Origin of the sequence: Pygmaiobacter massiliensis, assembly GCF_900199435.1 — a bacterium.
In the GTDB taxonomy this organism is placed as follows: domain Bacteria; phylum Bacillota; class Clostridia; order Oscillospirales; family Ruminococcaceae; genus Pygmaiobacter; species Pygmaiobacter massiliensis.
In genome coordinates this window covers 692,060-748,543 of record NZ_OAML01000003.1, presented here as the reverse complement: position 1 = coordinate 748,543, position 56,484 = coordinate 692,060, and the positions used below count along the sequence as shown (strand labels likewise).

General features: G+C 50.8%; 57 protein-coding genes (2 of these 57 only partly in view). 14 read left to right on the top strand and 43 right to left on the bottom strand.

The features are described 5' to 3' along the window. From rsmD to ylxM, 9 genes are all read right to left on the bottom strand, one after another. Positions 1 to 209, bottom strand: partial view of a 16S rRNA (guanine(966)-N(2))-methyltransferase RsmD gene (gene rsmD / locus C1A11_RS08070; protein ID WP_278335978.1) — the 5' portion only. Its footprint begins 334 nt before the window's first position; only the first 209 of its 543 coding nucleotides appear in the window; it begins with the start codon at positions 207 to 209; its stop codon lies off the left edge, out of view. A gap of 140 nt (positions 210 to 349) precedes the next feature. Beyond that, a complete protein-coding gene (uvrC, locus tag C1A11_RS08065) occupies positions 350 to 2,170 on the bottom strand; it encodes an excinuclease ABC subunit UvrC (RefSeq protein WP_102049973.1) in 1,821 nt (606 codons plus the stop codon). Positions 2,171 to 2,353: 183 nt separating this feature from the next. Further along, positions 2,354 to 2,617, bottom strand: a complete 264-nt coding sequence (locus C1A11_RS08060; RefSeq protein WP_102049972.1) for an HPr family phosphocarrier protein — start codon at positions 2,615 to 2,617, stop codon at positions 2,354 to 2,356. A 231-nt stretch (positions 2,618 to 2,848) separates the two neighbouring features. Next, positions 2,849 to 3,559 (bottom strand): tRNA (guanosine(37)-N1)-methyltransferase TrmD, encoded by a 711-nt coding sequence (gene trmD / locus C1A11_RS08055; protein WP_102049971.1) that lies wholly within the window; start codon positions 3,557 to 3,559, stop codon positions 2,849 to 2,851. After that, entirely contained in the window at positions 3,549 to 4,067 is a 519-nt protein-coding gene (gene rimM, locus C1A11_RS08050) for a ribosome maturation factor RimM (protein WP_102049970.1), read from the bottom strand. The genes trmD and rimM overlap by 11 nt, the downstream gene beginning before the upstream one ends. 93 nt (positions 4,068 to 4,160) lie before the next feature. Further along, positions 4,161 to 4,394: a KH domain-containing protein gene (locus tag C1A11_RS08045; protein WP_102049969.1), complete on the bottom strand. Its 234-nt coding sequence runs from the start codon at positions 4,392 to 4,394 to the stop codon at positions 4,161 to 4,163. Between the two features lie 40 nt (positions 4,395 to 4,434). After that, a complete protein-coding gene (rpsP, locus tag C1A11_RS08040) occupies positions 4,435 to 4,677 on the bottom strand; it encodes a 30S ribosomal protein S16 (protein ID WP_102049968.1) in 243 nt (80 codons plus the stop codon). 69 nt (positions 4,678 to 4,746) lie between these two features. Further along, positions 4,747 to 6,087, bottom strand: a complete 1,341-nt coding sequence (gene ffh / locus C1A11_RS08035; protein WP_102049967.1) for a signal recognition particle protein — start codon at positions 6,085 to 6,087, stop codon at positions 4,747 to 4,749. A 14-nt stretch (positions 6,088 to 6,101) separates the two neighbouring features. Then, a complete protein-coding gene (gene ylxM / locus C1A11_RS08030; protein WP_102049966.1) occupies positions 6,102 to 6,482 on the bottom strand; it encodes a YlxM family DNA-binding protein in 381 nt (126 codons plus the stop codon). 210 nt (positions 6,483 to 6,692) lie between these two features. Between ylxM and C1A11_RS08025 the strand changes: the two genes are divergently transcribed. Further along, the gene (locus C1A11_RS08025) at positions 6,693 to 7,598 is read left to right on the top strand and encodes a pyridoxal-phosphate dependent enzyme (RefSeq protein ID WP_180950290.1); all 906 of its coding nucleotides are present in this window, start codon (positions 6,693 to 6,695) and stop codon (positions 7,596 to 7,598) included. Between the two features lie 145 nt (positions 7,599 to 7,743). Here C1A11_RS08025 and C1A11_RS08020 read toward each other — a convergent pair whose 3' ends face one another. Beyond that, positions 7,744 to 8,982, bottom strand: a complete 1,239-nt coding sequence (locus C1A11_RS08020) for an acetate/propionate family kinase (protein WP_102049964.1) — start codon at positions 8,980 to 8,982, stop codon at positions 7,744 to 7,746. A 138-nt stretch (positions 8,983 to 9,120) separates the two neighbouring features. On the opposite strand from C1A11_RS08020, the gene C1A11_RS08015 reads away from it, so the two are divergent. Together C1A11_RS08015 and C1A11_RS08010 are read left to right on the top strand one after the other, a co-directional pair. After that, on the top strand, positions 9,121 to 10,311 hold the full coding sequence (locus C1A11_RS08015) for a tRNA(Met) cytidine acetate ligase (RefSeq protein WP_102049963.1): 1,191 nt from the start codon (positions 9,121 to 9,123) through the stop codon (positions 10,309 to 10,311). 226 nt (positions 10,312 to 10,537) lie between these two features. Then, complete coding sequence (locus C1A11_RS08010; protein ID WP_102049962.1) at positions 10,538 to 10,804, top strand: hypothetical protein; 267 nt, start codon at positions 10,538 to 10,540, stop codon at positions 10,802 to 10,804. Positions 10,805 to 10,945: 141 nt separating this feature from the next. Here the strand turns inward: C1A11_RS08010 and C1A11_RS08005 are convergent, their stop codons facing one another. Further along, positions 10,946 to 11,944, bottom strand: a complete 999-nt coding sequence (locus tag C1A11_RS08005) for a glycosyltransferase family 2 protein (RefSeq protein ID WP_102049961.1) — start codon at positions 11,942 to 11,944, stop codon at positions 10,946 to 10,948. A gap of 221 nt (positions 11,945 to 12,165) precedes the next feature. Between C1A11_RS08005 and C1A11_RS08000 the strand changes: the two genes are divergently transcribed. Both C1A11_RS08000 and C1A11_RS07995 read left to right on the top strand, forming a co-directional pair. Further along, positions 12,166 to 12,945, top strand: a complete 780-nt coding sequence (locus tag C1A11_RS08000; protein WP_102049960.1) for an HAD-IIA family hydrolase — start codon at positions 12,166 to 12,168, stop codon at positions 12,943 to 12,945. Between the two features lie 176 nt (positions 12,946 to 13,121). Further along, positions 13,122 to 13,325 carry a sortase B protein-sorting domain-containing protein gene (locus tag C1A11_RS07995; protein WP_180950289.1) on the top strand — a complete coding sequence of 68 codons (204 nt, stop codon included), beginning with the start codon at positions 13,122 to 13,124 and terminating at the stop codon, positions 13,323 to 13,325. 92 nt (positions 13,326 to 13,417) lie between these two features. On the opposite strand, the gene C1A11_RS07990 is transcribed toward C1A11_RS07995, so the two are convergent. From C1A11_RS07990 to C1A11_RS07955, 8 genes are all read right to left on the bottom strand, one after another. Then, positions 13,418 to 13,855 carry a zinc-ribbon domain-containing protein gene (locus tag C1A11_RS07990; RefSeq protein ID WP_180950288.1) on the bottom strand — a complete coding sequence of 146 codons (438 nt, stop codon included), beginning with the start codon at positions 13,853 to 13,855 and terminating at the stop codon, positions 13,418 to 13,420. A gap of 162 nt (positions 13,856 to 14,017) precedes the next feature. After that, a complete protein-coding gene (locus C1A11_RS07985; protein WP_102049957.1) occupies positions 14,018 to 15,715 on the bottom strand; it encodes a sensor histidine kinase in 1,698 nt (565 codons plus the stop codon). A gap of 90 nt (positions 15,716 to 15,805) precedes the next feature. Then, positions 15,806 to 16,501, bottom strand: coding sequence for a response regulator transcription factor (locus C1A11_RS07980; RefSeq protein ID WP_102049956.1), 696 nt, complete (start codon positions 16,499 to 16,501; stop codon positions 15,806 to 15,808). A gap of 57 nt (positions 16,502 to 16,558) precedes the next feature. Further along, the gene (gene phoU, locus C1A11_RS07975) at positions 16,559 to 17,212 is read right to left on the bottom strand and encodes a phosphate signaling complex protein PhoU (RefSeq protein ID WP_102049955.1); all 654 of its coding nucleotides are present in this window, start codon (positions 17,210 to 17,212) and stop codon (positions 16,559 to 16,561) included. Positions 17,213 to 17,315: 103 nt separating this feature from the next. Beyond that, on the bottom strand, positions 17,316 to 18,071 hold the full coding sequence (pstB, locus tag C1A11_RS07970) for a phosphate ABC transporter ATP-binding protein PstB (RefSeq protein WP_102049954.1): 756 nt from the start codon (positions 18,069 to 18,071) through the stop codon (positions 17,316 to 17,318). 65 nt (positions 18,072 to 18,136) lie between these two features. Next, a complete protein-coding gene (pstA, locus tag C1A11_RS07965; RefSeq protein ID WP_102049953.1) occupies positions 18,137 to 18,991 on the bottom strand; it encodes a phosphate ABC transporter permease PstA in 855 nt (284 codons plus the stop codon). Position 18,992: 1 nt separating this feature from the next. Next, positions 18,993 to 19,862 (bottom strand): phosphate ABC transporter permease subunit PstC, encoded by an 870-nt coding sequence (gene pstC / locus C1A11_RS07960; protein WP_102049952.1) that lies wholly within the window; start codon positions 19,860 to 19,862, stop codon positions 18,993 to 18,995. 78 nt (positions 19,863 to 19,940) lie between these two features. Further along, complete coding sequence (locus C1A11_RS07955; RefSeq protein WP_102049951.1) at positions 19,941 to 20,795, bottom strand: phosphate ABC transporter substrate-binding protein; 855 nt, start codon at positions 20,793 to 20,795, stop codon at positions 19,941 to 19,943. Between the two features lie 247 nt (positions 20,796 to 21,042). Here C1A11_RS07955 and C1A11_RS07950 point away from each other — a divergent pair, with 247 nt between their 5' ends. The 3 genes from C1A11_RS07950 (at position 21,043) to C1A11_RS07940 (ending at position 22,950) form a co-directional block, all read left to right on the top strand. Further along, entirely contained in the window at positions 21,043 to 21,618 is a 576-nt protein-coding gene (locus C1A11_RS07950; protein ID WP_102049950.1) for a GNAT family N-acetyltransferase, read from the top strand. An 11-nt stretch (positions 21,619 to 21,629) separates the two neighbouring features. Continuing rightward, complete coding sequence (locus C1A11_RS07945) at positions 21,630 to 22,187, top strand: HflX-like GTP-binding protein (RefSeq protein WP_102049949.1); 558 nt, start codon at positions 21,630 to 21,632, stop codon at positions 22,185 to 22,187. A gap of 130 nt (positions 22,188 to 22,317) precedes the next feature. Continuing rightward, positions 22,318 to 22,950, top strand: coding sequence for an HflX GTPase family protein (locus C1A11_RS07940; protein WP_242965873.1), 633 nt, complete (start codon positions 22,318 to 22,320; stop codon positions 22,948 to 22,950). A gap of 152 nt (positions 22,951 to 23,102) precedes the next feature. Here the strand turns inward: C1A11_RS07940 and C1A11_RS07935 are convergent, their stop codons facing one another. The 3 genes from C1A11_RS07935 to C1A11_RS07925 form a co-directional block, all read right to left on the bottom strand. Further along, positions 23,103 to 23,864 carry an SDR family NAD(P)-dependent oxidoreductase gene (locus C1A11_RS07935; RefSeq protein WP_102049947.1) on the bottom strand — a complete coding sequence of 254 codons (762 nt, stop codon included), beginning with the start codon at positions 23,862 to 23,864 and terminating at the stop codon, positions 23,103 to 23,105. Between the two features lie 100 nt (positions 23,865 to 23,964). Then, positions 23,965 to 25,749 (bottom strand): Na/Pi cotransporter family protein, encoded by a 1,785-nt coding sequence (locus C1A11_RS07930; protein ID WP_102049946.1) that lies wholly within the window; start codon positions 25,747 to 25,749, stop codon positions 23,965 to 23,967. A 219-nt stretch (positions 25,750 to 25,968) separates the two neighbouring features. Continuing rightward, the gene (locus C1A11_RS07925) at positions 25,969 to 26,328 is read right to left on the bottom strand and encodes a NusG domain II-containing protein (protein ID WP_102049945.1); all 360 of its coding nucleotides are present in this window, start codon (positions 26,326 to 26,328) and stop codon (positions 25,969 to 25,971) included. A gap of 194 nt (positions 26,329 to 26,522) precedes the next feature. On the opposite strand from C1A11_RS07925, the gene C1A11_RS07920 reads away from it, so the two are divergent. Beyond that, complete coding sequence (locus C1A11_RS07920; protein ID WP_102049944.1) at positions 26,523 to 27,929, top strand: Sapep family Mn(2+)-dependent dipeptidase; 1,407 nt, start codon at positions 26,523 to 26,525, stop codon at positions 27,927 to 27,929. A gap of 234 nt (positions 27,930 to 28,163) precedes the next feature. Then, positions 28,164 to 31,049, top strand: a complete 2,886-nt coding sequence (locus tag C1A11_RS07915; protein ID WP_180950287.1) for an EAL domain-containing protein — start codon at positions 28,164 to 28,166, stop codon at positions 31,047 to 31,049. 65 nt (positions 31,050 to 31,114) lie between these two features. Here the strand turns inward: C1A11_RS07915 and C1A11_RS07910 are convergent, their stop codons facing one another. The 18 genes from C1A11_RS07910 to C1A11_RS07825 all read right to left on the bottom strand — a co-directional run bounded on the left by C1A11_RS07910 (position 31,115) and on the right by C1A11_RS07825 (position 49,568). Next, on the bottom strand, positions 31,115 to 31,648 hold the full coding sequence (locus C1A11_RS07910; protein WP_102049942.1) for an inorganic diphosphatase: 534 nt from the start codon (positions 31,646 to 31,648) through the stop codon (positions 31,115 to 31,117). Positions 31,649 to 31,906: 258 nt separating this feature from the next. Continuing rightward, positions 31,907 to 32,281 carry a hypothetical protein gene (locus tag C1A11_RS07905; RefSeq protein WP_102049941.1) on the bottom strand — a complete coding sequence of 125 codons (375 nt, stop codon included), beginning with the start codon at positions 32,279 to 32,281 and terminating at the stop codon, positions 31,907 to 31,909. 165 nt (positions 32,282 to 32,446) lie between these two features. Further along, entirely contained in the window at positions 32,447 to 33,427 is a 981-nt protein-coding gene (locus C1A11_RS07900; protein ID WP_242965872.1) for a carbohydrate kinase family protein, read from the bottom strand. Positions 33,428 to 33,598: 171 nt separating this feature from the next. Beyond that, complete coding sequence (locus C1A11_RS07895; RefSeq protein WP_102049939.1) at positions 33,599 to 34,648, bottom strand: 3D domain-containing protein; 1,050 nt, start codon at positions 34,646 to 34,648, stop codon at positions 33,599 to 33,601. Between the two features lie 481 nt (positions 34,649 to 35,129). Continuing rightward, positions 35,130 to 36,446 (bottom strand): S41 family peptidase, encoded by a 1,317-nt coding sequence (locus C1A11_RS07890; protein WP_102049938.1) that lies wholly within the window; start codon positions 36,444 to 36,446, stop codon positions 35,130 to 35,132. A gap of 269 nt (positions 36,447 to 36,715) precedes the next feature. Beyond that, positions 36,716 to 37,855, bottom strand: a complete 1,140-nt coding sequence (locus C1A11_RS07885) for a murein hydrolase activator EnvC family protein (RefSeq protein WP_102049937.1) — start codon at positions 37,853 to 37,855, stop codon at positions 36,716 to 36,718. A gap of 13 nt (positions 37,856 to 37,868) precedes the next feature. Beyond that, positions 37,869 to 38,792 carry a permease-like cell division protein FtsX gene (ftsX, locus tag C1A11_RS07880; protein ID WP_102049936.1) on the bottom strand — a complete coding sequence of 308 codons (924 nt, stop codon included), beginning with the start codon at positions 38,790 to 38,792 and terminating at the stop codon, positions 37,869 to 37,871. Then, entirely contained in the window at positions 38,789 to 39,496 is a 708-nt protein-coding gene (gene ftsE, locus C1A11_RS07875; RefSeq protein WP_102049935.1) for a cell division ATP-binding protein FtsE, read from the bottom strand. The genes ftsX and ftsE overlap by 4 nt, the downstream gene beginning before the upstream one ends. Positions 39,497 to 39,768: 272 nt before the next feature. Then, on the bottom strand, positions 39,769 to 40,854 hold the full coding sequence (locus tag C1A11_RS07870; protein ID WP_102049934.1) for a PucR family transcriptional regulator: 1,086 nt from the start codon (positions 40,852 to 40,854) through the stop codon (positions 39,769 to 39,771). 208 nt (positions 40,855 to 41,062) lie between these two features. Then, a complete protein-coding gene (locus tag C1A11_RS07865) occupies positions 41,063 to 41,791 on the bottom strand; it encodes a pseudouridine synthase (protein WP_102049933.1) in 729 nt (242 codons plus the stop codon). A gap of 134 nt (positions 41,792 to 41,925) precedes the next feature. After that, positions 41,926 to 42,660: a DUF4830 domain-containing protein gene (locus C1A11_RS07860; protein WP_102049932.1), complete on the bottom strand. Its 735-nt coding sequence runs from the start codon at positions 42,658 to 42,660 to the stop codon at positions 41,926 to 41,928. Between the two features lie 170 nt (positions 42,661 to 42,830). Further along, the gene (locus C1A11_RS07855; protein ID WP_102049931.1) at positions 42,831 to 43,178 is read right to left on the bottom strand and encodes a DUF1667 domain-containing protein; all 348 of its coding nucleotides are present in this window, start codon (positions 43,176 to 43,178) and stop codon (positions 42,831 to 42,833) included. 20 nt (positions 43,179 to 43,198) lie between these two features. Further along, positions 43,199 to 44,470 (bottom strand): NAD(P)/FAD-dependent oxidoreductase, encoded by a 1,272-nt coding sequence (locus C1A11_RS07850; RefSeq protein WP_102049930.1) that lies wholly within the window; start codon positions 44,468 to 44,470, stop codon positions 43,199 to 43,201. Next, a complete protein-coding gene (locus tag C1A11_RS07845) occupies positions 44,467 to 45,909 on the bottom strand; it encodes an NAD(P)/FAD-dependent oxidoreductase (RefSeq protein ID WP_102049929.1) in 1,443 nt (480 codons plus the stop codon). The genes C1A11_RS07850 and C1A11_RS07845 overlap by 4 nt, the downstream gene beginning before the upstream one ends. A gap of 263 nt (positions 45,910 to 46,172) precedes the next feature. Beyond that, a complete protein-coding gene (locus C1A11_RS07840) occupies positions 46,173 to 47,024 on the bottom strand; it encodes a putative manganese transporter (protein ID WP_102049928.1) in 852 nt (283 codons plus the stop codon). Positions 47,025 to 47,247: 223 nt separating this feature from the next. After that, positions 47,248 to 47,790, bottom strand: coding sequence for a rubrerythrin (gene rbr, locus C1A11_RS07835; protein ID WP_102049927.1), 543 nt, complete (start codon positions 47,788 to 47,790; stop codon positions 47,248 to 47,250). Positions 47,791 to 47,846: 56 nt separating this feature from the next. Next, entirely contained in the window at positions 47,847 to 48,224 is a 378-nt protein-coding gene (locus tag C1A11_RS07830) for a Fur family transcriptional regulator (protein WP_102049926.1), read from the bottom strand. 159 nt (positions 48,225 to 48,383) lie between these two features. Continuing rightward, complete coding sequence (locus C1A11_RS07825) at positions 48,384 to 49,568, bottom strand: cation diffusion facilitator family transporter (protein ID WP_102049925.1); 1,185 nt, start codon at positions 49,566 to 49,568, stop codon at positions 48,384 to 48,386. 186 nt (positions 49,569 to 49,754) lie between these two features. On the opposite strand from C1A11_RS07825, the gene C1A11_RS07820 reads away from it, so the two are divergent. Next, positions 49,755 to 50,594, top strand: a complete 840-nt coding sequence (locus C1A11_RS07820; protein ID WP_102049924.1) for an NYN domain-containing protein — start codon at positions 49,755 to 49,757, stop codon at positions 50,592 to 50,594. 196 nt (positions 50,595 to 50,790) lie between these two features. On the opposite strand, the gene C1A11_RS07815 is transcribed toward C1A11_RS07820, so the two are convergent. Then, entirely contained in the window at positions 50,791 to 51,018 is a 228-nt protein-coding gene (locus tag C1A11_RS07815; RefSeq protein ID WP_102049923.1) for a DUF896 domain-containing protein, read from the bottom strand. 595 nt (positions 51,019 to 51,613) lie between these two features. Here C1A11_RS07815 and C1A11_RS07810 point away from each other — a divergent pair. Further along, complete coding sequence (locus C1A11_RS07810) at positions 51,614 to 52,111, top strand: GNAT family N-acetyltransferase (RefSeq protein WP_102049922.1); 498 nt, start codon at positions 51,614 to 51,616, stop codon at positions 52,109 to 52,111. 117 nt (positions 52,112 to 52,228) lie between these two features. On the opposite strand, the gene cls is transcribed toward C1A11_RS07810, so the two are convergent. Next, positions 52,229 to 53,752 carry a cardiolipin synthase gene (cls, locus tag C1A11_RS07805; RefSeq protein ID WP_102049921.1) on the bottom strand — a complete coding sequence of 508 codons (1,524 nt, stop codon included), beginning with the start codon at positions 53,750 to 53,752 and terminating at the stop codon, positions 52,229 to 52,231. A gap of 169 nt (positions 53,753 to 53,921) precedes the next feature. Between cls and C1A11_RS07800 the strand changes: the two genes are divergently transcribed. Both C1A11_RS07800 and C1A11_RS07795 read left to right on the top strand, forming a co-directional pair. Continuing rightward, positions 53,922 to 54,308 carry a BlaI/MecI/CopY family transcriptional regulator gene (locus tag C1A11_RS07800; RefSeq protein ID WP_102049920.1) on the top strand — a complete coding sequence of 129 codons (387 nt, stop codon included), beginning with the start codon at positions 53,922 to 53,924 and terminating at the stop codon, positions 54,306 to 54,308. Further along, complete coding sequence (locus C1A11_RS07795; RefSeq protein ID WP_180950286.1) at positions 54,298 to 56,079, top strand: M23/M56 family metallopeptidase; 1,782 nt, start codon at positions 54,298 to 54,300, stop codon at positions 56,077 to 56,079. The genes C1A11_RS07800 and C1A11_RS07795 overlap by 11 nt, the downstream gene beginning before the upstream one ends. 76 nt (positions 56,080 to 56,155) lie before the next feature. Here C1A11_RS07795 and glgA read toward each other — a convergent pair whose 3' ends face one another. Beyond that, a protein-coding gene (gene glgA, locus C1A11_RS07790; RefSeq protein WP_102049918.1) for a glycogen synthase GlgA crosses the window boundary here: on the bottom strand, positions 56,156 to 56,484 show its end. Its footprint extends 1,096 nt past the window's final position; the window shows 329 of its 1,425 coding nt (coding positions 1,097–1,425); its start codon lies beyond the right edge, outside the window; the stop codon is at positions 56,156 to 56,158.

The window sequence follows — 56,484 nt, the reverse complement described above, 5'->3', positions numbered from 1 at the left end:
ACACAGCGTGCTGCGCCGCGCGACAGCGCTTCAATGCCCAGCTGTCCGCTGCCTGCAAAAAGGTCCAGTACGCGGGCACCGGGCAGCACAAACTGTACTGCGCTGAACATGCCCTCTTTTACTCGGTCAACGGTGGGGCGGGTTACTTCGCCACCCGGCAAAGTTTCCAGCCGCGTTCCGCGGGCGTCACCTGCAATTACTCTCATCATAAAATCCTTTCGGAAAACGCAGCCATTACATCGCCGCGCAATGTTATGTTTTATTCGGATTTTTGCCAGACAAAACCAGCAAAATACCAGCTGCGACAATCTGTGTCGCCTAACTATTATCACGGTTCTCGCGCGCTTTGTCAAGGGTTGGCGTGATAATGGTGGAACACCGCCTCAGCAGCCTTATAGCTAGCCCCTGCGGCACAAAGTTCTTCAATTGTCGCTTCACTGATGGCGTGAATCGTCCGGAACTCTTTCAGTAATTTTTTCGCAGTTACCTCACCCACATTTTCGATTTCAGTCAAGCTGCTTTTAAACGCTTTCTTTTTGCGCTGCTGGCGCTGAAAACCGACTGAAAACCGGTGCACCTCTTCTTGTATTGTGCCGATAAAGGCAAAGACTGATTTGTGCATCGAAAGTGCGATTTCGCCGCCATCTCCTACAATACCGCGGGTTCGGTGGCGGTCGTCTTTGACCATGCCAAAGATAGCGACATCTTCAAACGCTGTGCCGCGCAAGGCCGCGCGCACAGCAGAAAGCTGCCCCTTACCGCCGTCCAGCAAAATCAAATCCGGCTTAATGCCAAACTGCCCGGTTCCCTCATGCTCATACTCCCAGGTGCGGCGCTGCAACACCTCTGCCATCGAGGCAAAGTCATCGGTACCAACCACGCTTTTCACCTTAAACTTGCGATATCCGCTCCGTTTTGGTCTGCCTTTTTCAAACACAACCATACCCGCAACGCTTGTACCCTCGCCCCAGTTTGAAATATCGTAACTTTCAATGACCTCTGGCGCCTGAGACAGCCCGAGCGTGCGTGCCACCTCGTCAAGCAGCCGTTCCTCTTTCGAAACACGTCCGCTGCGCAGCGTTAGGCTTTCTATGGCGTTCAGGGTCGCCATCTGCACCAGCCGTGGGCCATCCCCGCGCTGCGGCACTGTGATTTGCACCTTGCGCCCGGCTTTTTCGCTTAGCAGCTGCTCCAATTGATCTGCATCCTGAGGCAGTGCATCAATAAGCACCTGTTTGGGAATCTCATGCTCGTCATCATAATAGCGGGGCAACAGCTCATCGCGCACTTCATCCACCGAATCGGTTTCTTTAAACAAAAACTCGTTTTTATCCACCAGTCGCCCTTCGCGGAACACCAGCATCGCCGCGCAGACGGTGTTATCTTTCACCGCAAAGCTGAATACGTCTGCATCTTTAATACTGCTCTGCACCACCCGCTGGCCCGCTGTTACCTTTTCGATTGCAGCAATTTGGTCGCGCAGCAGGGCTGCTTTTTCAAACTCCAGCGCTTCCGAAGCCGCCATCATCTGCCCATGCAGCGTTTTGATGATTTCACTTTTGCCCTCTTTTATTAGCCGGGCAGCGCCTTTGACGCATTCATCATAGCGTTCTTTGCTAATCTTACCGGTGCATGGTGCCATGCATCTGCCAATATGCGCGTTCAAGCAAGGCCGATCTTTGCCGAAATCTCGCGGAAATACGCGATTGCAGGTTGGCAAGCGAAATGCCTGTACAGCGGTTTCTACCATCTGGCGCACCGCGAAACTGCTCATATACGGGCCGATATACTCGGCACCGTCGTCCTTTTTTTGTAATTCTGCCGTAATACGCGGATATTCGTCTTTTCCTACCCGGATAAAGCAATATCCCTTATCATCTTTTAACAGAATGTTGTATTTTGGCGAGTGCAGCTTAATCTGGCTGCACTCCAGCACCAGCGCTTCAAACTCGCTGGTGGTTACGATAAAATCAAAAGAATAAGCATTCTCAATCATTCGGGTGACTTTGGTATCATGCGGAACACCTTCGCGGAAGTATTGCGAAACCCGGGTGCGCAGCCGCTTGGCCTTGCCAATATAGATAATGGTGCCATGCTTATCACTTATGATATATACACCCGGTAAAAGCGGAAGTTTCGACGCCTTTTCGTATAATTCTGCTTTGGTCATGGAAAAGCGACCGCCCCTTTCGGATACAAAATTAGAGTTAACCCACACCGCCTTTGTTCTTTTTAGCTGCGGCAGTTTGTTTGGTTTTCTATGGTACAGATTATCCCACAATACAACGGCAAAGTCAAAAAAATACTGCCCGTGGGCAAACGCTCACAGGCAGTATTTCCGTTTATGAAATAATTAGTCGCTGAAGCCGGAGTTGACCAGCTTAATGAGACCTTCGACAGCAGCTTGCTCGTCTGCGCCGTCAGCAATGATGCGAATGGTGGTGCCGCCTACAATGCCCAGGGACAGAACGCCCAGCAGGCTTTTTGCGTTGACACGGCGCTCTTCTTTTTCAACCCAGATGGAAGATTTGAACTCATTTGCTTTCTGAATAAAAAAGGTTGCCGGACGTGCGTGCAGACCAACTTGATTTTCAACGGTGACTTCTTTTACAAACATAGTAAAAACACTCCTGTTTCGTCAAAATTTTCATGAAGTGACAGATACGTTATCATATCTTTATGATATCCTAAACTTGTTTCTGCGTCAACCACAAACCTGCAGCTGTCTTAAAATTCAGCGGGTCGCTGTTTTCAAAACATAGTTTTTGCAGTTATATTGTATAGTATTACCACAAAGTTTTCAACATCGTTAGTGAATTAAAACAAGGATTTCCAACAGGAAACGTTTTCATTCATTTTCTTTGTGCGCTGCCAGATATTTTTCCAGCAAATCCGGGCGGCGTTCTGCGGTGCGTGCAAGCGCCTGCTCCTGTCGCCAGTCGGATATTTTTTTGGCATGTCCACTGCGCAATACATCAGGCACCGCGCGGCCCCGCCACACCTCCGGGCGGGTGTACTGCGGGTATTCCAATAGTCCGGAATAAAAACTCTCGTCCTCATACCCTTCCTGGCAGGACAGCACACCGTCGCACATGCGAGCAACACTGTCTGCCACCACCAACGCGGCAAGTTCGCCGCCTGTGATGACAAAATCGCCCAGGCTGATTTCTTCATCGGCCAGCTCCTGCAATGCACGCTCGTCCATGCCTTCGTAGTGGCCGCACACCAGCGTAATCGCCGGCAGCTGTGCCAGCTCTTTGGCACGCTGCTGCGTAAACCGCTTGCCGCCCGCTGTCATGAAGATAACGTGGGGCTTTTCTACCTGCTGCTGCGCTTCAATGGCCTTGCAGCACAGATAAAGCGGCTGGGCCTGAAGCACCATACCGTGTCCTCCACCGTACGGATAATCGTCTACGCTTTTCTGCCGGTTAATCGTGTAATCACGGATATTGTGGCAGTGCATCTCGATTTTGCCATTGCGCCGGGCACGCCCGATGATGCTTTCACTCAAAACGGTTTCGCACATTTCAGGAAACAGCGTCGCAATGTCAATCCTCATCGTCAAACATACCTCCGATGGGGCGTACCAGCACCTTGCCTGCATCTATGTCGGTGCTGGCGAGGAATGCTTCTACCGCAGGGAACCAGACGGTCTTGCCATCCGGCTTGCGGATTTCGTAAATGTCAGACGCACCGTTGTTGCTGACGTCGATGATTTCACCGTAGACCTCGTGGGTCTCGGCATCTTCCACCGCGCAACCAATCAGGTCCTGCACAAAATGCAAGCCTTCTGGCAGCTCTACGTCGTCACGGTTGATATAAAACACCTTATTGATAAGAGGACGTGCGTCCTCAATAGAATGGATTCCTTCAATTTCAAGCAAGGTTACATTTTTCTGCACCCGTGCAGAAACCACCTCAAGTTCTTTTTTACCGGCATCATCAAGATAAAACCGGTCAAAATCGCAAAGAAATTCCGGCCCGTCGCAGTAGGGATAAGCTTTCAGCTCTCCCATAATGCCGTGAGTGGTCACAAATTTGCCGGCTTCCAGATATTGTTTGCGCATAAGCTGTACCCTCTCTTTTTCTGGAAAAGTTTGAAAAAAGCGCGCCGACGGGCATCGCATCCCGCGGCACGCTTTAGTTCATAAGCAAAAATCTTAGTCGATCTCGACCATGATTTTCTGGTTCTCACGGACAGCAGCCGCACGCATGACAACGCGGATCGCTTTCGCGATACGGCCCTGCTTGCCGATGACGCGGCCCATGTCGTCCTCTGCCACGCTAAGGTGGTAGACAACAACGCCTTCTTCGTTCGGCTCGTCAACTGTCACGTTGACCGCTTCCTTGTTTTCCACAAGGCCGGCTGCGAGCGTGATAAGGAGTTCTTTCATTAGGAATTACCTCCAAATCAGTCTAATTTAATTGCTTAGATTAGATGATTTCTTTTTTCTTCAGCAGAACGCGAACGGTATCGGTCGGCTGTGCGCCAGTAGCGATCCATTTTTTAGCTTTCTCTGCATCAATTTCGAAAACGCTGGGCTCTTTGGTCGGGTCATAGTAGCCAAGCTCTTCGATGAAGCGGCCGTCGCGGGGGAAGCGGGAATCTGCCACAACCACACGATAGAACGGGTTTTTCTTTGCGCCCATGCGGCGCAGTCTGATTTTAACTGCCATTGTCTTATCCTCCAAAATATCAATAAGTTGAAAAATTTATTTTAACCGGTAGCCGGTAAAAACCTAAAATTACATGCCCATCATTCTGCCAAGGCCGGTTTTGCGGCCAAACGCTTTGGGGTTCTTTTTAAACTGTTTCATCATCTTTTGCATCTGCTCAAACTGGCGCAGCAAGCGGTTGACGTCCTCTACCCTTGTGCCGCTGCCCGCCGCAATACGGCGTTTGCGCTTGGGGTCAATCATCGACGGCTTTGCGCGCTCTGCTTTGGTCATGCTCTGGATGATAGCCTCAATGCGGCGGAACTGCTTTTCGCCGCTTTCCACGTCATCGTCAGACAGCTTTGCGCCGCCGGGAATCATAGAGAGCATTGCGCTTGCGCCGCCCATCTTCTTCACCTGCACCAGCTGGTCCAGCATGTCGTTCATATCGAACTTGTTTTCCATCATTCGGCGCGCGGTTTCAGCAGCTTTTTTCTCGTCCTGGACATTCTGTGCTTTCTCAATCAGGGTCAGCACGTCGCCCATGCCAAGAATACGGCTTGCCATACGCTCGGGGTGGAATACTTCGAGGTCATCCAGCTTTTCGCCGATGCCTGCGAATTTAATGGGTTTGCCGGTAACGGCACGCACAGAAAGCGCTGCGCCGCCACGGGTGTCGCCGTCGAGTTTGGTGAGGATAACTCCATCAACCCCAATGCGGGTATTAAAGTTTTCCGCCACGTTCACGGCGTCCTGGCCGACCATCGAGTCGATGACCAGAATGGTTTCGTCTACCTTAACAATCTCTTTGACGCGGCAGAGCTCTTCCATCAGTGCGTCATCTATATGCAGACGGCCTGCGGTATCGAGAATTACGATGTCGTTGCCATGATCTTTCGCATGGCCCAGTGCTTTTTTTGCAATCAAATCGGGCTGTTCGGTGCCCATCTCGAAAACAGGCACACCGGCCTTTTCGCCAACCACTTTTAACTGGTCAATTGCCGCGGGGCGGTAAATATCGCAGGCAACCAGCAGTGGGCGATGCCCCTGCTTAAGGTAATACTTTGCAAGTTTTGCCGAGTGGGTGGTTTTACCACTACCCTGCAGACCACACATCATAATCACCGTAGGCGGTTTTGAGTTGATATGGATGCCTTTGCTTTCGCTGCCCATCAGGTTCGTCAGCTCTTCGTTGACGATTTTGATGACCTGCTGTGCAGGGGTCAGGCTTTCCATTACCTCTGCGCCAATGGCACGCTCGGTCACAGTTGCGATAAAATCTTTGGCTACTTTATAGTTGACGTCGGCCTCCAGCAGCGCCATGCGCACTTCGCGCATTGCTGTTTTGATATCCGACTCTGAGAGCTTACCTTTTTGCCGCAGGCGTTTAAACGCGCCTGCCAGTTTTTCGCTTAAACTTTCAAAAGCCACGGGCGTTTGCCCTCCTATTCGCTGATATGCTGAATGATTTGAAGAATCTCTGCGGTTGCGCGGCTGATTTGTGCATCGCCGCCATAGCTGCCACCGCTATAGCTGCCGCTGTTAGAAAACTCAATTTCTTTTGCAAGCTCGCCAATGCGGGAAACGCCCTCTTGCACGGCGCGGTAACGCCCTGCAAAGCCGACCTTTTCTTCCAGGTCGAGCAGGATGGCTTCGCCGCGTTTAACCGCATCTCGCACGCCTTGGCGGGTAATGCCAAAGTTGTCGGCCACCTCTGCAAGCGAGAGATCGTCATTATAATACTGTTCCATTACGTCGCGTTGCTTTTCGGTCAGCACATCGCCGTAAAAATCAAGAAGGAAGGAAATCTCCAGGTTTTTCGCCATTTGGCTGGCCTCCTTCGCAAATTCTGTAAAGCTTTTTGCTTTACACAACTGCTATTATACTTGAAAAAGCAGATTTCGTCAAGTAGTTTTACCTAACACCTATCTTATTTTTTGTATTTTTCACAACCGACCGCTTGGTCGTTTTTTCATTGACAAGCTATAAGGAAAAGTTTACCATATTTAAGAAGATTGCATTGAGGAGTGAAGAAATTGCCCGAAACAATTTATCATGATTTGAATCAAGCAGTCAGCACAGGTGTGCTGGTACGCTGCCATGGCTTAGAAACACGCTACCACCCCCATGCAGAGCTACTTTGCTACATTAATTATTTTGGCCCTACCGGCACCTTTAAAGATGGGCTGGCGGAAGGTATGATTCGCCTTGCGGAAGAAGCAGGCGCACTGCTACCCGGTCAGCCAGTGGTAGAGATTGGCCACGGCAGTTTCGCTGCTGCACTTACCCTGGCAGGTTATCGTACCGGCCACCCCGTAACCCTGGTGCTGCCGGCCACCGCCCCGGAGCCGCGACGCAAACAACTGGCTGCACTTGGTGCTAAACTGGTGCTTGCTAATTCGTTTGACGGGCGCCGCGGCTGCGAAGAAAAGGTTACGATGGTGGTAAAAACACAACAGGCATATTATGTGAACCACTGCGAAAACGACCTCAACCCGGAATATCACCGCCGCGTCACCGGGCCGGCTCTGCTGGCAGCCTGCGGCAACCGATTGGACAGGCTGGTGGTTGGAGTTGGCAGCGGCGGCACCATCACCGGTTGCGGCGAATACATAAAAGCCTGGACAAATGGCGTGCAGGTCATCGGTGTAGAGCCTTCTGAAAGCCGCGTGCTTTCGGGTGGCCCCGCCATGCGCCATGCACTGGAGGGCATCGGTCTTGGTTTTGTGCCGGAAAACTATAATCCCTATATCGTAGACAGCATTTTACCTGTGACCACCGGTGACGGTAAGAAATTTGCAGGCGAAGCACTGCTCTGTGACGGCATTGCCGCCTGCCCTGCTTCCGGCGCAGTGATCGGCGCAGCACTTGAAACTGCGATGGACCCCGCAAACGCTGGCAAACGCGTGATTGCGATAGTAGGCGGCTGCATGAAATATTAACAGAAAGACTTGCCTTCCACCTTTCTGCCATACTCTAACAACTGAAAATGAAAGCTCTGTACCTAAGTCAAATGGCACAGAGCTTTTTACGATAAAAAAATCCCCGGCAGAAAATCTGTCGGGGATTCGTTTGCAAAACGATTGCTTATTTCTTTTTGGTTGCTGCTTTCTCGACTGCCGGTGCAGGTACGCCGCCGCAAAGTGCGAGGGTATCGCGTGCAATCATCAGCTCTTCGTTGGTAGCGATGACATAGGTTTTGACGGTAGCGCCAGGAGCGGTGAGGTCGATGACATCGCCGCGAGTTTTGTTTTTCTCGAGGTCGATTTTCACGCCGAGGTACTCCATGTTAGCGCAAACGTTCTCACGCACGGTGGAGCTGTTCTCGCCGATGCCGCCGGTAAAGACGATAGCGTCAACGCCGCCCATTGCTGCTGCAAAGCCACCGATGTATTTTTTAATCTGGTAGCAGAGCATATTAAGTGCGAGAGCTGCATTCTCGTTGCCGAGTTCTGCTGCGTTCTCGATGTCGCGTGCATCGCTGGAGATAGCGGAAACGCCAAGCAGACCGCTACGCTCGTTGAAGGTGCGGAGGAACTCGTTGCCGTGCAGGCCGGTTTTCTCAGCAATATAGGTAACGAGGGAGGGGTCAAGGTCGCCGCTGCGGGTGCCCATCATCAGGCCGCCGGTCGGGGTGAAGCCCATGGTGGTGTCAACACTGCGGCCGCCGTCAACTGCAGTGATGGAAGAGCCGTTGCCGAGGTGGCAGGTGATGATTTTGAGGCCTTCGATGGGGCGCTCCATCAGCTTTGCACAGGTTTTGCTGACATAGCGGTGAGAAGTACCGTGGAAGCCGTAACGGCGGATGTGGTACTGTTTGTAGTAGTTGTAGGGGATAGCAAACATATATGCTTTGGAAGGCATGGAGTGATGGAAAGAGGTATCGAACACGACTGCCTGGGGGATGTCGCCAAAGATACGCTGTGCAGCACGGATGCCCTGGATGTGAGCGGGGTTGTGCAGCGGTGCAATTTCAGACAGGCTGTCGATTTTCGCAACAACTGCCTCGTCGACGAGGCAAGAGTGGGGGAACATGTCCGCGCCATGTGCAACACGATGGCCGATTGCGTTTACTTCGCTGATGTTCTCGATGACAGCGCCGTCGCCTTTGGTCATCAAATCAACCAGTTTGGTGAAAGCATCGGTGTGGTTTTTGAACGCGCAGTCCATTTCAATCTGATAGCCGTCGCTGGTTTTATGCGTGATCTTGCTGCCCGGGATGCCGATACGCTCGCAGTTGCCCTTGCAGAGCACTTTTTCACCCTGCATGTCGATCAGCTGATATTTGAGCGAGCTGGAACCGCAGTTGATAACCAGAATTTTCATTTATAAGTCCTCCAAATGTACGTTTTACGATGCGGAACGGCTTCTCACAATGCGGAAAGCATGCCCCGCTTTTCAAATTATCATGTTTATTATATAATAGGACCCAGACATTTTCAATAGAAAGGGGGCGGTCTTTTCTTGAAAAACGCCGGAATCATTGCAGAATATAACCCATTTCACAAAGGGCATTTGTGGCAAATCGACGAATTACGCCGTCGGGGCGCTGAAACTATCACCATTTTAATGGGCGGAGATTTCAGCCAAAGGGGCCGTCCTGCGGCCTTTTCCAAGTTTACAAGAGCCGAGGCAGCGCTGCGCTGTGGCGCTGATTTGGTGATAGAACTTCCCCTTCCGTGGGCAGCTGCAAGTGCGCCAGATTTTGCTTTTGGCGGAATTTACCTGCTGCATTCACTGGGCTGCATAGATACACTCTCTTTTGGTGCAGAGCAAGCGGACCCTGAATGGCTGTACGATTTGGCCGCGCTGCTGGCACGTCCTGATTTTGATGAAGCACTGAAAGCGGAACTCGCTTTGGGCGGCAGTTACCCTGCTGCCCGCGCCACTGTGGCAGAACGCTTTTTACCCGGCAGCGCCGCGCTGCTTGCCACCCCCAATAACATTTTGGGCATTGCTTATCTGCGGGCCGCTGCTGTGCTCGGTTGGTCGCCAGAGCTCGCCTGCCTGCCGCGCCAGGGTGCAGCGCATGATGCCCCCGCAGCGGCAAACGGTTTTGCCAGTGCCTCGGCCCTGCGCAAGGCGCTGTTCGCTGATGACCTTGCTACACTGCGCAGCTATGTGCCCTCCACCGCATTTGAGCTGTATTGTGCAGACCTCGCCACCGGGGCGGTGTACAACGAAGATGCTTTTTCCCGCTCATTGCTCACCGTGCTGCGCACTGCTGATTCCGCACAGTTTGCGCATTGCCCTTCCGCTGGCGGCGAGGGGCTCGCTCATCTGCTTGCCTCCTCTGCCCATAAAGCCGCCACGGCCGAAGAGCTTTACACCCAGCTGAAGAGTAAGCGCTACACCCACGCACGGGTGCGCCGGCTTGCACTGGAAGCTTACCTTGGCATTGATGATACACTGCCGGCTACCCCGCCTTTTCTGCGGGTGCTGGGCGCAAGCGAAGCAGGCATTGGGCTATTGCGGCAAGCAAAAACCGCCGCTACGCTGCCCATTGCCTTTTCGCTCGCAGATGCCGGACGGCTTTCGCCCGAAGCAGAGCGCATTGCAGCGCTTACTGCACGCGGCGATGCCTTGTACGGGCTTTGCCTGGCACAGCCGCGCGCTTCAGGCAATGATTACAGCCGCAAGTTTTTGCGCGTTTAAGCAGATACTTGGCTGCTCGTCTTTTTTTACGCTGCATCCCTTGCGAGAGGTGCAGCGTTTTTCTGTAAAAAAGCTAATCGCTGCACTATTTCATTTTTCATTCGGCTCCTAAACCGCCAAACGGCTCTTTCAATTGGGTTTACGGCATGCATTAAGTTTGTTATACTGAGCAAAATGACCCTAATCCTATCGCGATTCTTCCCCAAACTGAAAGGAGGCATTCCCCTTGCTGACAATTTTCAACCGCAGAGAACTGCTTTGTACTTTTTCTATGCAGCAGCAAGCTCGCCTGCGTGACCGTCTGGAGGCACGGAATATTCCATATTCGCTGCGCACGGTAAACCGCAACGCTCCTTCTTCGTTTAGGGATACCCGCGCCCGCACAGGTACCCCGGGGCAAAACCCCGAGCGCGCCTATGAGTATATTATCTACGTGCACAAAAAAGACTATGACCAAGCCTGCACCCTGCTGGCAGATTTACTTATACCATAAATACCGGGTGTCTGTTTTGGGCCGTGAGGGTTCCCTCTCCCCTTCAAATATCCGCCTTTTCTCTTGCTAAAAAAGCGAAGGCACTCTTCAAACCAGGAGAGTGCCCTCGCTTTTTATTGTATTAAAGACTCATCTTCTGGCTTAAGTCCAGCCAAATGCACGGCGGACTCGATAATCGACATATTTGAACACGTTCAAAAACATCAGCCATTCAATGTAAAAATAGTTTGGGATGTTTTTCAGCCGAAATTCGGGCTTTTCAAGTTTGCCAAAAGCCGAAAACGCCTCTTTGGCTCCCTGCAAAAAAGGTTTGCCGTAACCACGCAGACAGAAAAACAGCACTTTAATGCCATAACCCACCAGCAAAAACGGCAGGTTGAGCAACAGCATCAGCAGCGGCATGTTTTTGTAGGGCAGCAACAGATTGTTTCGTCCGCTTTGGATTGCTTTAAAATCATTATATTTTGCGCCCTTTGCGCCACCGGTGGTTGCGCCGCAAATATGGCGGCAGACCGCTTTGGGGCAGTAGACATTTTTGTAGCCCAGGCTAAGGCCGCGCCAGCCAATGTCCACATCTTCAAGGTATGCAAAAAAGTTTTCGTCAAACAGACCAATCTCATCTAAAACAGATTTACGGTAAAGGGCCGCGCCACCACAGGCGGTGAAGCAGCGCTTTTCTTTTTGGTAGCGGCTCGCTTTCAGTCCATCGCCGGTTTTGCAGGCCCAGCCCAACAGGTTTACATAATCACCAGCATCGTCCGCCAGCTCCGGCTCGTAATAGCGCAGCATTAGCGAGGCGACCGAGAAAATTTTGGGGTCCTGCTCTGCACAGTGCAGCAGTTGCTCCAGCCAATCCGGCTGCGCAAACGCATCATTATTAAACAGCGCTACAAACTCGCCTTTTGCGGCACGGATACCCGCATTGACCGCCGCCGAAAAACCGGTGTTACTTTTGTTTTCGATAAGCGTGTAATTTTCTCGCCCAATATAGCCGCGCGCCATTTCCAGGCTTTCATCGGTACTGCCATTATCTATCACGATCAGTTCAAAATCCTGCTCGGTTTGGGCAAAAATACTCTCGATAGAATCTTTCAGCCAGCCCGCACCGTTGAGATTGGGTATCACCACTGTCGCTTTCAAATTTTCACCCTCTTATTCCTTTGTTACAAAGCGCAAAACTGCAAAGATCGATATCTTTTCTTACCATTGCACTTTCGTTCGATTCTTTTCACTGGTCTATTGTACCGTGCTTTCTGTGGTTTGGCAATTGCTCTGTGCTAAAATTCATCGTATAATAAAATTGTTTCTGGTATTTTTCAAGGCGCACACTGCGCTGTTTTTATTAAAGGAGCAACAATATTATGGGTCAGCTTTCTTCGGTTCAGCTTTTTCTTTTGGATATGGACGGCACTTTTTATCTGGATGCCACCCCTTTGCCCGGTGCCCTGGACTTTTTGGACGCATTGCGCAGCAAAAACGTTCCCTTTGCCTTTTTGACCAATAACTCCTCTAAAGGCAAGCAAGACTATTTGAAAAAGCTCGCCGCAATGAACGTCTTTGTCACTGAAAAAGAGATGCTCACCAGTGGTGACGCTACCCTTTCTTTTCTCGAAAAAGAGAATTTTTCTAAAGAGCTTCTGCTGATTGGCACCCCTAGCTTAGAGGCACAGTTTGCCGATGCTGGATACCTGCTGGATTCTGCCGAGCCGAAGGCCGTGGTGCTGGGCTTTGACACCACCCTCACTTATGAGAAACTTACCCGGCTTTGCAACGCGGTGCGTGCAGGGCTGCCCTATATTGCCACTCATCCGGATTTCAACTGCCCGGTAGAAGGTGGTTATATTCCAGATATCGGCGGCGTTATCGCGCTGGTAAAGGCTTGCACCGGGCGTGAACCGGATGCAATCATCGGCAAGCCAAACCGCTTTATTGCCGAAGCGGCAGCCAGCCGTTTCGGGGTTGCGCTGCCCGACATTTGCATGGTGGGCGATCGCCTTTACACCGACATTGCACTGGGGCGCTGCGGCGTAAAAACCGCGCTCGTCTACACTGGCGAAGCTACCCCAGAGCTGTATGCCGCAAGCGATGAAGCGGCGACCTGGACCTTCGGCGGTATTAAAGATATGATTGCCGAGCTGTAATGGCGCAATGCAAATGAGCCGCTTGGTTATGGCGAAGCTCTTAAAACGTGCGCTTCCTGTATTATTCAAAGGAGATGAAATCCTCGTCTAATCGCTCAACATTTTCTTCGCCGTCACGTCGCCTTTTGCTTTATTTATTTGCGTCTGCCGGCCTTTGCGCTTTGCCGTGCGGCACTTTGCTATTAGCAGTCCAGTACACGTTGCGCAGCTTGCTTGCCGGTAAGCTGCCAAACGGTACGGTTGTGGACATGGCAGATGGCCCTACCTCTGTTTTTCTGGCAACAACCGGCACTAATTTTGCACAGATGGCTCTTTATATCTCTCTTGCGCTTTTACTGGTGACCGGAATATTATTGCTGATAAGGCGACGCAAACCGTAAGCTCAGCCAAAAACAAAAGCCCTGCTTTTTACCGATTACTCGGAGAAAAGCAGGGCTTTTTTAGTTAAGTAAAGCGTTTGCGTCAGTGCAGGTTACATGCTGCCAATCAGCGCCAAGAGCAGAATCAGAATTGTAAAGCCCATGCCGATGGCAACCCAAATCAGGCGGCTGCGCGCCCAGTTTTTGCGGTTGGCATTGGGTTCAGAGCCGAAGCCCCACATCACCAGCATAATCAGGTTCAGCACCGGAACAGCGCAAATCAGATCCATCAGCAAAAACTGCCCAACCGTAAGGGGCTGGTTTTCATCGGTGCGCGGCGGCACATAAGAAGAAGCCGCGTAGCTGTTTTGCATTGCAGGCGCACGGTAGGCGGACTGCTGGGCGTCTACTTCCGGCGTTTCGGGCGCAGCTGCGGGTGCAGCTTGCGGTGCCGGGGTGGTGAAATCGCTCAGCGAAGTGACGGGAGTGCCGCAGGCACCACAGAACTTCACTTCATCCGGCAGCTCTTTGCCACATTTTTTACAAATCATTCGATGACCATTCCTTTCCGGGGGCCGCATAGCGAGGTAAGCCTTGCGGCATTCCTACCAAACATACAGCCGGAAAAGGTCCGAACTGCTGCTGCCCAATCTGTTTGATTTATTTTCAGAATACCACAAAATCCTCCGGATAGCAATGAAAAACCAGTGAAATCATACCTGCCCTAGCGGAATACGCACGGTGAAAGTTGTCCCGTTTTCTTCGCTGGAAGCCAGCTCTATGGTGGCGTGGTAGACGTTTGCAACATGCTTGACAATCGCAAGGCCGAGGCCGGTGCCGCCCATCGCCTTGCTGCGGCCTTTATCAATGCGGAAGAACCGTTCAAACACGCGCTGCCGGTACTGCGGCGGGATATATCCCATCGAGTTCCAGACGCGATAAACAGCCTGACCCTGCTCTACCGTCAGCTTTGCAAGCACGGTGCCGCCGGGCATATTATAGCGAATTGCATTTTGAATCAGGTTGCCCGCAAGTTCGTTCAGCTCGCGGCGGGAGGCGGAAAGCACTGCTTTTTCAGTTTCGCAGCACAGCCGTACCTCGCAACTATCCGCAAGCGGCTGTGCGTTTTGGATGCACTCCTCTACAATTTCGGCAAAATCCAGCACTTCGCGCTCAAACGGGATATCCCCCGCCTCCAGCCGACTAATCATAATGATGTCGCCAATCAGACTTTGCATCGTGCCGGTTTCTTTTAAAATGCGCTCCGCAAACGATTTTTGCTGTTCCTGGGTCAGCCCGTCTTTGCAAAGCAGTTCAGCAAAGCCGCGAATAGAGGTAATCGGGGTTTTCAGCTCGTGGCTGGCACTTGAGAAAAACTCTTGCCGCATACGCACGGCATTGGTCTGGGTGGTAACGTCTTGCAGCACCAGAATAATGCCCTCGCCCACAACAGAAATGCGTGCTTCCACCACGTGCCCGCCTGACATCTTAATTGTAATGGAACGATTTTCTCTTTGTTTTTGCACTTCATCTACGCAATCCAGCAGTTCTGTGTTGCGGGTGGCGTAGATGATATTTTTGCCCAGCACTTCCCGCGGGCAGCCAAGCAGTGCTGCCGCTGCACCGTTGAGCATCTGTATTTCCTCTTTTTCGCTCAGCAAAATAAGGCCTTCGCTCATATTATCCAGCAGATAGCCGATGCGGTCACGCTCTTCGCTGAGTTTGGTGATGGCGCGCTCCACTTCGCTGGAAAGCTGGTTGATGTCGGACGCCATATCCTGCAGCTCTTCATATTTATAGTGCTCGGGCGAAAGTGTGGTTTCGCCTGCGGCAACCAATTTTAAACTGTCCGAAAGTTCCGTAAGCGGCGCAGAGATACTGCGCGCCATGCGGTCTGCAAGCGCACCGCCTACCAGCAGCGCGACCAGTGCCGCCAGCAGCATAGCCGGCATAATACGAATCAGCCCTGTAACCACACCGTTGTAACCGGCTGCCACCCGCAAAAAGCTGCCATCCGAAAGGCGAGTCGCCACATACATCATGTTGGTGCCCGTAGTATCGCTGCGGCGGCTGTCAACGCCATAGGTACTGCTGCGTGCGCCTACAATCTCCTGCCGGTCGGCATGGTTCTTCATCTGGGCTGCATCGGCTGTACTGTCTGCTAAAACCGTGCCGTCCTCTGCAATCAGCGTAACGCGCATTCCGCCTGCCGCGCGGGAGAGATCTTTCACTTCCTGCTGCTTGGCATCTTCGGCATTGTAGCCGCGTGCCATCAATGCCACTGTGCGTTGCAGCTCTGTGCGGGTGCGCTCGCTTTCGCGCGTTTCAAATACCAACGCCGATAAAACAGCAGAGAGGACTAGTCCAATAAACAGCACAATCAAGGTGCTGTTTAGCATTTTCTTTTTCATGGGGATGCCCCTTCCTTTCTGGGAGCTGACCGGGCCTGCTGAACGCGCTGCCAAACCATGCAGCGCCGCTTCAGTTCCTCCGGCAGGTTATTATTGCGGCTGTTGTCCAATAAAACGGTAGCCGACGCCGCGCACAGTGCGGATAAACTGCGAATCTGACGCAGTGTCCCCCAGCTTGCCGCGCAGGGTGCCAATGTGCATATCCAAAGTGCGCGTTTCGCCGATGTAATCGTATCCCCATACAGATTGCAGCAGCTCTTCGCGGGGCAGCACACGGTCCGCATTCTGGACCAGCATTTTTAAAAGTTCAAACTCTTTATAGGTCAGCTCGACCGGCTCGCCGGAAAGCTGAACTTCCCGTGTTTTCATGTCAATGGTCAGCGGGCCGAATCTCTGTACTTCCGGTTGCACCGGGGCAGTGCCGCGCAAAGCAGCGCGCACCCGCGCAGAAAGCTCCAGTACGCTGAACGGCTTGGTAACATAATCGTCCGCGCCTGCGTCGAGGCCGGTGACCTTATCGGTTTCAGTATCTTTTGCAGTGAGTAAAATCACTTTGGTTGCAGAAAAAACCGGGTTGCGGCGCACCAGTTTCAGCGCGGTCACGCCGTCCATGCCCTCCAGCATAATGTCGAACAAAATCAAGTCGGGGCGCAGCTCTGAAAGCGCTGCCAGCGCCTCTTCTGCCGAAGAATACCCGTTTACCTGGTACCCTTCTGCCGAAAGTGCTGCCAAAAGCAGTGCTCGAATGCTTTCGTCGTCCTCCACTACGCAGATGCGTTTTGCCATGTTGTCGCACTCTTCCTTTCCGGAATGGTTTTTTCTGCCGGTGTGCCGGCTGATTGATTAGTTGCCGGTATGATGCACGCCGGTTTTATAGTATTCTGTCCACTCGCAGACGTTTACCGCATGGTCACCCAGGCGCTCAAGATATTTGATGACCATCAGGTAGTCAATTGCGGTGTCCGCCATCGAGCTATCCTCTGTCAGCACGCTGACGAGGCGTTTTTTGATATTGTTAAAGGCATCGTCTACGATGTCGTCCCGCGCGATGATTTTTTTCGCAGCGGCAACATCAGCCAGTGTAAATGCTTCCACCGCATCGCACACCATTGACTGTGCCTCTTCTGCCATTGCACGGATATCCGGCAGCACGGCAGGGATATCCCGCACAATATGGCGGCTGATCTCTGCAATATCTGCTGCGGCATCGCCAATGCGCTCAATATCGGTAATCATCTTCATCGCAGTAGAGATAATACGCAGGTCACGTGCGACCGGCTGCTGGCGCAGCAAAAGGGTCATGCACTGGTGCTCAATCTCACGCTCCAATTCGTTGAGGCGCGCATCGCCTTTAATTACGGCTTCGGCACGGGCGGTGTCGTGCTGCTCAAAAGCGGTAATCGCGCTGGCGATTGCTTCAGTGGCAAGGCTGCTCATACGAAGCAGGCTTGCAGAAAGCGCAGAAAGCTCTGCGTCAAACGAAAATCTTGCTGCCAAAATAGGTCACACTCTCTTTCGTCATTATAGCATATTATAAAACAAGAAAACGGATAAGGAAAGCGGTGGCCGCGGTAAACAGAATTATTTTGTCAAATACCGCTTAGCCAAAACGTCCAGTGATGTAATCTTCGGTGCGTTTATCCTTCGGCATGCTGAAAACCTGCTCGGTATCGCCGAATTCAATCATTTCGCCCAGCAAAAAGAAAGCGCATTTATCGCTGATGCGGGTAGCCTGCTGCATATTGTGCGTAACGATGACAACCGTGTACTGTTCGCGCAGTGTTGCCATCAGCTCTTCGATGCGCATAGTCGACGCCGGGTCCAGTGCGCTGGTCGGTTCGTCCATCAGCAGCACATCGGGCTGCACTGCCAAAGCGCGCGCAATGCAAAGGCGCTGCTGCTGCCCACCAGAAAGCCCAAGCGCACTTTTTTTCAGCCGGTCTTTCACCTCATCCCACAGGCCTGCGCCTTTCAGAGAAGTTTCGACCAGCTCATTCAGCTCTGCGCGGCTGTGCGTGCCGTGCAAACGTGGGCCATAAGCAATGTTGTCATAGATGCTCATCGGGAAAGGGTTCGGTTTTTGAAACACCATGCCGATTTTTCTACGCAGGGTCGTTACGTCCACGCTGGGCGCAAAGATATCTTCATCGCGAAAAAGCACCTCACCTTCCACCCGCACACCCGGCACAAGGTCGTTCATGCGGTTGAGCGTTTTCAAAAAGGTAGATTTGCCGCAGCCAGAAGGGCCGATAAAAGCAGTAATCTGCTTTTCCGGAATTTCCATGCTGATGCCGCGCAGTGCCTTAAACGTATCGTAATACAATACAAGGTCCTTGCTGGTAATGATAGGTTTCATAGCTATTCTAAGTCCTTTCCGATTCTGCGCTTACTTTTGCGCGCAGCAAAATGTAGGAATTTCTTTTAGCGGGAAAGCCGTCTTTTCGCAAATTTGGCAAGCAGGTTGATGCCAAACACAAGCAGCATCAAAATGGATGCAATTGCAAAACCGACATCGAATTTGCCGCGCTCGAACACGTACACATACAGGGCCACCGAAAGGGTGCCACCGCTGCGGCTCATCGCCTGGAAGATGTTCCCCGCAATAACTGCACCGATGCCGGCAGTGAAAATCAGTGCTGCGGATTCGCCCACGATGCGGCCGATTGCAAGAATACAGCCGGTCACAATGCCGTCCAAGCTGGAGGGTAGGATAATGGTGCGAATCATCGTCCACTTGGTAGCGCCGAGGCCCAGCGCGCCTTCACGGTAACTTTCGGGCACGGTTTTCAGCGATTCCTGCGTGGTGCGGATGATGGTGGGTAAAATCATGATAACCAATGTAAGCGCACCGGAGCGCAGTGAAACCTGCAACCCGAGGAACTGGCAGAAAAACAACATACCAAACAAGCCGTAGATGATAGATGGAATGCCTGCCAAGGTTTCTGTTGCAAACTCGATAATGGCAACAAAGCGGCGGTTGGTGGCATATTCATTGAGATAAACCGCTGCGCCGATGCCAAGGGGTAGTACGATAATCAGCGCGAGTAAAATCATGTAAAAGGTATTCAGAATATTGGGCAGAATGCCGATGGTGCCGCGCAGTGCGCTGGGTGAGGTGGAAAGCAGCTCCCAGCTGATATAGGGCAACCCACGCATAAAGATGTAACCAATCAGACTGACCAGCAGCAGCACCGTGGTCGCCGCGGCCACGCAAATGGCACCGCGCAGCAGATTATCACGAAGCCGACGTCTGGGACTCCGGTCGTTTTGCAGCATATCAGCGTCCCCCCTTTTTATGTTTCAGCAATGCATTCAAAAGGAAATTAATCAACATAATGAAGCAGAACAGCACCAGTGCAATCGAGAACAGTGCCTCACGCTGCAGCCCTGCCGAGTAGCTCATCTCCTTGGACACCGCCGTGGTCAGGAAGGTGACGCTGGTAAACAGTTCCGGCATATTTGCCACGTTGCCAGCTACCATCATAACTGCCATTGCTTCACCAATAGCGCGGCCAATGCCAAGCACAACACCTGCCGCAATGCCGCTTTTGGCTGCGGGGATACTGACTTTAAAGATGGTTTCCATCTTGGTCGCGCCAAGGGCAAGGCTCGCCTCTTCATATTCGGGCGGCACAGCATTCAGCGCCGTTTCCGAGACGTTGATGATGGAGGGCAGAATCATAACTGCAAGCACGAGGATAGCAGCAAACAGACTGGTGCCATTGGCTAAGTTAAAAGTTTTTGCCACAAAAGGCACCAACACCATCATACCAATCAAGCCGTAAACCACCGAGGGGATACCCGCAAGCAGCTCTACCGCGGGACGTACGGCATTGGCCAGCTTTTTCGGGGCTACTTTAGAAAGAAAGACGGCGGTGAGCAGGCCGATGGGCACGCCGATGAGGGTAGCCCCTGCCGTGCCGTATACCGAAGTAAGTATAAACGGCAAAATACCAAATTTCGGCTCAGCCGCAGTAGAAGCCCACTCGGTGCCGAACAGAAATTTGGCCGGGCCGATTTTAAAGATGGCCGGAAGACCGGCATAAAGCATATAGCCGGTGATGATGACAACGCAGGCGATAGCAACGATGCCACACGCAAAAAACACGGTGTTCATCACCTTTTCAGTGACCGTTTTAATTTTCATTCGATCCTACCTCACTCGGTAAATGGGGCGGCAAGGCCCCGGCGGAAACCGCCGGGGTATGCTGCACATTTTTATTTTTTATTTTGCAAGGGGTACTGCGCCTGCTGCAATGATGATGTCGGCAGCCTCTTTGCTTTCAGCAAACTCGATGAAAGCTTTGACAGCCGCGCTCTGCTCGGCACCCTCTTTGACCACAAAGTTGAAGGGGCGCTGCACTTTGTAGCTGCCGTCCTGCACGGTGGTCTCACTAGCTTCTACACCCTCTACGGTGATGGCTTTGACGGTGTCGTCTACAGCAGAGAGGCTGGCGTAGCCGATGGCATTTTCGTTTGCTGCCACCGCTGCGATTATAGCACCAGTAGCGGTCAGCTCCTGTGCATATTTGCAAGAATCCTTTACGTCAATGATGGACTCGAAACCGTCGCGGGTGCCGCTGCCGGCCTCACGGCCAATCATAACGACCGGCGCATCTTTGCCGCCAACCTCTTTCCAGTTGGTCACTTCGCCATTTGCCAGGCCTTTAATCTGCTCTACCGTGAGGTCTGCAATGGGATTGTTGTTGTTGACGATGATAGCAATGCCGTCCAGTGCAACGGTGATGGCGGTCAGGCCGGTTTCACTGTCTTTCAGCCCACGAGAGGAAAGGCCGATGTCTGCGGTGCCTTCGGTTGCTGCGGTGATGCCTGCGCCGGAGCCGGTCGGGTCATAGGTGACATCGACGCCGCCGTTTTCCATCATAAAAGCCTCAGCCAATGCGCCGATGACCTTTTCCATCGAAGTGGAACCGTTGGTTGCAACCTTGCCGGAAAGTGCAGCCTGCCCAGCTGCAGAGCTGCCAGCAGACGGTGCAGAAGAAGATGCGGCGCCGCCGCAGCCTGCCAAAAGTGTCGCTGCCATTGCAGCGGTAAGTACGATAGCAATCAGTTTTTTCATATTTTGTCCCTTTTCCTTTCGTAATCAGAACCGCATCGTGCGGCTTATCTAACGTGTTTCTGAGGTACGATTTTAGTTTACCAGACTTATTCATGTCAAAATATCGCGATTTTGTATGTCTTTTGTAAAGCGCAGGTAAACCGCAGGGGCAAAAAACACTGCTCTCTTTTTGCGTCTACTTGTATAACAGGGATGAAAAAGATATAATATCTCTACATTGTAATAAAGGAGAGAGTGAAAATGCGCAATGAATAACTGCGGCACCGTGGCACTGACAACCCGGCGGCTTTTGCTGCGCCGGTTTGTGCCGGAAGATGCAGATACCATGTATCAAACCTGGGCGGCTGACCCGGAAGTGACGCGTTATTTGCGCTGGCCTCCCCATGCTTCTCCCGCCGAGACCGCAAACATTTTGCGGGGCTGGTGTTTTGCCTATGACGAAGAGCCGGATTACTATAATTGGGCCATTACTTTAAAAGAGAGCGGAACGCTGATTGGCAGCATTTCGCTGCTGGCAAAAAGCGGCGGCTATGAGCCGGGCTATGCGCTCGGCCGAGCCTACTGGCACCAAGGCTATGCAACCGAGGCGCTTTGCGCAGTGGTCGAGTTTGCTTTTGGCGCCTTGGGGCTGCCGCAGCTTTACTGCCGACACGAGGCACCCAACCTTGCCAGTGGCCGGGTGATGGAACACGCCGGTTTTGTTTATGATCACGATGCACGCTGCAAAAGCTTTGACCATAAACGCGAATTCGTGTGCAGATGCTACCTGCTTCAAAATCCTCTGTATGCAAATCAAAACCCGGGAGCGGTTTGCTCCCACTGAAAGGATTTTATATGACTGAAGATAAAATTTTAACCCGCGTGGCACTTTTTGCTGCCGACTGCGGAAAATGGGACCTGGAACGCAGCCTTGGCGAGCTGCGCGCACTTGCTGAAAGCGCAGAGATGGAGGTGGTGCTGGAGATCACCCAAAAACGCGATGCGCCCGACACTGCACTCTATCTTGGTGAGGGCAGGCTTGCTGATGCCCGTACCCTTTGCGAAACCAATGAGGTAGAGTACTGCATTTTCGACGATGAGCTGACCGGTACCCAGATTAAGAACCTTGAAAAAGCATTGGAATTGCCTGTCTTGGACCGTACGCTGCTGATTCTTGATATTTTTGCAGCGCGTGCTGTTACAAACGAAGGTAAACTGCAAACCGAGCTTGCCACGTTGCAATATCGTCTGCCCCGGCTTTCCGGGCTTGGCGCTTCGCTCTCCCGACAGGGCGGCGGTGGCGCGGGCGGCGGCGGTGCATTAGTCCACCCGAGGATTATATTCCACTTGATGAAAAAAAAGATTTTAAAAAACAAGGGGACTAATGTGTGTTGGACCCCATCTAAAAATTAAAAAAAAGATGAAAAAAAAAGCATCTTCCTGTTTCCCTTTTTACTTATAAACAAGAAGTAGTGTAAAAGAAACCGAGATTGAGCAGCCCCGCAACCAACCCCGCCGCAGCCGCAGCCGTAACGCGGTGCCGGTGATTGCCCTTGTCGGCTATACCAACGTGGGTAAAAGCAGCCTGCTCAACCGCATTTGCGGTGCCGAGGTAGAAAGCAAAGATATGCTGTTTGCAACACTGGACCCCACCGCTCGTAAAATGACATTGCCTAGTGGGCAAAACGTGGTTTTTGTAGATACGGTCGGCTTTGTCAGCCGTTTGCCTCATAGCTTGGTAGAGGCTTTTAAATCCACTTTGGAAGAGGCCAAATATGCTGACATTATTCTTAAGGTAGCGGATGCTTCTGACCCGCTGCGGGAAGAACAGCTTCGTGTTACCGATGAAGTGCTGCACGAAATTGGCGCAGACGAAAACGACGCAATGGTAGTTTACAACAAATGCGATAAACTGCACCTTGCCCCTGCAGATGGGCTTTCTGTTTCTGCCGAAACAGGCGACGGTATTGCCGAGCTGCTCGAGTTTCTCGACCACAAGCTCGCTGACCGTGTGCGCCCGGTAGAGCTGTTGCTGCCTTACGATAAGCTCTCGCTGCTTTCAGAGCTGCGTTCGGGTGGCAGCATTTCTGCGGAAGAGTACCGCGAGGACGGTGTTTACGTAAAAGCACTGGCCGACCGCCGCAGCCTGCACCTTTTCCTGCCCTATCTGATTTAGTGCGGCGTTCGCTGTAAGGCGGCGCTCTGCCTATTTGTCACTATAAGCGATATTGCATTTATCTCTTACAAGTAAAAAACAGCGCCCCAACCGCCAAAAGCGATTGAGGCGCTGTTTTTATTTTTCTTTGGTCGTACAGACTTTCTGCTGCTTTATGGGCGCAGTGCGGTGCCACCCTGTACAGCAATGGTTTCACCAGAGATGTATTTTGCATCCTCACTTGCGAGGAAAATGCATACCCGGCCGATGTCTTTTTCCGCATCGCCGAAACGCTGCATCGGGATATTTTGAATCGTTTTTTCATATACGTCCGGGAACTGTTTTCTCCAGGCTTCCAGCTGCTCGGTCATAACCAGCGGGGCAACCACGTTTACGTTGATGCCAAACTCGCCCCACTCGGTTGCCGCCACGCGGGAAAGGCCGCGGATGCCCTCTTTTGAGGCCGCATAGCTGGCTTGTCCCGGCTTGCCGGAAAACCCTGCGCTGGAGGCAAAATTAATCACACTGCCCTTGCTCTCTTTTAGATAAGGAAATGCTGCTTTCATATAAAAGAAGGTAGCATACACACCGGAATACATGGCAAGGTCAAAATCTTTCTTGGTGTGGTCAATCAAGCTGGTGCCGGATTTGGATGCCATTGCGTTGTTGATGAGTACGTCCAGGCCGCCAAAATGGTCGACAACCTGCTTTACAATGTTGTTTACGGTTTCTTCTTCGCCGCCATCGCCCTGCACCATCAGCACCTCAGCGCCGTATTTCTCCTCCAGCTCCTGCTTTGCGTGCTCTAACGTTGCAACCGTGCGGCCGGTGATTGCAATTTTCGCACCGGCTTTTGCAAAAGCCGTAGCAATGCCATATCCAATGCCTTTGCCGCCCCCGGTGATAAGAACAACTTTACCTGTTACATCTGCCATAATAACTCATCCCTTCTGCCACGGTAATGAAATGTATAAATAAAGCCGCCGTGGTTACTTTTAAAGAAGTATACCACGGCGGCTTTGAAAAGATAAGTAATTAAATCACAATTTCTTCGCGGATGGGCGAAATATATTTCAGCTCATAACTTGCAAGCAAGTCGTTGTAGCCCTCAACGTGTCCATCGTGCAGGCGGCGGCGCAGCTCGTGTGCGTCAAACTCTTCGTCTTCGCTCTCACTGCCAATCAGTCGTGCGGCAATGTTAGAGCAATGGTCCGCAATGCGCTCCAGGTTGGTGATAATCTCTAAGAAAACCACACCGCTTTCAATCGCACATTTGCCGCTCTTCAATCGTTCAATATGGCGGTGGTGCAAAATCTCGCACATCGTATCAATCGTTTCTTCCAGCGGCTCAATCCGCTCTGCCAGCCGGATATCTCCGCGGCGGAAGCTGTCGGACGCAAGCTCCAGAATTTCTTTAATGGCCGCATCCAGCACCATCAGCTCTTCTTTTGCGCTGGCCGAAAAGACGATTTCTTTATCGAAAATTTCGCCGCTGCGCTCAACTACATTGATGCTGTAATCGCCGATGCGCTCAAATTCGGTAATCATGGCAAACAGCTCAGATACCACATGGCTGTTGTCCTCAGAAGGGTCATGATCCGACACTTTGACAAGATAGTTGGCAATATAATATTCCAGCTTGTCGATGATTTCTTCTCGAGCATTGACCTGTGTGATAATTTCAAGGTCATGGCTGAACAGAAGCGGTACCGCTACGGCATAGTTGGCCCGTGCGTGAGATGCCATTTTCTCCACGGCGCTATGTGCCTGCTGGATGGCGACTGCCGGAGAATTGAAAAGACGCTCGTCCAAAATCGGCATCTCAGAATCCTGCTGCTCGGTTTCGCTGTCGGGAATCGTCAGCATTGCCAGCTTTGCCAGCACCTTTGTAAACGGCAGGAAGAGCAGTGTCGTCACGACATTAAACAAGGTGTGGAAGTTTGCGATATCGCCGCGGTTCATAACCTCATTCCAAAACGGAATACCAATGGTCATTTTAACGCCGTACAGTATTCCCATAAAGGCAATAGTGCCAATCACATTAAAGTACAGGTGCACCATTGCCGCGCGTTTTGCACCTTTGGAAGCGCCAATAGCTGCCATAAGCGGTGTGGAGCAGGTACCGATGTTCTGCCCGAGGATAATAGGAATCGCGCTGCCCCAGGTAACAACCCCCGTAGTAGAAAGCGCCTGCAAAATACCTACCGAAGCCGAAGACGACTGAATTGCAATCGTCACCAGTGCGCCGGCCAGAATGCCGAGCAGCGGGTTTTGTAGCTTTGCGAACATAGAAAGGAAAAGCTCGCTTTCCCGCAGGGGAGCAACGGCATTTTCCATTGTAAACATACCGGTAAAAAGGATGCCAAAGCCGAGCATAATCTGCCCGATGTTGCGCTTTTTGGGCGCTTTGAAAAACACATACAAAATTGCGCCGATGAATGCAACGATGGGCGCAATAGTGGTCGGTTTCAGCAGCTGCATCACCAGGCTGTCGCCGCTGAGGTCACTCATACGAATGATCTGGCCGGTGACAGTGGTACCAATGTTGGCACCCATAATAACACCAATGGCCTGCGAGAGTTGCATGATGCCGGAGTTGACAAGGCCGATGACAATAACGGTGGTCGCTGCGGAAGACTGAATCAAACCAGTCAGCACCGCACCCGAAATAACCGCCATTAATGTGGTCGAGGTGAGCTTTTTAAGGATGCCCTCCATTTGACCGCCGGCCAGTTTTTCAAGGCCGGAGCCCATAATGCTCATGCCATATAGGAACAGTGCAATGCCGCCCGCAAGTGAAATAGCCGAAAAGATATTCATTGACAATTACCTTCCCCAGTGGACAAACGCTTCACTTTGCTTGTCCGTATAATGATTGTCTTTGCTTGACAGATACACGTTTAGTATAGCATTTTTGTGTAAAAACTGTGTATAGTTTTTAACGAAAAAATGATAAAACGGAAATATCAACAAAATCCTTTTGGTTATTTATCTACTCCGCACGAAACCTACAAGGTTGCTGCTAAAAATACGGATAGATCAAGAGTTTTCTGCGTAAATATTCACCGACACGCCAGCAGGCATACAAATGGCATAGTCCCCTTCTCGGCTCAGTTTTCCAAAACCCTCGCATCGATGGTCGGGGCATTGCGAATCTTCGAAGAAGATGCTGCCGTTTTCTACCCGCAGTGTTACGATAATATTGTTATCTCCTTCAAAAGTATAAACATCATCTTTATCTAAGCGTATCTTTTGCTGCGCCGCGCCAGAAGCAAAGGTAACGGTGGCTGTGGGCCCTTTGGGTTTTGCAGCATAATAAATACCAATCGCCGCTGCGATTACTACAAGCAGCGCAAGCACAATTAAGTCGCTGCGCCGCATCCATTTCTTTTCTTTCATGGGTGTTTTCCTTCCTTGGCAGGGGCATCGTGTGCTTGTCCCCGCCTGTTTTTATTATAAGAGCTTTGCCGCTCTATTTCAATCTACACACCGTTGTGCTATACTAAAAGGCAGTTTTTTCGGTATTTTCCTGCCGCTTTCGGGCAGGGCTAACACTGCATTGCAGTGATTACTCCAGAAGGGAAGAATTTAAGATGACAAGAGAAGAGCTTTTGCAGGCAGCGGCAGAGTTTGCCGCGCAAAATGAGCGCAGCATCGTGCGGGACATTAAGCGCCTGGTGGATATCAAAAGTGTTCGGGGAGAAGCTGCCCCCGGTGCACCGTTTGGCACAGGCCCTCGCCGTGCTTTGGACGAAGGCATTGCCATCGCCAGAGAACTCGACCTTACCGCTACGGTAGAGGACGACGTAATGGGCGTCGCTGAGGTAGCCGGCACCAGCGGCAAAGCTGTCGGCATCATTGCACACGTGGATGTCGTACCCGAGGGTAACGGCTGGGACAGCGACCCGTTCGGCATGATTGAAAAAGAGGGTTACCTGATTGGCCGCGGCGTGGCCGACGATAAAGGTCCCGCTGTGCTGGGCCTTTATGCCGCAAAATTCTTTGCGCAACAGGCTGCCAAAACCGGCACCGCCCCGCGCCACACAGTGCGTGTGCTGCTGGGCAGCGATGAAGAAAGTGGTATGGGCGATGTCCCCTGCTATCTTGCAAACCATGCCGCACCGGACTTTACATTTAGTCCGGACGGCAGCTTCCCCGTCTGCAACGGTGAAAAGGGCCTTTATGGGGCATCGTTTGTCAGTCCGGTGCTCAATGGTGTACTGCACCACATCGAAGGCGGTGTTGCACATAATGTAGTGCCCGACCGTGCTTTTGCGGTGCTGAAGGGTCTGTGCGCTGCGCAGCTGCCCGCTGCCGAGGGGCTTACCTTTACGGACTGCGCTGAGGGTGTGCGTGTTGATGCGACAGGCAAAGGCGGTCACGCCTCGCTGCCGGAGGGCACCATCAATGCGATTGGCCGCATCTGTGACTATCTGCTAAATCATGACCTCGCAAAAAGCGAAGAGAAAGCTTATCTCGAACTTTTGCACGATTTGTTTGCCGCACCGGATGGCAGCCTGCTTGGTATTGCCAGCGATGATGGTTTGTTCACCCCGCTCACCATCATTGGCGGTACTATCTCTATGGCAGATGGCGTCATCACCCAGACAATGGACTGCCGCTTCCCCACTTCCACCAATATTGAAACGCTGAACACCACGCTGCACGCCAAAGCTGCGGCACATGGTGCCACATTGGTAGAAGGCAGCTGCGACGCACCGTTCTATATCGAGCCAGACAGCGCGCCCATTCAGGCACTGCTTTGTGCTTACAACGAGGTGACCGCCCAGCAGGAAAAACCGTTTGTCATGGGTGGCGGTACCTATGCCCGTCACATGCCCAATGCGGTCAGCTTCGGCATTGAAGAGGAAAAAGAAGTGTTCCCCGATTTTATTGGCCCAATCCACGGTGCTAACGAGGGCTTCTCTCTTGCACGACTGATGCGTGCTTTGCAGATTTACATCGTTGCCCTATGGGATTTGATGGAGATTGACCTGTAAGCTATTCTGTTTTTATAAGTATGAAAGCGCGCCCTACTCAGGTGGGGCGCACTTTTTTATGCAATCGCCGTGCTTTTCCATTTTAATAAAGTATAAAGCAATTTGTGCTATTTTACTTTGACTCCCAAAAGCTTAGCATATTTAAACTAAAATTTTGTTCCTTTTGTCATTTTTTTGTGTTATCATTTACAAGTGGTCTTGTTTTGGAAAATTATGTCGGAAAGGACTTTGCTTATGTCTTTTTACCGTCGAAAGCATCTTCGAAGTTTCGCAATGCTTCTGACTGTTTGTCTATTGCTTCTTCTTTTCCCCTTGCAAGCCTTTGCAAATGCCAGAACGATTCGGGTTGGGTATTTTGATTCGCCCGGCTTTTTAGAACGAACCGAACAGGGCTACCGCGGTTATGCGGCCAGCTATCTGCAAGAGCTTTCTAACACGACAGGTTGGAAATATCAATATATTGAAGCGCCCCGTGCAGAACTGCCGGCGATGCTGCAAAGCGGAAAAGTAGACTTGCTGTGCAGTGCACGCCCCGGTGCAGATGCTGCCGACGGGCTAATTTTTTCTACCCTTGCCGCTGGCACCGAAACAGTCACTCTGCAGACCCTACCTTTCAGCTCGCTCCTTTATAATGACTTTTCTGCGTTTGACGGGCTGCGTGTTGGAATGCTCTACGACTCTGACTACAATGACGATTTCACAAAATTTGCCGAGCAAAATAACTTTACATTTAAACCGGTGTTTTTTTATCATACGGCTCAGCTTTTGCGGGCAGCAGCAACCGGCGTGGTTGATGCTTTTATCGATACCGATTTAAGCGGTACCTCCTATGGTAAAACCGTCGCCCATTTTTCGGTACAGCCATTTTATTTTGCGGTTTCTTCCGCAAACGCTGGCATTATGGCTCAGCTGGATACCGCAATGGCGAGCCTTTTTGTACGCGACCCCAATTTTGTGACGAATTTACATAACACTTATTATGGACGCCAAAATTACAGCACTCCAGTTTTCACCCCCGAAGAGCAGGCCTATTTGAATACCAAGCCGCACCTTGTTATAGACTGCAACTTTCCCTTTGGATCCATTGTCGGCTCTGACGATACTGATACTATTCGCGAATTTCTGGCGCTGATTTCTGAGCGCAGCGGCATCCAGTTTACTTACCGTACCGGCGTCCTTTCTTCGGAAAGCCTTTCAGATTCTCCGGCACTGAAAGCACCGGATCTCAGTGCCTGCCTATACAATTCCTCGATTCGTGAAAACACAGAAAACAACTGCACCCAAGCCTATTTTTCCATTCCTGTTGTAATGATTGGTATGGCACAAAAAGGCACAGCCTTCTCCACCCCTACCGTAGGTGTGCCTGCGACCTTACCAAACATCCACAGCTTTTTAGAAGAAACTTGCGCTGGCTATTCTCTGCTTACTTTAAATTCGAGCCGTGAAATAGTAGGGGCATTGGAAAACGGAAGCGTGGATATGATTGCTTATACGCAATCCGGCGCTGAGCGTCTGCTGCAAGATTACCCGGATGCCGGGCTATACCTGATGCCCAACAGCTTCAGCTGTCCGCTGTCGATAGGCGTTTCCCGCACACTTGATCCGGTAGTGCTCTCCATTTTAAATAAGGCAATCAGCTCTATTTCTCCTACCGAAACCTCGATGATCTGGCTGCGTCGGACGAATACCACAGATGAATCCTCATTTACCCTCTGGTTTGAAAGAAATTTCACGGCAATTGCAACACTTGCGGTGCTGGTCTTTCTTGCATTACTTTCGCTTGCTCTGTTCGTAAAACGCAGACGTACTGCCAAACTGCTTGCGCTTGCTTACACCGACCCGCTGACCGGTGGCAAAAACCTAGCTTGCTTTAAGCAGGAGGCGCACCGTTTGCTTACGCCGCTACCTTCCCGCTATGCCGTAATCACGGTAGATATTAATAAATTTCGCACCATAAACGAATTACATGGGTTTGAATATGGCGACCGGTTGATTTGCGCCGTAAACGAAATTTTGCTGAAACAGATAGACCGGCATGAGCTTTGTGCCCACGGCGTAGCAGACCAGTTTGTGCTGCTTTGCGACCGTACAGACGAAGATGCACTGCCTCTTCGGTTTGCCCAGCTGTTCGAGTCGCTGGAGCATATCGACCTTTCTGCGATGGGTCTGCCTTCGATGGCGGTTTCGGTACATTGCGGGGTTTGCAGTATCAACACTTATAACCACCCAATTGAAGCCTATATTGATCACGCTTCTCTTGCCGCAAGGGCAGTAAAGAGCCGCTATTGCAGCGAGTACGCGGTGTATCGCCACACCATGCAGGAAGAGCTGAACCGCGAGCGTGAGATGGAGGACAGGGCCGCCCAGGCATTGCGGCTCGGGGAATTCCAGCTTTACCTACAGCCTAAGATTGATCTCGCCACCGGGGAAGTAACCGGTAGCGAAGCGCTTACCCGCTGGATTGACAGCTCTGGTAATTTTATTCGACCCGATGAGTATATTCCGCTTTTTGAAAAGAATGGATTTATCGAACATCTGGACTTCTATGTGTTGGAGCGCGTCTGTGCATTATTACAAAACCGTTTAAAAAAGGATCTTCCTGTTACCCCTATCTCGATTAACCAGTCGCGTTATCTGTTTTTCCAAAAGAATTATCTGCCCCATGTGTTCGAGCTATTGCGCAAATATGACATTCCGCCGCAACTGCTGGAGTTTGAGATTACCGAAACGCTGTTTGTGGAAGAAACCGACAACGTGCGTTTGGTGCTCGGCCAGCTGCGCCGCAAAGGCATCCGGCTCTCGCTGGATGATTTCGGCACCGGCTATTCTTCGCTGAACACCCTCACCAACTTCCCGGTAGATGCCATCAAGCTGGATCGAAGCTTTTTGCTACAGTCTGACTCGCATCCTAAAAAGCGAGTCGTTATTGAAAAGACCATCGAACTTGCAAAACTGCTGGGTATCGAAGTCATCTGCGAAGGTGTTGAAACTACGGCGCAGGTAAGCTTTTTGCAACAGATCGGTTGCGATATGGCACAAGGCTTCTTATTCGCACGGCCGATGGTTGCAGATGAAGCACTGGATTTTATGGATCATTTTGACGCGCAGAGCATCTGCTGATTGCCGTCTTCCCCAACAAATAAAAAAAGCTGCCGCGAAGTTTCGCGGCAGCTTTTCTATTTCTTTTAGCGGCAGTATCTTTCAATATAAGCATCGAGACATTTCTGAATGATTTTCTTTGCTTCTTCGGCGTTAGACACATCGTTAACAACAGTCTCTTTGTTTTCGAGATTTTTGTAAACGCTAAAGAAGTGACGCATCTCGCTGAAAATGTGGCCCGGCAGCTGATCAATGTCAGTATAGCCGTTGTAGGTGGGATCTTCAAACGGAATCGCAATGATTTTTTCGTCAAGCTTTCCGCCGTCCAGCATTTTCATCACACCGATGGGGTAGCAACGCACCAGGCTCAGCGGGTGAATGGTTTCACTGCAAAGCACAAGCACATCCAATGGGTCACCATCGTCTGCATAGGTACGGGGAATCAGACCGTAGTTTGCAGGGTAGTGGGTAGAAGTATAGAGAATACGGTCAAGAATAATGTGACCGGTCTCTTTATCCAGCTCATATTTGTTCTTCGAGCCTTTTTCAATTTCGATTACGGCGATAAAATCTTCCGGGCTAATGCGGGAAGGGTTGATATCGTGCCAGATATTGCTCATGAGGACAACTCCTTTTTTTGCGGCATCCATGCCTTGCGGCCGCGCCTTGGTTTGTCTCAGTATAACATTCTGAACCGCCGCGCGCAAGTAAAAAAGGCCACACTGTTTTCAAATTGTAATTCTGGCTTGTATTTTTCCGGGTTCTTTCCCCGGCGCGTTTTTCAGGTGTTTTTATGGCAAAAACACACCTATTATTTTCTAAAAAGCAAAAAGCGCCTCTGTGCATCAAACACAAGGGGCGCTTTTTTACGGGCAGAGTTAGCCTTGCGGAAACTCTTCTTTGCTAATCATGCGGCTTTCTACCTGCTCATCGCACTCCTGTGCGTGGCCTTTGCCTGCCGGGGTATCTGCAAACTGGGTGTAATGCTCTTCCCCCTTCAGCTCGCCAGAAGCGATCGCGGCCGTGTGCCGGCGTGAAGAATCAATGGCATTACTGCCAACAGTGTTTTGCGCGCCAGATTCGCTGGTTTTCAGCACAGCGGGGCGACCCTCGTAGGTTTCCACGTCATTTGTAGCTTTATTTTGGGTTTGGTTCGGAAGATGATCCGGCTCGCCCTGGACGAAGCTGGAAAGTGTGCTGCGTCCATCATTAAAGCGAGATTTAGAGGGGTGGAATTCTTGTGACGAATTCATAAAATCGAATCTCCTTTCAGCAATTGCTCATCAATCTCTTCGAGCAAAGCGAAAACATGAATGCATGACCTCACTTCGAAGAAATTGCAGGTGCTGTTAGTATTTCCGTTGATTCGTCAAATATGATATTTGCAGACCGCGTGGTCGCTTATACTTCTCGTTTATCTAGCGAGAATAAGTCTTGCAAAAAGCCTTAAAATCTTCGCGATTGGCCATTGCAGCCGCACCCCCGGGCCGTGTGGTTGTGCACGCACCATACTTACAGGCAAATTCCAGCAGTTCCCGCAGCTGATCTTCGACCATGCAGTTCAGTTTTTGTTTGTCGATTTTGCGCGCTGCAAGCTGCCATAGAAACGCGCCCATGAAAGCATCGCCTGCACCTGTAGTGTCCACGACCTCTACAGGGTAGCCGGGAACAGCTGTATGCCCGGCGCAGGTAAACAGCTCTGCCCCCTGCGCCCCTTTGGTGTATAGGAAAGCGCACGCCCCCTGCCCCAGCAGCTGCATTGCCGCCAGTGCAGGGTCTTTGGTTGCAAACAAAAATTCCAGTTCGTCATCCGAAACTTTTACAATATCCGCAGCAGGCAAAAACTCGTGCACCGCACTTACACAGTCCGCCGGAGAAGCCCAGAGCGGCAGCCTAACGTTAGGGTCAAAGCTAATCAATGCCCCTGCTGCTTTCGCCAATGCGATGGCTTTTCGGTGTGCCGCCTTGACCGGTGCATCTACCAAATCTACCGAACAAAAGTGCAGAATGCCTGTCGTTTCAAAAAGCGAAGTGCTCAACTGCTCCGGTGCGAGGAAGAGATCAGCACTTGGGTTGCGGTAAAAACTAAAGTCACGGTTGCCATTGCTATCGAGCGAAACAAATGCGAGGCCGGTGTTTGCTTTATGGGTACGGAACACCCCGCTGGTCTCGACACCCGCATCGGCCAGCACATTCAAAAGATGCGTGCCGAATGCATCATAGCCCACCTGGCTAATCATTGCGGCATCGCCACCAAGCCGCGCCACTGCCACCGCGACGTTAGCAGGCGCGCCACCCGCCGCGCGGGTAAAGCTTGCTACATCACATAAAGGCAGGCCTTGGGTTTGAGGGATAAAATCAATCAGCAATTCCCCGATGGCAGTAACTTTCGAATTCATCTTTTTCATCCTTTCCGGCTAGGTGCAGGCTCTATTTTGCCATTGTAGCATGCTTTAGGACAAAACAAAAGCTCCGGCTTGAAAATATTCAAGCCGGAGCCTCGTATTTAAGAATAGGGGCACAGCTACCAAGCATCAGATGATACCATCCATAGCTTGCGCAGTGCTTTCTTAAATCACGTACACATTTACATTGCGTACGCCGTTAAGTCGTGCTTCCAAAAAGCTGCCGTAAAACAGGTCGACCAATGCATGGCCCTGCTGCATTGCAGTGCCGGTGTCAGTCGCGATGGCAAACCCGTAAACGAACTGACCGTCAGTGGAAGTGATATAGAGCAAACTGCCATAAGGGATTACAGAAGGGTCTACTGCAACCGTTCCTTCAAACAGGCCAAGGCCAGAGGCCCCGCGCCCGCGGCTTGCAGAATAACCTGTTGCACGCCCGGTCAGCACCTGGCGGTAGCTGCTGGGCACTCCGTTAGAAACCGTCACCCCTGCGGGTGCCGCCATTTGGGATACGGGAACACCTGCGCCATAACTCATGATTACCGTATCTTGTGCTGGCACAACCTCGGTATCGCTCACGATTTCGGCAGATTCCACCTCGCCGTCTACAACGCGCTGGCGGGTCAAAATCTCCCTCTGGCCTTCGCTGCCTTCTTGCATTACATACGTTTTACGTTTGTTGCGATTCAGCAGGCTGGTTTGTTCATATACAACCTGGGACGGAATACTTTCATAGGTGACACTGTCTACATATTCCACACGGTGGATTTCAACGGTTGTGCCCTCTGAAAGCACGGTAGAAAGCGTAGGGGTTGCGTAGTCGTGCTCACCGAGCTCGGCTCCCACCTGCTCTATAGCATCTTCTGCAGTGCCAGAGGTCAGGTAAGCAGTACGCACCTCGCCATCAGCTTCTACATAAACGGGGAATGCACGCTGAATGGTTAAACTTGCTACATTGCCATTGTATGAGGTATAAAGTACATCGTCATGCTCGCCTGCCAAAATTCCCGAAAGCTCCATCAGTCGCTGGGGGTCTTCAGACGGGGTGAGCAACATTTTCCTACTGCCCTCCGAATCCGTAACCACCACAATATTGAGGGTCAGATACAGGGCAAGCAGGCTGCAGCAGAGCGCCGCTGTGCAAAGGGTTACCGCATAGGCCCTTGCAGGAATATGGCGTATACGCTCGCGCAGATAAATTTTCAGTCTGGTCATTCATTCACTCCTTAAAGTTGAAACCCGAGCGCTGTGCCAGTCAGCACCCTGGTGACGGGAAAATCGGCCCGTCGTAGTAAATCGGCCTCACCGAAAGGAACACCGGTGAAGCTTTTGCCACCATCTTTTTAGATGGATCTATGGCGCATCCGCGGTTAGATACCGCATTGACCTCAGTATTGGCGAATTATTTTTTTCGTAAACAATTGCTTCTCAACGAGGATACTGAAGATTTTATCAAAGTGGGACCCCCTTCGTCAAAGCGAAAAAACGCCCAAATTGCTGGTTGTGGTTCGCGAAACCGCCTTTCGCATAGATATACAGCCTTATATTCATCATATCTTGCTTTTGCTCGTTCCAGTCGCCATTTTTCTCATTTTTCCAACATTATGTTGCATTATTATACTATATTCAAAGGGCTTTTTGTCACAAAAAAGCCTCTCCATCTTAAAGATGAAGAGGCTTTTCTTTTTTCTATTATTTACTCGGCAGATGCTGCGGAAGACCCCAAATTGGACTCTGCCGGAGCCTCTTCTACCCCTTCTGCCGGGGCAGAAGATACCTGCGACTGGGCCGAAGAAGCATCTCCAGTCGGGGCTGCATTCTCACGAACCATGCTAATGGCAACTTCAAATGCACGAAGCAGCTGCGGGTCGTCTTCAATCGTAAAGTCGTAGTAACCCAGCTCCTCCTCGGGGGTAAGAGCGCGCTCGTAATCGGGCGTTACGCCGATGCCGTCAAAGCTTTCGCTTTTGCCGGGAACCATTTTGGCGACGGTAAGGTCAATGCCGCTGCCATCGCTCATAACAAACAGGTTCTGCAAAGTGCCTTTGCCAGCGGTTTTTGCGCCGACAATCTTTGCTTTGCCGAAATCGCGCAGAGAAACTGCAAACAATTCCGCGCCAGCCGCAGTCGAGCCGTTGGTCACTACGGTCATCGGCACGGTAATCTCGGTGGCATCGCTGGTGTAAAGCACTTTGGTCTCGCCATTTTTATAAACGCCCGAAACAATGGTACCTGCCGGGCAAAGCTGGTCAATGCACTGTGCCGCATATTCCAGCTTGCCGCCGGTATTGCCACGCACATCAAATACAAGTGCATTGGCGCCTTGCGTCAGCATCTGGTTGATGGCGGTATCCATCTCTGCAGGAGTAGTTTTAGCGAAAGTAAGCACTTTCAAGTAGCCTGTGCTGCCAACCAGCTGATATTCTACCGTGGGAGAATCAAACACATTGCGCTGCACTTCCACAAGGTTTTCTTCTGCATTGCGCAGGTAAGTGATACGCACACTGGTGCCCGCTTCGCCCTTCAACTGAGCATTTACCGCATCGGTGGAAAGGGTTTTCAGGTCTTTTTCATCAAGCTTTGTAATAATGTCGCCTTTGGCAAGGCCAGCGCCCTGTGCGGGGCTGTCACGATACACTTTAACAATACGGAAGTAGCCGCTGGGATCTTTGACGACATCAGCGCCAATGCCCATCAGCTTACCGGCGTAAGTGTCGTTCAGCGCCACCACCTGTTTTGCAGTGTAATACTTGCTGTTTTTGTCGCCAAGACCGGCAATATAACCGGTGCCGAGCATGTCCAGCAAAGTCTGGTCATTGATGGTGGTGTAATAGCTGTCGCGTGCAGTACGGTCGATTTCGGCCAATTTGCTGTACATCAGCTCTTTTTCTTTTACATCGCTGACGGTGCGGTCAAACAACTTCATCGAGGCGATCATCGTCACCGAAAAAGTGACAGTCATTGCCAGCAGCACGATAGTGACTACCATGCTTACGGAGATTTTTTTCTTCATAGTTTTGACGATTCCTTTCTGGGAATTGCAGCAAAATAGGGTACACTGGGCAGCGTCTGAATACGCAGTTCGCCCCGGGCCATCCCAGACGGCTGCCCAATGGCTGCCGTCCGCTGGTCGGGGCGTTCTGCGCAGTACAAGCACTGCTTTTCATTTTGTTTTAAGAAATCTCGCTAAGCAAAACTTTGCGTGTATTTCTATGATATATCATACACAACGAATGTGTCAATTTTATGGCACTTTTTTCGCTCAATTTATTTTTGCCAAACTTAGCCTTTCAAATACTGCATCGGGTCAACCTTTTGTCCGGCTGCACGAATTTCGAAGTGCAGATGCGGACCGGTGGAGTTACCGGTGCTGCCGACGGCGCCTACGGGAGTACCCTGTGCAACCGCCTGGCCGGGTGTGACATAAATGGCAGAAAGGTGTCCGTAAAGGGTTTTATATCCGCCGCCGTGGTCCACGATGACATAATAGCCATAACCGGTAGAGCCGTAACGTACCGTCTGTACCGTGCCCGGCAAGCTGGAAACAACCGTCGCACCAAAGATTTGACCGCTTTTTGCAATATCAATACCGGTGTGGAAGTCAGGCTTGCCGTAAAGGGTACGCCAGCCATAGGGCGACGAAATGTTATAGAATCCGGGTACCGGCCAGCCAAAACTGCCGCCGACAAACTCACCACCGGAGCTTTGGCCCATTTCAGCCTCGGCTTGCGCACGGGCAGCATTATATTCTGCCAGTTTCGCAGCGTAGGCCTGTTCCTCTGCCTCCTGCTTTGCGTCGAGTTCGGTCAGCGAGCTGTTCGCCGCCTGAATGTTTGCTGCCAGCTCGTTCTTTTTGCTTTCCTGCTGATTGAGCTGAGTCTCCAGCTCTGCAATGCGGTCCTGGATATACCGCTCGTCAGCCTCCATCTGTGCACGCTCTGCTGCCAGCTTTTTCAGCAGCTCGGTATCTGAAACTGAGATGCGGGAAAGGGTGGTAGATGCCGTAAGCAGCTCTTCAAAGCTGTTTACGCCAAGCAGCGTGGAAAGCGCACCGGAATTGTGCATAACGTACATAGCGCGCAAGCGCTGCTGGAATAAATCGTCTGTTTCCTGAATATCGCGGCGTTTCTGGTCTAGCTCCAGCTGTTTCTGTGCAAGGGTTTCCTGCGCAGTCTGGATACCTTTTTCCAGCTCGCCAATCTGGCTTAGAATAATTTTATTCTGGCGCTGCAGCGAAGCTTTATTCGCTTCCTGCCGCTCGGTTTCATCTTTGATATTATTGAGGTTATCGCGGATGCCGTTCAACTCCTGCTGGAGCTTGTCCAACGTAGAGTTTGCGCGGGCGAGATACGGCATAGCAAGCGAGCCGATCATCAGCAGTGCCAAAAGTAGACAGATAAACCGAATGGTGCGTTTCTTCATCAAGGGCTCCTCCTTAAACTTTAAGATACTTGCGAATGCTCAAACAGCTGCCAATACCGCCTAATACGATGCCAGCGCCTACAAACCCGCCCAGCAGGTACATCCAAACCGCATTGTACGGCAGGAAGGTGAAGTAGATGCTCTGCAGCCAGCTGATACCGCTTGTGCTTGCAAGTTTGAGCACCCAGACGTACGCACCACTTACCACGCCAAATGCCAGCACTGCAGAAATAGCACCAATCAAAGTGCCTTCAATCCAGAACGGCATTCGGATAAAGCTGTTGGTTGCGCCAACAAACTTCATAATATTAATCTCTTTGCGTCGCGCAAAGACAGTGAGACGGATGGTGTTGCTGATAACTACAACCGCAACGAGTGCCAGTACCGCAACAAGGCCCCAGCCCGCAACCATTACTGTTTGTTTGAGGGCAACCAGCGTAGATGCCAGCTCACTCGGCGAATCGACAAAATCAACACTGGTCACTTTAGAAAGCTGTGACACAGTGGTACTGATTTGGGTCAAATCGGTCACGGTGACGGCAAAGGAAGCATACAAGGGGTTGTTTTCGCCCTCATAGCCATCCAGTACACCGGCATACGCGCCGCTGTCATAGCCAGAAATCCACTCTTTGGTCTGATTCAGCGCATCCTCTTTCGAGGTGTATTTGATTTCTGTGATATTAGGAATTTGCTTTACTTCTGCGTAAGCTGCCTGTGCCTGTTCTTCTGTGGCGTCCAGCTGCAGGTAAACGATGACTTTGTTTTGAGCACCGAGGTAATCGACAAAGCTTGCCACATTGGCAGAAAGTAGTGCCGCAATACCGGTGATGACGAGGCAGGCGGTCAACACGCCCACCGACGCTACCGACATCAGTCGGTTTTTAACAAGGTTATGTACACCTTGACGAGAAAGATATTTCAGTCCGGAAAGATTCATTTTGCCACCTCCATAGCATGCGAGGGAGATGACAGCGTATCGCCCTGGGTATCGGCAATGACCTGACCTTTATCAATATAAATGGTGCGCTTGTGGAAACGCGCCGCCAGATCCTGCTCATGCGTAACGACTACCACGGTAACGCCGACCTTGTTGATAGCCGTCAAAAGCTCCATAATTTCCACCGAAAGCTCAGGGTCAATATTGCCGGTGGGCTCGTCCGCAATAATAATCGGCGGAGAGTGCACAAGAGCACGTGCCAGCGAGATGCGCTGCTGCTCGCCGCCGGAAAGTTCTGGCGGGTAGCTGCGCGCCTTTTCTGCAAGGCCAACCAGACCAAGCACATAAGGTACTCTTTTGCGAATTTCTTTTTCAGGGGTGTTGGTAACCCGCATCGCAAAAGCCACGTTGTCGTATGCCGTCATGGTGGGAATCAGGCGGAAGTCCTGAAACACCACGCCGAGACTGCGGCGCATGTACGGAATATCTCGATTTTTAATAGCAGACAAGTCGTAATCGTTAACGATAACACTGCCCTCAGTAGCTTCTTCTTCGTGCAGGATCAGTTTTAAAAACGTACTTTTACCTGCACCGGAATGGCCGAGTACAAAGACGAACTCGCCTTTGTCAATTTTAAGGCTTACATCGTGCAGGGCAACATTGCCGCCCGGATAAACCTTTTTCACATTTTTAAATTCGATCATGAGTGACTCCTTTGGAATAGGACAGGTGCCGCCTTGTTATGGTACACCGGTACAGCGCAAATGCGCTGCCGCCCTATTGATTGCAGCAACTGCCCTGGTGCCCCGGATGGGCACAGCGCCGTTTAAAAAAAGAAACCATCCCACAAGGGTATCGTTTTACCCGCTGGACGGTTTTCTTTTTTCATCGGCTTTCAGTGACAAATGTCGCCGCAAACAATGTACCATTTTTCATCTACATTTGTCAATGTAAATGATTTCCACCGGCGCAAAAATTAGTATTTGGCCGGGTTGGAGTTCAGGTACTTTTTGACCATGAGCGCAACTTTAAAGACGATAGCGTCGTCAAATTCACGCAGGTCCAGACCGGTGAGTTTTTTAATTTTTTCAAGACGGTAAACCAGTGTGTTGCGGTGCACAAACAGTCCGCGTGAGGTTTCCGACACGTTGAGGTTATTTTCAAAGAAACGCTGGATGGTGAACAGAGTTTCAGAATCCAGGCTTTCAATGCTGCCCTGTTTAAACACCTCTTTCAAGAACATCTCGCAGAGGGTGGTAGGCAGCTGATAGATCAAACGGGCAATGCCAAGGTTATCATAGCTGATAATGGTCTGCTCGGTATCAAACACTTTACCAACTTCCAGAGCAATCTGTGCTTCTTTAAAGCTGGTGGCAAGGTCTTTTACATTGGCAATGGGGGTGCCAATGCCAATGACACTTTTAATATAATGCTCGCCATTGAGGGTGTCCACAATAGAGGCAGCCAGCTTATAGATATCTTTCGGGTCGATGCCGCGCTTGATTTCTTTTACCAGCACAGTGTCGTTTTCGCTGATGTTGAAAACAAAATCTTTCTGCTTGTCCGGGAAAAGCGTCGAAACAACGTCGTAAGACGAAATATCGGTGCCGCTGGTTACACGGATGAGCAGGACCACACGAGAAACCTCGGTAGAGAAGTGCAGCTCGCGTGCTTTGGCATAGATGTCGCCGGGCAGGATATTATCCAGCACGACGTTTTTGATGAAGTTCGCTTTGTCGAACTTTTCGTCATGGTATTGTTTAATGTTTTGCAGTGCAATTGTAAGAATTGCCGCATAACGTGCCGCTACGTCATCGGTACCTTCTACAAATACTGCATAGTCGTTGCGTCGGTTGGAGCTGAACATATGGTAAGTGTAGCCGTCCCGCACGAATACATCGCCGGTAGAAAGACGGTCGGTCGCAATACCATCGCGCACCTCACCGATCTTGCTCAGTTCACTGCAAGAAATGATGGCGCCAGTTTCGTCCACCACACCGATGATACGGTCAATCGCGTCTTTCATCTGGTAAATTACGCCTTGAAAAACTCTATTTGCCATAATGATTCGTTCCCCTTCTAAAGCAGCAATGCTGCTCTCTGTGATTTTCACCAATTCGCTTTGTTTACGATATCTATTTTACACAACAAATTCGGCTTTTGCAATAGGATTTTACAAAATAACCGTCATTTTCCTGTGCATTTTGATAAAGTGAGTTGGATTGTTTCATTTTTTGTTGATTTTCTGCGAAAAAGTGAGAAGATGCCCTTTATTTTCCAGCTGTGGTAGACCGCAAAACTTCCACTTCCTGGGCAGTTAATTCCCGAAATTGTCCCGGCAAAAGGCTCTCATCGAGCCGCACCTCCCCTATTGCACTGCGGTGCAATTCGTTTACGCCGGCATCAAAAACACCAAACATGCGCTTAATCTGGTGGTATACTCCCTGGCGGAGCACTACACGGGCACTGTTTGGCTCGCCTTCTACCGCAAAAAGCCCTGCTGGCATCATCTTTTCTCCATCTGCCAGCGTCACACCCTCTGCAAAACCATCTATCATCTGCTGGGTCAGCGGGGTATCCAGCTCTACAAAATACTCTTTGGACACATGGCGGCGCGGGGCCAGGATTTGATGAGCAAAAGTACCATCATCGGTCAGCAGCACAAATCCGGTAGAGGTTTTATCCAGCCGCCCTGCGGGAAAAAGCTCCCGCCGCGGATAAGTGCCCTGCACCAAATCGACCACTGTTTCGTCGCGTCCGTCACGGCTGGCAGAAACCACGCCTTTTGGCTTGTACAGCATCAGGTACACATTGGCCTGATGAGAAAGCGCGGCACCCCCGCAGCACAGTTCCACTGTGGTGGGGTCAACTTTCCGGTCAATGGCGCGGCAGATTTCACCGTCCAGCTGTACCTGCCCTTTCAAGATTAGTTTGCGCGCCTCAGTACGCGGCACGCCTGCCGCTTCTGCGACCAGCTTATCCAGGCGAAGTGTAGCCATTTTGTTCCTCATTTCTCTTTTCTCGGCAAATCACCGAAGCATTCCTTATAGATATACCACATTTCACACAAAAAGCAAAGAGCGCCCCACGGGAGCACGCAGTCTCTCCGGTGGGGCGCTGTAAAACAGAACGATTATTCGGTAGGCAGGGCGCCGGCCTGCTGTGCCGCCGCTTCGATGGCTGCTGCCGCTGCTGCGATTTGCTCTTCACTGAGCCCCGCTGCGGCGCCTGCTGCCGTGATATCCGCGAGCTGATCCGGGGAAAGCTCTACGGCTGCGGTATCCTGCGGCACTGCCGCAGTTTCAGCAGTCTGCTGCGCGGCCTCCGCATCGGTCATCGTCTGGGTGGTGGGTGCCGAGGTTGCATCGGGTGCGGCCGCAAGCTGCAATGCGCTTACTTCGCCGGAGGGGCGCTGAATGATGTAGCCACCGACGACTTTTTTGCTCTTTACAATTAAAATTGCAGAAGCAGTCTGCCCATCAGCGCTGCGGTTCGGAGCAAGGAACTCCCATTTTTCCACTGTTTTGCCCTTGCACTTTGAAAGGTCGAGTCCGCTTTGCTTCATTACTTCATTAAATGCAGTAAAGCTGGCGTCCCAAATTTTCGGTACCTTTACTTTATCCACCTTTGCAGAAGCAAGGTCGGCTTCCACACCGTAAGACAAAAGGAATGTGACCATGTCGTCGGTGTTTTTCACTTTGTAATTTTTCTTTTCCGTCGTTGCCTGCTGTGGCGTTGCAGACGTTTCTTTAGCATCACGATTCATAGCGCCTGTCACCGTGAACGCTGATACTACGATCAGCGCGGCACAGCCCAGCGCGACCGCCGCTTTTTTAAGTCCGTTTTTGTTCATGGTAAAAACAAACATACCGGGGCCTCCTACACAGAATTTTTTATTGGGTGCGCGCGGGCTGCCGCGCCCGCCGAAACCTTACAGTTTGTATCACTCTATGCGCGGAGGGGCAATTTTAAAACAAAAACAAACCGGTGCTTCAAAAGAAGCACCGGTTCTTGCTGTTTTTGCAATGTTTGCGCGTGTTACATCTCTTTGCAGGCTACCAGCGCCACACCGCTGCCCGCAATATTTTCTAAAATTACATCGCCGGTGTGTACCGGGCTGTGCACAATTCTGCTGTTCGCCTCTTCCATTGCTTTAAAAAGCAGCTCTTTGGGAATCGGCCCTGCGGTTTTCACCGGCAGTCGGCTGCCGGTCTGGCCTTCCAGACGCACGGTGGTCGTCAGCACCCGCATCGGGTGAAACAGTTCGTTTTTGCCATACTCGGCACCCTTTTCGCAGCTGTTGCCGGTAACGGCACCCGTTTGTGTATCGACAGAAAGGTGGCAGCCGCGCGGGCAGGTAATACAAATCATATTTTTCTGTGCCATAGTTATCCTTCCTTTCGCACTCAAATTTCTTCTGCCGGCTCGGCAGTAACCGTAATCGTTCCGTTTGCTTTTTCGAGCAGCACACGTGGGATAGTAACTGTCGCCATCTCACCGGGTGCCATATGTTCGCGGCGGAAAGTCGCGAGCGTTTCCTCACCGCTGCGGACCGTAACAATTGCCTTTGGCATTACCTGGTTAACCCGGAAGAACAGTTTTGCACTCTGCTCAACATTGGCAAGGCGCAGCTTCTGCGGCACCGTATAGGTCACATGGCCTGCCGTTTTCACCTCAAGGTCAGCTTTGCCGGCGGCATGGTTGCCTGCAAGGTAGGCGGCGGCACTGCGGCCTGCGGCCTGGCTTTCGGCTGTTACAAAGTCAACCAGATCATGCACGTGCACCACATTGCCGCAAGCAAAAATGCCTTCGGCCGAGGTTTCCATATTTTCGTACACCACCAGGCCGTTGGTGCGGCGGTCCAGCTCAAGCCCTGCATTTTTAGAAAGCTCGTTTTCCGGAATCAGCCCCACTGAAAGCAGAACGGTGTCACAGTCAAACTCCATCTCGGTACCGGGCATCGGCATACGGTTTTCGTCTACCTGTGCTACCCGTACCTTCGAAACGCGGCCATCTCCGCCTTCAATGTCGGTGATTGTGTGAGCAAGATACAGTGGAATATCAAAATCTTCAAGACACTGCACGATATTGCGGTTGAGGCCGTTAGAGTAAGGCATCAGCTCTACCACTGCAAGCACCTTTGCGCCCTCCAGCGTCATACGGCGCGCCATAATCAGCCCGATGTCGCCGGAGCCAAGAATAACGACGCGCTTACCGACAAGGTAGCCCTCGATATTGAGGTAGCGCTGTGCCGCGCCTGCGGTCAGTACACCTGCCGGCCGGTCACCGGGAATCCCAATGGCTCCCCGGGTACGCTCGCGACAGCCCATGGTAAGAATGATGGATTTTGCACGCAGCACGAGGTAGCCATCAAAAGTATTGACGGCATGGATTTCTTTGTCCGGAGTAATATTGAGCACCATTGTGTCGGTTTTCACCTTCACATCGGTGGAGTAAAGCATTTTGACAAACCGCCCCGCATACTCCGGGCCGGTCAGCTCTTCTTTAAAATAGGTAAGGCCAAAACCATTGTGGATGCACTGGTTTAAAATGCCGCCCAGTTCTTTATCACGCTCGAGGATCAGGATATCCCGCACGCCTTTTTCCCACGCTTCGCAGGCTGCTGCAAGCCCTGCGGGGCCGCCGCCTACGACTATCAGCTCATGGTATTCTGTCATTGTGCGTCCTCTCCTTTCGTTTTGCAAAGTAAAATCCGGCTGCCTGCTTTGTCCTGCAGCACCTCAGTTTGAGGCACACCCAGCTCGCGAGCGATAATCTCCTGAACACGCGGTCCGCAGAAGCCACCCTGACAGCGACCCATGCCTGCATTGCAACGGCGCTTTACGCCATCTACCGATACCGGCGGAATAGGACTGTGCAGCGCTGCAATAATTTCGCCTTCAGTGATGGTCTCACAGCGGCAAATTACTCTGCCATAAGCAGGGCTTTTTTCCACAAGTTTTGCCTTTTCATCACTGGAAAGTTCTTTAAAACGTGTTTCGCGGCGCTCAAAAACGTAATTTTCTTTTTCTTTTAAGGTAAGTCCTGCTTTTCCAAGCAGCTCGACCGCCTGCAGCGCAATCGCCGGAGCAGACGAAAGCCCGGGCGACTTAATGCCTCCAAGGTCAATAAAACCAGGAGCACCCTCGGCTTCAGCAATGACAAAGTCAGGCTGGTCTGTGACGGCGCGCACACCCGCAAAATTGCGGATGGAATCGCGGTAGTTGATCTCCGGCACGCTTTTTGCCGCCTGACGGCGAACAAAAGCAAGGCCGTCTGCGGTGACTGCAACATCATCGCCCTCTGCAACCGGCTCGGCATTGGGGCCAACAATAAGGTTACCGTGCACCGTGGGGGAAACAAGCACACCCTTGCCATCTTTATTTGGGCACTGGAACACCACGTGGTCGACCAGTGCGCCCTGGCTTTTATCCATTAAGTAATACTCGCCGCGGCTTGGATGAGTGGTGAAAGCGTGCGGCGCAATCATATCGTGCACTTTATCCGCAAATACACCGGCAGCATTCACCACCATGCGGCTTTCTACCACACCCTGTGGTGTGTGCAGCCGGTAGCCGCCCTCGATTTTTTCTATTGCGGTAACGGGAGCGCTGCGTTTTAACTGGGCACCGTTTTTCACTGCGGTCTCTGCCAGCGCAAGACAAAAGTCCCATGGGGAGATAACTGCCGCAGAGGGAGCAAGCAATGCGCCCTTTACTTCATGCGAAAGCTTCGGCTCCATTGCCAGCAGCTCTTCTGCCGAAAGCAATTTCAGCTCCGGCACGCCATTGGCAACACCCCGGCGGTACAGCTCGTTAATCATTGCAAGGTCCGCCTCATCAAAAGCCAGCACCAGGCTGCCAATCTCTTTGCAGGGCACATCCAGCTGTTTTGCCCATTCTTTGCAAAGGCGATTACCCTCCACATTCAGCCGGGCCATCTGGGTTTCCGGTTCGGGGTCGTAGCCTGCGTGAATGATTGCGCTGTTTGCCTTGGTTGTGCCGGTGGCAACATCGTTTTGCGCCTCCAGCACCATAACCGAAAGGTCGTACTTTGCAAGCATAGCCGCTGTTGCTGCGCCAATCACGCCGCAGCCGATGACAGTGACATCTACCATAAGGTGATCCTTCCTTTCTATCCTCTTCCAATTTCGCTGTTAAAGCATATTGCCGTAAAAACAAAAAGAGCCAAACCGAAACAGGCCCAACATGGGGCGCGTTTCGCTTTGACTCTTCTCTCTTGTAAAGCTTAGCTTGATTATAGCACGAAGCAAGCCACTGTGCAAGCGGCAAATTCACACTTTGTGTACGTGCCTTTTTTGCTACCGAAAAGCTGGATAAATTTTGCTGATTTGCCTATTTTATCTGCTGGGCGAGATAGTTAAAAGCCAAGCAGTCCAATCACAAGCCCTGCGGCGAGCGAGGCCAAATACAGAATTGCAAGAATGGCAAGGCTCTTTTTTTTGCTTTTGTTGGTTTTAAACAGTACCACCAGGCCGATGCCCGCAGCGCTGCAAAGCCCTGCCGTAAGCGAAGCAAAGGTAATGGACCCTGCCAGATAAAGCTGGGCCAGCAATACACTGGCGGCACAGTTGGGAATCAGACCCACCAATGCCGCAAGGGCGGGCTGCCAAAACTGCGAGGAGGTAATCCACTGGCTGAGCAAATCACTGCCGAAGTATTCCATGCCTGCATGAATCAGCAGCGAGAACAGCAAAATCCAAAAAAGCAACTGGGCGGTATGCAGCAGAGCTGCTTTGAAGACGCTCTCCTCGCCTTCCTCATGGGTGCAGGGGCATTCGATTGGCTCTTTTTCACGCATCAGCCCGCTGTGCACCAAACGGCCGCGCAGCAGGTAGTCTACCACAAAGCCGACGATGAGAGCGACACAGAATTTGATAATGAGCAGCTTACCCAAAAGCGGCAATGCCGAAGGATTCGAAAGAAAGATGAGCACCGCTTCATCTGATGTGGCAAGAAATACGGCAAGCAAAGTACCAAGCGAAATCACATGCCCCGAGTAAAGGTCTGCCGCCATTGCAGAAAACCCGCATTGTGGCACCAGCCCAAGGCCGGCACCGACTGCAAACCCTACGCTGCCGCCGCGCGAGAGCAGCCGCACCAAACGGCCGTCCGCCCGGTGCTCAGCATATTCTACCAGCAAACATGCCACAAACAAGAAGGGCAGCATTTTTGCTGTGTCAATTAAAGTATCCTGGATAAGCTCAATCAAAAGAGAATCCTCCGTTAAAAAAATTACAGTATTATTGTACCCTAACTTGGTCGAATTGCAAGTTTTTTATAGAATACAGCCCTACAAGCGGCAAAAAGCGCCCGTTTTACAACGGGCGCTGAATGTTTTTGCTTTTTTTCTTTTGCAAACGTTAACCGTGAGGCAGCGAAATACCGCAAAACGCAGAACCTGTTGTGCAGCAGTTCGATGCTTTTTAAAATGCTTAGTAGGGTTTTACGCGCAGCTCAAAGTAGCTTTCGGGGTGTGCGCAAACCGGGCATTTTTTGGGTGCATTTTTGCCGATGTGGATATGTCCGCAGTTGGTGCAGATCCAAACCTGCTCCTCTTCGCGAGCAAAGATTTTGCCCTCAGCAAGCAGTTTAGAGAGTGCACGATAGCGCTCTTCGTGCTCTTTCTCGATTTTGCCAACTGCTTCAAACAGGTAAGCAAGATGGTCAAAGCCCTCTTCCTTTGCGTCTTTAGCAAAGCCGGCATACATGTCGGTCCACTCGTAGTTTTCGCCGTTTGCTGCGTCCAGCAGGTTGGTTGCGGTATCGGGAATCTCGTCGCCGTGCAGTGCTTTGAACCACAGCTCAGCATGCTCTTTCTCGTTGCCGGCAGTTTCGGTGAAAATGTCGGAGATTACTTTGTAGCCTTCGCTTTTTGCTTTAGAAGCATAAAACGTATATTTGTTGCGAGCCTGGCTCTCACCTGCAAATGCAGCCATCAAGTTTGCTTCGGTTTTTGTTCCTTTTAAATTTGCCATAATAAATACCTCCAATATTTTTTATGTTAAAGATGTCACTCACCTTTAAGACGTTATTATTTGCAGTGCTTGCACCAACCAATAAAAAGCAGGTTATGTGCTTCAATGGTGCACTCACTGTTTTGTGCAGCTTTCTCGTTCAGCTCCCGCTGGTACTCCATCGGTAAATCCATCACCTTGTTGCAACCCAGGCAGCGCAGGTGGTAATGCTCTTCTACCGTGTCATCAAAACGGTCCGCCTCACAAGGCATTGCAATTTTTTGCAACAGCCCGTCTTCTACCAAAGAGTTAAGATTGCGGTAGACCGTGGCCTTGCTGATAGTAGGGTGCTCAGCGGAAACAAAGTCATACACCTGTTCTGCAGAAGGGTGGCTATGCAGCTTTCGGACAGTTTCTAACACCAACTTTTTTTGTATGGTATTACGCTTCTCCATCTGAGCCTCCTTATTGATAAGAGTTATTAATTAATATTATATCCACTTTTTTCCAAAATTCAAGGGGTTTTCTAAAAATTTTTTTAAACTATAATATTTTATCCCTTTTTGCAAAAAAACACCCCGGCCAAAAGCGCGGGGTGTTTCGCTGTTTTGTTTTTAGTCCAGGTCGTTGCCTCGGGTAAAGCTGTGGTCAATGGTCACAACCGCAAAATGGGTCGGGTCATTTTCGTGGATACAGCGGAACACTTCTTCTTTCAGTGCGGCTTCTCCCATTTTAAAATTACTGGGGCAAAGTATATCAAAAATAAGGTTGGTGTGCTGCGGACCATTTACCATACGGAAATCATGGATGGAAAGCTCCGCAGAAATTCCTTTAATCAATTGCAGGACAATTGCTCGATGGTCTGCTACCTCCGTGTCGTTTACATTAATAGGGTCAAAATGCAGTGTCAACTGCACACCGGTGTCTCGTAAAACGGCACGCTCAATGTCATCAATAATGTCGTGGCTTACCATAACATCTGCGTCGGCGCTCATCTCTACATGGGCACTTGCAAAACGACGGCCGGGGCCGTAATCGTGCACCAGCAGGTCATGCATGCCCAAAACACCCTCATAGCTCATGATTTTATGGTGCAGCGTATGCACAAGCTCTTCGTCCGGCGCTTCGCCCAGCAGCGGGTCCACGGTGTCTTTTACAATGCCAATACCGCTCCATAAAATAAAGGCGGCCACTGCAAGGCCCATCCAGCCGTCGAGTTTTAACCCTGTCAGCTTTTCCGCAATGGTTGCTATCAACACAGCGCCGGTCGCTACTACGTCATTGCGGCTGTCCGCGGCAGTTGCCTCCAGGCTGGCGGAGCAAATACGCTTACCGATGGAGCGATTGAATGTCGCCATCCAACATTTCAGCAAAATGGAGGCCACTAGTACAGCAACCGAAAGCAAGCTAAAGGTTACCGCTTCGGGATGCAGGATTTTGTCCACACTGGTTTTAACAAGTTCAACGCCGATGACGATAATCATCACCGCAACCGTAAGCCCGGAAAGATATTCGATGCGAGCATGCCCAAACGGGTGGTCTTCGTCTGCCGGCTTTGCGGCCAGCTTAAAGCCCAGCAGCGTTACAATACTGCTCGAAGCATCCGAAAGGTTGTTCACAGCATCTGCAGCAATGGCAACACTACCAAACAACATGCCTGCCGCAAATTTACCGGCGCAAAGCAGTAGGTTGCAAAAAATCCCCACAAAGCCTGCCAATGTACCATACTGTTGCCGCACTTTTGGGTCGGCAGTTTCTGCCGGCGTTTTTATAAATGTGCGAACCAATAACTCTGTCATTTGATCACCCTGTTTTCTCATAATTCTTTTCATTATAATCATACTTGCCGCGCTCTGCAACTGTTTTCTCGTGTTTTTTTATGATATAATTACCCCAATAGAGTGCAAAAGTGCATTCCACCCTACAAACTCGGTTGCGCCCGCGCCTTAGAAACTTTGAAAACACTTTCAGAAAGGACCAATGGTATGGAACAAACCACTAAAGTTATTGCGCTGCTCATTGACGCAGAAAATGTTTCACCCAAATATATCAAAGCCATTATCAAAGAGGTTGCCATTTATGGTACCCCTGCTTACAAACGCATTTACGGAGATTGGACAAGCGCGGATATGAGCGCGTGGAAAAAGGTACTGCTGGAGTACAACCTTACGCCGATTCAGCAGTTTAGCTATACACAAGGCAAAAACGCCTCTGACAGTGCTATGATCATTGACGCGATGGACATTCTTTACGCAAAGAACGTAGATGGCTTCTGCATCGTTTCTTCTGACAGCGATTTCACCAAACTGGCAGCGCGTCTGCGCGAAAGCCGCATGTTGGTGATTGGCATGGGCGAAACCAAAACGCCAATGGCCTTTAAAGCCGCTTGCGATACCTTTAAATATCTGGAAGTGTTGATGGGCAAAGAAGAGCCTGCGCCGGTCGACAACACAGAATCCGAGAAGAAGCAGCCCGCAAAGCCCATCGCCAAAGAAAAACGGCCCAAAGCCACTCACCCGCGCGAGAAAAAAGAAGCAGAACCGGCCGAGGTAATGACCGATGACGAGCTGGAAGGCTCTATCGTTCCCCTTTCAGACATCGTGGCTTCGATTCGCAACATTATCGAATATGACAGCGACGAGGATGGCTATATGCTGCTTTCACAGGTCGGCATTACCCTTAGCCGCCTCTATGCTGAGTTCGACTCCCGCAACTATGGGTATTCGCGGCTGCACAAATTAGTAGATGCAACGGGCCAGTTTGAAACAAAATACGAGCAGCTCGAGCGCGGCGGGCGCAATTTGCTAATTCGCAATAAACAATAATCTCTTCCACCTTATATAGGGCGTAAAAACAGATATGATAAAAGCGGCTGCTAGTAAAATGCCTGGCAGCCGCTTTTCTTTGATTTTGTTTTTGTTCGCCTTTAGCTACAAAGGCAGTATACCGGCGTTTGGCAACCATACGGGCCTTTTGTGCATGCACAAAAGGCCCCATACCTATTTTAAAAGAAGGCACCGATTAGCTTTTCGGCTCTTCTTTTTTGCGTGCGGCATCTTTCAGCGGGGTTTTGTTGCCCTGCTCGTCCACTACAATGGTATTTTCCAACTGGCTTACCACATTGCGGCGAATGTCCGCAAGATATTCCTGGCGCAGCGCAGCCTGCTCTGCTTTTTCAGGCTCGGTAAGCCCCCCTTCGCGGGACTTTTTCGCCAAAGCATTAATCCGTGCGATTTTTTCGCTCGTCATAAAGCACCGTCCTTTTTGTTTATTTTAAGGGTAGTATATCACGATTCTTCACGTTTGCACAATTCCTTTACGCATTCGTTGCAAATGCGCTAAATAATTATCAAGGTTTATTCACATTTGAAAGCTATACTAAAAGCACGATAAACGAAGGAGGCGAAACAGGAAAGATTAGCCTGGACTTCCGCACCAAGACGTTGATGCTGTTATATAGATGCGAAAGAGAAGCATATGCTTCAAAACAAATTACTGCCAGTCCCCGGCAAGAAGGACGCTTTTTGCCGGGTGCGGCAGACAAACTATTCTTCACGCGGCTGCAAGCCCTCACACCCTTGCATACCAGCGTGGTTTATAAATAGATTGGAACTAATTACAAAATAATTACAATTGTTAACACTTTGTTAACAATTAATTGTAACTATTCTGTTATAATTCAATCGTAGCAAGTGACAATAACTTTTTCTCCTTTTCCTCTTTTTCTCTCAAAAGGGCCGCCGTTTTCGGCGGCTTCTTTGTTTTGTCCGGCTTTTCTATTTTAGAGTGGACTCGGCGCATTCCGCCTCGTTTTCTTCACTCCAAATTGATTGTAGGTGTACAAATGAAGCTAAGAGCATACAAGCCAGACGACTGCCTTACACTGGCAGAGCTTTTTTATCAGACTGTCCACACAGTAAATGCAAAAGACTACACAGTGCAGCAACTTGCAGTCTGGGCTACCGGCCAGGTGGATTTGGAGGCATGGGACCAATCCTTTTTAGAACATACCACAGTAATCGCCGAAGCAAATGGCACTGTGTTAGGCTTTGGAGATATGGACAATAGCGGATATCTGGACAGGCTATACGTCCATCGCGACTTTCAAAATAAAGGCGTTGCCACAGCAATTCTCGCGGCACTTGAGCAAAAGGCATTGCTTGCGGAGATTTGCCACTTTGTGACTTATGCTTCCATTACCGCAAAACCTTTTTTTGAAAGCCGTGGCTATTTCGTGATAGAAGAAAACATTGTTATTCGTAGCGGCATCCAGCTGATAAATTACCGGATGGAAAAAACTTGCACCGCACACCCCCATAACCCATTTGTAAACCAGCCATGATAGTGCTGTTATTATATTTGCATTAAAAGTGAAAAGCTCCGGAACCATTCTACTGAATCGGTACCGGAGCTTTTTTATTTTATCGAGTTATTTGGTGTCACTTCTTTGATTCGCGGCTTACATCAGCGGTGCGAAAATACGCAAAATGCTAAGCCCCAAACGGCGAATCCCTTTTACCTTCTGGCAATCATCAACAGGCACTTCCTGCGAACGTGCCAGTGTTGTGAGAAAATCCTGCTTAATCTCTGCCACAGCTGGGGTCTTATACATCCAGGCCGCACATTCATAATGCAGGTATAGGCTGCGGAAGTCCAGATTAATGGTACCCACAATGGCATATTCATCATCCGAAACAAAGGACTTGGCGTGGATAAAGCCCGGGGTGTATTCGTAAATGCGCACACCAGCAGTTAGCAGCACCTCATAGTGCGAGCGAGTCAAGCTGTGAACAAACTTTTTATCGGCAATGTGAGGGGTGATAATGCGCACATCGATGCCGCTTTTGGCTGCGGTCGAAAGCGCCGTAATCATTTCGTTGTCTATAATCAGGTAAGGTGTTGTGATATAAACATATTCTTTGGCACGGCTGATCATATTCATATAAACATTTTCGCCAACCGCGTCATTGTCCAGCGGCGAGTCATTGAACGGCTGCACGTAGCCGGGGGCATCCACAGAGATTGTTGGAGCGTATTCGTCAAACTCGTCCTGCTCGTGGCGAACATAGTCCCAAAGTGCCAAAAACATAACGGTGAGGCTCCATACCGCATCGCCGCGGAGCATAATGGCGGTGTCTTTCCAATGGCCATGCTTTTCGATGGCGTTAATATATTCATCGGCCAGGTTGATGCCGCCGGTAAACCCAATGTTGCCGTCAATAACACAAATCTTACGGTGATCACGGTTATTAAAACGAGAAGAGAAAATATTGGTGAAGCGGTTAAATACGCAGCAGTGAATTCCTTTTTTTTCAAGAATCTGTGCGTAGTTTGCCGGTAGCGTAAACAGACAGCCCATATCGTCGTACATTACACGTACGTCTACGCCAGCCGCTGCCTTACGCTCAAGCACCTCTAAAATGGTATTCCACATCTTGCCTTCCTGCAAAATGAAGTACTCCATAAAAATAAACTTTTCGGCTTTCTCCAGCTCTTGCAGCATCCGCTCAAACATCTCTTCGCCAAGCGAAAAATAGGTAGTTTCTGTGTTGGTGTATACCGGTGCAGAAGCTGCTTTTTCAATGTAAGCGGCCTGGATGGCAGCATCCTTACTTTCCTCCCGCAAGCTGTTAAACTCATCTTTGCGGTGGTTAACCACACTGTAGTAGCGCTCTTCTATTTCTGCGGTTAGCTTTCTCTCTTTGCGCGAGGGGCGCACTTTGCCGAACATCAAATAGAACGGCCCACCAAAAATCGGGAAAAGCATAATGGGGATAATCCACGCTATTTTGTAGGCAGGGTTGGTATTGCTGCTGACAATATAAAGCGTAGCAAATACAGTAAGCAGAATGCAGAACAAATAGAAGTACGCAAAATATTTACGAAATGCCAAAAACATGGCAACGAGAGTGGCAGCCTGCAAAGTGACAAACAGCACGATAAACAGGGTGCGCGTTAAAATGGAGTTAAGTGTTTTTTTCATATATGGCCTCCCTTGAGCAAAACACAACACAAGACTTTTCTCTACAATTATAAACAAGATTTGCAAAAAAGCAACGATAATGGCCTAACTAATATTTTCGTTGACAGTTGTAAACGAATATGCTACGATAGTTCCAACGACATTTGTCGACATAAAGGAGGTCTTCCCCATGGCTGTCCCCACCCTGCCGGAATCAGAGCTGGAGGTTATGCTTTGCCTGTGGCGTTTTAGCGAGCCGGTACGTACTGCGCGACTTTTGGCCGCCATCAGTGCCGACAAGAGCTGGACGCTCTCTACCCTTAAAGTTTTACTTGCACGGCTTGAAGCCAAAGGCTTTGTAGACTGTACCCGCGAAGGGCGATTCACGCTGTATAGTGCCCGTATTTCTGAAGAAAGCTATCGCCGGCAAGAAACCACCGGCTTGCTGAAACGCTTTTACCGCAGCTCTGCAAAACAGATGATAGCTTCTCTCGTAACCGACAGCAACCTCTCAGAGGATGATCTCTCGGAGCTTGCCGCTTTGATTGAGAAAGCGGGTGAGCAACGTGTTGTATGAGCTTGCGTTAACAATCTTCGGGTTTACCCCTTGGGTTAGTTTGCTCATTCTTCTACTGTTGCTTCTGCGTAAAAGCAGAATATCACTTTCTGCGCAGTTTTACCGTGCCGCGTGGTGGATACTTGCACTGCGCTGTGCAATTCCCTTTCCTCTGCGTTTGCCACGTTTTACCCCCACACTTACCGTACAGCTGCCGGTACTGTCCGCCTGGCACCCCTCCGCCGCAGACCTGCATACCGTCGCACAAAACAGTATTATCGCTGAAATTGCAGCAAACCCTGGGGAAGCTAGCGCAGGGTTACAGCGCTTTGGTATCCCACTTTTATCCAACCATGCACTGCTTAGCCTAGCAGAAATCACTGGTGTTTTAATGGTGCTTTGGCTTGCCCGTACTCTCCTTGTTTTGTGCCTGCGCTTTGGCAGCTATGGCTTTTTTATGCACCAGTTGCACAAAACACGCGCTACAATTATCTCCCCTGACCTGCTTGCTGTGCGCGATGAAGTTTTCGGCAAACCGTTGCCGCTTTATTCTTGCCCGTCATTCCACAGTCCGTCGCTGGCAGGCTTTTTCCGAAAAGCCATCTACTTGCCAAGTGATGATATTCCCGAGCAACAGCTTCGCCTGATACTGCAGCACGAAAACTGCCACGCACGTCGGCATGACTTGGTATTGAAACTGCTGCTGGTTTTCTCCACTGCCTTTTGCTGGTTTAACCCTCTGATATGGAGGATGGCAAAGGCGGCAGATGAGGATATCGAATGTGCCTGCGATGAAGTGATGCTGCATGGCAAGTCCCTTGCTTTTTGTCAGGAATATGGCCGTGTTTTGCTCAACACCTTAAAAGCCGGGCAGTTGCCGCATGGGCTTTCCACCAGCTTTGCCGGCGATGCCCGGCAACTGCACCATCGGTTTGAAGCGATGTATAGCGGTTTGCCCAAAAAGCAAGCGAAACCGCTGCTTGCACTTTTTTGTGCAAGCGTTATAGCTTCTTCTTTATTTTTTGCCTGCACTCCGGCAAATCAATCCAGTTCTCTCGCAGATGCGCTGGCTCCTGCTTCCGTAGGTGCTGAACGAGCTACCGGTGATGCCTCCGATTCTAATGTTGCTGCGCCGAGCGCTGACTGGGCGGTGCCTCTCCCGGATTATAAGCCCGAGCTTCTTGTCGTCAAGAATAATGGGCTTGAGTTTTACAGTGCTGCACCAGAAGCAGCGGTAGTGGCTACCGCTGCGGGCACCGTAGCAAAGGTGGTATCTGGCGATGCTGTTTACGGCAACTATCTTATCATTGACCACGGCAGCGGAATTACTTCTTTTTACGCTTTCTGCGATACCATCCAGGTCGCTGAGGGGCGCTCCGTTTCTCAAGGCTCCGTGCTCGGCTCCGTAATGAGCGCAAAAGGCAAAAATGCAATGCTCTATTTTGAGCTTCGTCAAGATGGCAACGCGGTAGACACCTCGGCCGCACTTGGTCTAATCGGTATTGACTCTTCTGAGGCCTCCGACACACAGGTGCTGGTGTACCCGGTGGCCTCCTCAGGCGCAAAAGGAATGAGTCGTGGCTTCACCGGCGCTGATGCTCACGCTGGCCTTGATTTGCGCGGGCAAACCGGAACGCCGATTTTTGCAGCAGCAGGCGGCACCGTGCAAGCCGGTCAGCAGATTGCCACGCTTGGCAGCTCCGGCAATTCTACAGGCCCGCATTTGCATTTTGAACTACTGCAAAACGACCAGCCTATTGATCCGGAACCTTTTTTGCAGCCGGTAGAATAACATATCCGTTCCTCATAGCTTTTACAAACAAAAACAGACTGTTCCGCTGATAGCAGAGCAGTCTGTTTTATTTTATTTACCAGAGATTTTTCATCTCTTCATATAGGCCCATATAGCTGAGTGCGCTCGTGTTCCAACTGAAATCGCAGTTCATCGCACGCTCAACAAGAATCTTCCACCCTTGCGGGTTTTCGTAACCGGTCTTGGCGCGCAGGCAAGAATCCAGCATATCGTGCGCATTGTAGCTGTTAAAGGTGAAACCATTGCCCATGCCATCGCCGGAATCCTTAATAGAATCCCGCAGGCCGCCGGTTTCACGCACAATTGGCACCGTGCCATAACGCAGTGCCACCATTTGTGCAAGGCCGCACGGCTCCGATTTGGACGGCATCAAAAAGAAATCGG

What these genes read in the sequence shown, in the direction of transcription:
- uvrC (WP_102049973.1), bottom strand. Translation starts at nt 2,170, where the DNA reads ATGACCAAAGCAGAATTATACGAAAAGGCGTCGAAACTTCCGCTTTTA.
- C1A11_RS08060 (WP_102049972.1), bottom strand. Translation starts at nt 2,617, where the DNA reads ATGTTTGTAAAAGAAGTCACCGTTGAAAATCAAGTTGGTCTGCACGCA.
- trmD (WP_102049971.1), bottom strand. Translation starts at nt 3,559, where the DNA reads ATGAGGATTGACATTGCGACGCTGTTTCCTGAAATGTGCGAAACCGTT.
- rimM (WP_102049970.1), bottom strand. Translation starts at nt 4,067, where the DNA reads ATGCGCAAACAATATCTGGAAGCCGGCAAATTTGTGACCACTCACGGC.
- C1A11_RS08045 (WP_102049969.1), bottom strand. Translation starts at nt 4,394, where the DNA reads ATGAAAGAACTCCTTATCACGCTCGCAGCCGGCCTTGTGGAAAACAAG.
- rpsP (WP_102049968.1), bottom strand. Translation starts at nt 4,677, where the DNA reads ATGGCAGTTAAAATCAGACTGCGCCGCATGGGCGCAAAGAAAAACCCG.
- ylxM (WP_102049966.1), bottom strand. Translation starts at nt 6,482, where the DNA reads ATGGCGAAAAACCTGGAGATTTCCTTCCTTCTTGATTTTTACGGCGAT.
- C1A11_RS08020 (WP_102049964.1), bottom strand. Translation starts at nt 8,982, where the DNA reads ATGAAAATTCTGGTTATCAACTGCGGTTCCAGCTCGCTCAAATATCAG.
- C1A11_RS08000 (WP_102049960.1), top strand. Translation starts at nt 12,166, where the DNA reads ATGGGTCAGCTTTCTTCGGTTCAGCTTTTTCTTTTGGATATGGACGGC.
- C1A11_RS07990 (WP_180950288.1), bottom strand. Translation starts at nt 13,855, where the DNA reads ATGATTTGTAAAAAATGTGGCAAAGAGCTGCCGGATGAAGTGAAGTTC.
- C1A11_RS07985 (WP_102049957.1), bottom strand. Translation starts at nt 15,715, where the DNA reads ATGAAAAAGAAAATGCTAAACAGCACCTTGATTGTGCTGTTTATTGGA.
- C1A11_RS07980 (WP_102049956.1), bottom strand. Translation starts at nt 16,501, where the DNA reads ATGGCAAAACGCATCTGCGTAGTGGAGGACGACGAAAGCATTCGAGCA.
- pstB (WP_102049954.1), bottom strand. Translation starts at nt 18,071, where the DNA reads ATGAAACCTATCATTACCAGCAAGGACCTTGTATTGTATTACGATACG.
- pstA (WP_102049953.1), bottom strand. Translation starts at nt 18,991, where the DNA reads ATGCTGCAAAACGACCGGAGTCCCAGACGTCGGCTTCGTGATAATCTG.
- pstC (WP_102049952.1), bottom strand. Translation starts at nt 19,862, where the DNA reads ATGAAAATTAAAACGGTCACTGAAAAGGTGATGAACACCGTGTTTTTT.
- C1A11_RS07955 (WP_102049951.1), bottom strand. Translation starts at nt 20,795, where the DNA reads ATGAAAAAACTGATTGCTATCGTACTTACCGCTGCAATGGCAGCGACA.
- C1A11_RS07950 (WP_102049950.1), top strand. Translation starts at nt 21,043, where the DNA reads ATGAATAACTGCGGCACCGTGGCACTGACAACCCGGCGGCTTTTGCTG.
- C1A11_RS07945 (WP_102049949.1), top strand. Translation starts at nt 21,630, where the DNA reads ATGACTGAAGATAAAATTTTAACCCGCGTGGCACTTTTTGCTGCCGAC.
- C1A11_RS07935 (WP_102049947.1), bottom strand. Translation starts at nt 23,864, where the DNA reads ATGGCAGATGTAACAGGTAAAGTTGTTCTTATCACCGGGGGCGGCAAA.
- C1A11_RS07930 (WP_102049946.1), bottom strand. Translation starts at nt 25,749, where the DNA reads ATGAATATCTTTTCGGCTATTTCACTTGCGGGCGGCATTGCACTGTTC.
- C1A11_RS07925 (WP_102049945.1), bottom strand. Translation starts at nt 26,328, where the DNA reads ATGAAAGAAAAGAAATGGATGCGGCGCAGCGACTTAATTGTGCTTGCG.
- C1A11_RS07920 (WP_102049944.1), top strand. Translation starts at nt 26,523, where the DNA reads ATGACAAGAGAAGAGCTTTTGCAGGCAGCGGCAGAGTTTGCCGCGCAA.
- C1A11_RS07915 (WP_180950287.1), top strand. Translation starts at nt 28,164, where the DNA reads ATGTCTTTTTACCGTCGAAAGCATCTTCGAAGTTTCGCAATGCTTCTG.
- C1A11_RS07910 (WP_102049942.1), bottom strand. Translation starts at nt 31,648, where the DNA reads ATGAGCAATATCTGGCACGATATCAACCCTTCCCGCATTAGCCCGGAA.
- C1A11_RS07905 (WP_102049941.1), bottom strand. Translation starts at nt 32,281, where the DNA reads ATGAATTCGTCACAAGAATTCCACCCCTCTAAATCTCGCTTTAATGAT.
- C1A11_RS07900 (WP_242965872.1), bottom strand. Translation starts at nt 33,427, where the DNA reads ATGAATTCGAAAGTTACTGCCATCGGGGAATTGCTGATTGATTTTATC.
- C1A11_RS07895 (WP_102049939.1), bottom strand. Translation starts at nt 34,648, where the DNA reads ATGACCAGACTGAAAATTTATCTGCGCGAGCGTATACGCCATATTCCT.
- C1A11_RS07890 (WP_102049938.1), bottom strand. Translation starts at nt 36,446, where the DNA reads ATGAAGAAAAAAATCTCCGTAAGCATGGTAGTCACTATCGTGCTGCTG.
- C1A11_RS07885 (WP_102049937.1), bottom strand. Translation starts at nt 37,855, where the DNA reads ATGAAGAAACGCACCATTCGGTTTATCTGTCTACTTTTGGCACTGCTG.
- ftsX (WP_102049936.1), bottom strand. Translation starts at nt 38,792, where the DNA reads ATGAATCTTTCCGGACTGAAATATCTTTCTCGTCAAGGTGTACATAAC.
- ftsE (WP_102049935.1), bottom strand. Translation starts at nt 39,496, where the DNA reads ATGATCGAATTTAAAAATGTGAAAAAGGTTTATCCGGGCGGCAATGTT.
- C1A11_RS07870 (WP_102049934.1), bottom strand. Translation starts at nt 40,854, where the DNA reads ATGGCAAATAGAGTTTTTCAAGGCGTAATTTACCAGATGAAAGACGCG.
- C1A11_RS07865 (WP_102049933.1), bottom strand. Translation starts at nt 41,791, where the DNA reads ATGGCTACACTTCGCCTGGATAAGCTGGTCGCAGAAGCGGCAGGCGTG.
- C1A11_RS07860 (WP_102049932.1), bottom strand. Translation starts at nt 42,660, where the DNA reads ATGTTTGTTTTTACCATGAACAAAAACGGACTTAAAAAAGCGGCGGTC.
- C1A11_RS07855 (WP_102049931.1), bottom strand. Translation starts at nt 43,178, where the DNA reads ATGGCACAGAAAAATATGATTTGTATTACCTGCCCGCGCGGCTGCCAC.
- C1A11_RS07850 (WP_102049930.1), bottom strand. Translation starts at nt 44,470, where the DNA reads ATGACAGAATACCATGAGCTGATAGTCGTAGGCGGCGGCCCCGCAGGG.
- C1A11_RS07845 (WP_102049929.1), bottom strand. Translation starts at nt 45,909, where the DNA reads ATGGTAGATGTCACTGTCATCGGCTGCGGCGTGATTGGCGCAGCAACA.
- rbr (WP_102049927.1), bottom strand. Translation starts at nt 47,790, where the DNA reads ATGGCAAATTTAAAAGGAACAAAAACCGAAGCAAACTTGATGGCTGCA.
- C1A11_RS07830 (WP_102049926.1), bottom strand. Translation starts at nt 48,224, where the DNA reads ATGGAGAAGCGTAATACCATACAAAAAAAGTTGGTGTTAGAAACTGTC.
- C1A11_RS07825 (WP_102049925.1), bottom strand. Translation starts at nt 49,568, where the DNA reads ATGACAGAGTTATTGGTTCGCACATTTATAAAAACGCCGGCAGAAACT.
- C1A11_RS07820 (WP_102049924.1), top strand. Translation starts at nt 49,755, where the DNA reads ATGGAACAAACCACTAAAGTTATTGCGCTGCTCATTGACGCAGAAAAT.
- C1A11_RS07815 (WP_102049923.1), bottom strand. Translation starts at nt 51,018, where the DNA reads ATGACGAGCGAAAAAATCGCACGGATTAATGCTTTGGCGAAAAAGTCC.
- C1A11_RS07810 (WP_102049922.1), top strand. Translation starts at nt 51,614, where the DNA reads ATGAAGCTAAGAGCATACAAGCCAGACGACTGCCTTACACTGGCAGAG.
- cls (WP_102049921.1), bottom strand. Translation starts at nt 53,752, where the DNA reads ATGAAAAAAACACTTAACTCCATTTTAACGCGCACCCTGTTTATCGTG.
- C1A11_RS07800 (WP_102049920.1), top strand. Translation starts at nt 53,922, where the DNA reads ATGGCTGTCCCCACCCTGCCGGAATCAGAGCTGGAGGTTATGCTTTGC.